Raw genomic sequence first — 57208 nt, 5'->3', positions numbered from 1 at the left:
AAGTTCTCCAGCCTGACGCTGGTGACCATGCCGTCGATGCGCAGCGATCGGGTGGCGCTTTCCCAGAGCCGAGCATCCGCCTTGATAAACAGTTCACACATATCGTCCTCCCCGGTGCCGCCCTCCTCAGGCGGCGTTGGTTTCGAGCAGTGCTGCGGCATCGAGCACGGCCATGAACTGGCGCAGCCACGACGGATGCGCCGGCCAAGCGGGCGCCGTGACCAGATTGCCGTCCGAGACTGCATCGCTGATAGCGATGTCGGCATAAATGCCGCCGGCAAGTTCGACCTCCGGCCGGCAGGCGGGATAGGCCGAGCAGGTGCGGCCCTTCAGCACGCCAGCGGCGGCGAGCAGTTGCGCGCCATGGCAGATGGCGGCGACGGGTTTTCCTGCGTCGAAGAAGTGCCGGACGAATTTGAGGACATCGGCATTGAGGCGAAGATATTCTGGCGCGCGGCCGCCGGGGATGACGAGAGCATCGTAATCTTCGGCCCGCACACTGTCGAAAGTGGCGTTCAGCGCAAAATTATGGCCGCGCTTTTCGGAATAGGTCTGGTCGCCTTCGAAATCGTGGATGGCGGTGGCGACGGTCTCGCCAGCGTTCTTGCCGGGGCAGACGGCATGGACCGTATAGCCGCAGGCGAGCAGTGTCTGGAACGGCACCATCGTTTCGTAATCTTCGGTGAAATCACCCGTGATCATCAGGATCTTTGAGGCTGGCATCGTTTCCTCCCTTTGAAACCAACAGGCGGAGATTAGCAAAGAGCTGCTGCGAGCAGGTACTATGGGAATACTACAGGCGAAATTCCCACCCGACGGGCGAGAGCATCAGATCGCCCTGACCTTCACATCAGGCACTGCGCAGGCCTCGCCGCCGCCGAAGAGGCGGGAACGAGTCAGGAAGCGTTTCTCGCGGCCATTGTCCAGCGAGAACATGCCGCCGCGGCCCGGCACGACGTCGATGATCAGCTGCGTATGCTTCCAGGCCTCGAACTGGCTGGCGCTGATATAGACCGGTACGCCGCCGATCTCGCCGAGCTTGACGTCGCTGTCGCCGATCATGAATTCATTAGCCGGATAACACATCGGCGAGGAGCCGTCGCAGCAGCCGCCGGACTGGTGGAAGAGGATATCGGGATGATCCCGCTTGATTTCTGCGATCAAATCGAGGGCGGCGTCGGTTGCGAGAACACGCAGTTCGCCGTTGAGGGTGGTTTCCATTGTTCTTCCTCCGGAGTTTCGGGAGAGAAATCCCCTCCCCAACCCCTCCCCACAAGGGGGAGGGACTTATAATGCCGCTCCGACAGCTCACCTCGCTGAAGTTTCGGCAAGAAGATACGTTTTTAGAACGAGGCAGTTCAACGGTTAAGCCCCTCCCCTTGTGGGGAGGGGTTGGGGAGGGGTTGTGACACTCCCTCCCGCCATGCCGAAGCATCTCAGAAGAAGCCGAGTGCCTTCGGGCTGTAGCTCACCAGCATGTTCTTGGTCTGCTGGTAGTGGTCGAGCATCATCTTGTGGGTTTCACGGCCGATGCCCGACTGCTTGTAGCCGCCGAAGGCCGCATGGGCCGGGTAGGCGTGGTAGCAGTTGGTCCAGACGCGGCCGGCCTGGATCTCGCGGCCGAAACGGTAGCAGCGATTGGCGTCGCGGCTCCAGACACCGGCGCCGAGGCCGTAGAGCGTGTCGTTGGCGATTTCGAGCGCCTCCTTCTCGTTCTTGAAGGTCGTCACCGAAACCACCGGTCCGAAGATCTCCTCCTGGAACACACGCATTTTATTGTGACCCTTGAAGATCGTCGGCTTGACATAGTAGCCGTTCGCCAGTTCGCCGCCGAGATCGTTGCGTGACCCGCCGGTCAGCACCTCGGCGCCTTCCTGCTTGCCGATGTCGAGATAGGCGAGGATCTTTTCCAGCTGCTCGCCAGAGGCCTGGGCGCCGATCATCGTTGCGGTGTCGAGCGGGTTGCCCTGCTTGATCGCCTCGACGCGTTTGACTGCCTTTTCCATGAAGCGGTCGTAGATCGATTCGTGGACGAGGGCGCGGCTCGGGCAGGTGCAGACTTCGCCCTGGTTCAAGGCAAACATCGCAAAACCTTCGAGCGCCTTGTCGAGGAAGTCGTCGTCTTCCGCCATCACGTCGGCGAAGAAGATGTTCGGCGATTTGCCGCCGAGCTCCAGCGTCACCGGAATGAGGTTCTGGCTGGCATATTGCATGATAAGCCGGCCTGTCGTCGTCTCGCCGGTGAAGGCGATCTTAGCGACGCGCGGGCTGGTCGCCAGCGGCTTGCCGGCTTCGAGGCCGAAACCGTTGACGATGTTGAGGACCCCTGCCGGCAGGAGATCGCCGACGAGTTCAGCCCAGACCAGGATCGAGGCCGGGGTCTGCTCGGCGGGTTTCAGTACGACGCAATTGCCGGCGGCAAGTGCGGGCGCCAGCTTCCAGGTGGCCATCAGGATCGGGAAGTTCCACGGAATGATCTGGCCGACGACGCCGAGCGGCTCATGGAAGTGATAGGCGACAGTGTCGTGGTCAATCTCGCCGATCGAACCTTCCTGGGCGCGAATGCAGGAGGCGAAATAACGGAAATGGTCGATCGCCAGCGGAATGTCGGCCGCCATGGTTTCACGGATCGGCTTGCCATTGTCCCAGGTCTCAGCCTGGGCGAGCAATTCAAGCTTGTCTTCCATGCGCTGGGCGATCTTCATGAGGATATTGGAGCGCTCGGCAACCGAGGTGCGACCCCATTTTTCCTTTGCCGCATGAGCGGCGTCGAGTGCGAGGTTAATGTCCTTTTCATTGGAGCGGGGAATGTCGCAGAGCTTGCCGCCGGTGACGGGCGTGAGGTTTTCGAAGTATTTTCCCTCGACCGGCTCGCGCCATTCGCCGCCGATATAGTTGCCGTATTTCAGCTTGAACGGCGACTCGACGATTTTCTGATGAAGCATGTCATCCTCCCTTGATGATCCAGGTTCCCAAGCGAACCAGTGGGAGGAAAATGAGCATGTTTTGGCGGAGGGACTAGGGCGGGTCTTCCATACCGCAGTGCACAGTGTCGCAGACCTGCGACAGCATCGGGTCACGATTCCTCCAGGAGCGGGACCTTTACACCGATCAGTGGAGATCGAGCTTTTTCATCTTCCTGTGCAGCGTGGCACGGCTGATGCCGAGTGCGATCGCTGCCTGCGAGACATTGCCGCCGGCGCGCGACAACGCTTGCAAGAGTGCCGCCTTCTCCGCCTCGACGATCTCATCCTGCTGGGAGACGCCAGCCTCGTGCAGGGCATCGGCCGCCGGAATGCCGGCGGCGATGCGCTTGTCGTCCAGCTGCAACGCGATGCGGGCGGCGCGCGTTGCGCCGAGCACCAGATCGTGCCTGTCGACGGCGAGCAGGGCGGCAGCGGAATTGGCTCCGGCCGGGACCATCAGGAAACGCGCGCCGGCAAAGGCCGAGCGGAAAAGGTTGAGTTCGATGCGCATCGCCGCATCGCGCACGGTCTGCGTCAGGATCGCCAGCGTCATCTCGTTGACGTCTTCGCGGCATGCGGAGATGTCGAGGGCTGCTGCCACCTGCCCACGATGATCGCGGATCGGCGCGGTCGTGCAGCTGAGGCTGGTGTTCGAGCTGAAAAAATGCTGATCGCGGAAGATGGCGACGGCACGCTCGTCGGCAAGTGCGGTGCCGATGCCGTTGGTGCCGATGCTGGCCTCGGTCCAGACCGAGCCGGTCCAGAGGCCGAGTTCGCGGAATTCCTTGTCGTCTCCGGCAGCGCCCCGGCGTTCCAGCGCGATGCCGTTCTTGTCGGTCAGAAGCAGGCAGCAGCCGGCCCTGCCAACGGTGGTAAAGAGACGATCGAGCTCTTCCGTGGCGCTGGCAATCAGCTGTTCGGACTGCTCGCGCGCGCGGCGGAATTCCTGGTCGGTCAGGCGCAGTGGAGCCCGCTGGTCCTCGGGGGCGAGCTGGTGCATGGTCATGCACCGCCGCCATGAGGCGACGACAGGGGAACTCGCCGCCGCAGAATCGCGCTGGGCAGATGTGTAGACGTGCTCGGCGTGCGCTGAGTGTTCGTGCATCGGCTCCTCCCATCGAATTTCAGCACATTCTGATAGAAAAATGGCTGGTTTGCAATCGGCCGGCGCTGGCGGGCGTCAGCGTGCGGCGCTTCCTGACGAAAGTGACGGAAATCACATTTCGGTGTTTGGGTGGCCATGGTGTAACAAAAGACCCTCTTTCTCGTAGTTCTTTGCAGAAGCAAGGTTTGCCAGACGAGGAGATCCGACCATGCTGAACAGACGATTGTTGCTGACGGGCGCCGCTTTTGGGGCGCTCGCGGTTCACTTGGACTTAGCCGGCAAGGCGATCGCCGCCGAGACGTTTGCGGTGACCCACACCGACGAGGAATGGCGCAAGCTGCTGACGCCGGATCAATATGTCATCCTGCGCCAGGCGGGGACGGAACAGCCCTTCACCAGTGCCTTGCTGCATGAGGAGCGAAAGGGCAATTTCGTCTGCGCTGGCTGCGATCAGGACCTCTTTTCCTCGACCACCAAATTCGACAGCGGCACCGGCTGGCCGAGCTTCTGGGCGCCGCTCGAAAAAGCCGTCGGCACCACGAACGACACGACTTACGGCATGGTGCGCAACGCCGTGCACTGCAGCCGCTGCGGTGGGCATCTCGGCCATGTCTTCGATGATGGCCCGAAGCCAACCGGGCTTCGCTACTGCATGAATGGGCTCGCCATGACATTCCGTCCGGCCTCGGCCTGACTGAGGGATGATCTCACGCGGTGCTGATGACTGCCTGCGCCTAGCGCTGCAACCAGGCTTCGATACCACGGGCTGCCGTCCGGCCGGTCGCCAGGCAGGCGGTGAGGAGATAGCCGCCGGTCGGCGCTTCCCAGTCGAGCATCTCACCGGCGACGAAGGTGCCGGGCAGTGCCTTCAACATGTAGCTGTCGTTGATGCTGCTCCAGCGGATGCCGCCGGCCGAGGAGATCGCTTCGGCGATCGGGCGGGTTTCGATCACCGGCACCGGCAGGGCCTTGATCATGCCGGCGAGACGCTCCGGAACGGTTCGGTCGCGCTCGGGAGCGAGTTCGCGCAGCAGCGCCGCCTTGACGCCGTCGAGGCCGGCGCCCTTGCGCAGGCGGTTCGAAAAACTTGATTTGGCGTCCTGCCGTGCAAGGTCGCGGCTCAGCCTGTCGATGGTGCGGCCGGGTGCAAGGTCGAGCGTCAGGGCAGCGCTGCCGTGGATCAGCAGCCGATCGCGGAGGCTGGCGGTGTGGGCATAGATCAGGCTGCCCTCGATGCCGCTCTCGGTGATGACGAATTCGCCGGGAAACGTGCCGGCCTCGGATGTTGCGGTGACCGATTTTACCGGCTCGCCGGCGAAACGCTCGCTGAAGTTCCCGCTCCATCCGACGACGAAGCCGCAATTGGCGGGTTGAAAAATGTGAATTTCCACACCCCTGCCGACCAGCCAAGGCACCCAGGCAGCATCGGAGCCGAGGCGCGGCCAGCTTGCGCCGCCGAGCGCGAGCAGGGCCGCGTCGCAATGGACGATGCTGCGCCCTTCGGGCGTTTCGAAAACATAGCCGTCTTCGGCAAAACCGGTCCAGCGGTGGCGGGTGCGCAGCGTGGCGCCCTGTGCCTCCAGCCGCCTGAGCCAGGCGCGCAGCAAAGGCGAGGCCTTCATCACCTTCGGAAAAACCCGGCCGGACGAGCCGATGAAGGTTTCCGTCCCGAGCTCGCTTGCCCAATTCCTGATATCATCAGGGGTAAACGCATCAAGAGCGGGGCGCAGGCGGGCGGAAGCCGCGGCGAAGCGCGTGGTGAAACGGGCATAATCCTCGGAATGGGTAATGTTGAGACCGGACTTGCCGGCCAGCAGGAACTTGCGGGCAAAGGTCGGCATGGCGTCGTAGACCGTCACCGCATGACCGGAACGGGAAAGCAGTTCGGCAGCCGCGAGACCCGCCGGGCCGCCGCCGATGATCGCAATCCGCTTCTGGTTCATTGATGTCTTCGCCCGATTGTATCTGCGTTCAGTTTTGGCGCGGGCGCGGATCGCCTGCAAGGGCAGAGATCAGTGGTGCGGATGCGTGCACTGGCCGTGATCGGCGAGCACTTCGATGACGCGGCATTGGTCGACGCGGCCGTGGCCGCAGCCTTCCACCATGGTTTCCAGCTCGGCCTTCAGCGCCATCAGGCTGCGGATGCGCTGCTCGACCTCAATGAGGCGGGCCTTGGCGATGGCGTCGGCCGAGGCGCAGGACTGGTGAGGATCGTCCTGCAGGGTGAGCAGCGTGCGGATCGCGTCGATCTCGAAACCGAGTTCGCGGGCGTGGCGGATGAAAGCGAGACGGCTGATATCGGCGGGCTCGAAGGAGCGCTGGTTGCCCTCGCTGCGGCTCGGGGCGGCGAGCAGGCCAATGCTTTCATAATAGCGCACCGTCGGCACCTTGACGCCGCTTTGGCGCGCGGCTTCGCCAATGGTGATCTTTTTCATGATTTTCCTCTTGCACCTCTAGTCGCTATAGGATGTAGGAGAGATGCTTCTGTTTGACAAGGAAGCGGATGATGGCTGAGAGCGAGACACGATACCGGGTTGGCGGCATGGATTGCGCCGCCTGCGCAACCAAGATCGATACGGCGGTCAGACGCGTGGCGGGTGTCGCCGATGTTTCCGTCTCGGTGATGGCGGGCACGATGACCGTGCGGCACGATGGCAGCAGCGATCTCAAGGTGATCGAGAAGAAGGTGACGGGGCTCGGCTATTCCGTCGCGCCGCTTGCCGGAAACGCTGCGCCTGCGCATACTCAGGGCTCACAGCATCGTCACGATCATGGACATGGCTGCGGCGATCACGCGGGCCATGACGACGATCATGCGGTACATGATCATGAAGGTCATAGCCATGACCATCCCCACGATCATGGCGAGAAGGAAATCGAGGGGTTGCACGGGCACGATCATGCGCCGATGGCCGGTCCCTGGTGGCAGAGCAGGAAGGGCCGGCTGACCATCCTTTCGGGTGGAGCACTCGTTGCCGCCTACACCGTCGGCCATCTCGTGCCGGCGATCGCGTCCTACGCCTTCATCGTCGCCATGCTGATCGGGCTGGTGCCGATCGCGCGGCGCGCCGTCATGGCCGCCTTCTCAGGCACACCGTTTTCGATCGAGATGCTGATGACGATCGCCGCCGTCGGCGCCGTTATCATCAATGCCGGCGAAGAGGCGGCGACCGTTGTGTTCCTGTTCCTCGTTGGCGAGCTGCTGGAAGGGGTGGCAGCGGGCAAGGCGCGCGAAAGCATCCAGTCGCTGACGGCGCTGGTGCCGAAGACCGCGCTGCTCGAAGACAATGGGCAGACACGGGAGGTGCCGGCGGAAAGCCTTTCGGTCGGGGCCATCATCATGGTTCGTCCTGGCGATCGGATCTCGGCGGACGGCATCATCCTCTCAGGCGAGAGCGCGATCGACGAGGCGCCGGTGACGGGCGAGAGCACGCCGGTGCGTAAGGGCGTCGATGCCGTCGTTTTTGCCGGCACGGTGAATGGCGATGCGGTGCTTAGGGTTCGCGTTACGGCGGCCGCGGCCGACAATACCATCGCCCGCGTCGTCAAGCTGGTGGAGGAGGCGCAGGAATCGAAGGCGCCGACCGAGCGCTTCATCGATCGGTTCTCGCGCTATTACACGCCCGGCGTGGTCGTGGTCGCAGCGCTGGTTGCGGTCGTTCCGCCGCTGCTGTTCGCAGGGCCATGGGGCGAATGGGTCTATAAGGGCCTTGCGATCCTTTTGATCGGCTGCCCCTGCGCGCTCGTCATCTCAACGCCGGCGGCGATCGCTGCCTCGCTTTCATCCGGTGCGCGGCGCGGGCTGCTGATGAAGGGCGGCGCGGTGCTGGAGACGCTCGGCAAGGTGACGATGGTCGCCTTCGACAAAACAGGCACGCTGACGGAAGGCAAGCCTCAGGTGACTGACATCATTTCCTTTGGTCTGACCGAGGCGCAGGTGCTGTCGCGCGCGGCGGTGCTGGAACAGGGTTCCAGCCATCCGCTGGCGCTGGCGATCCTCAACCGCGCCAAGGCGGACGGCGTTCCCGTGCCGCCGGCCTTCGAGCTGGAAGCGCTGCCGGGCAAGGGCGTCAGCGGCAAAGTCGGTGGTGAGACGCTGGACCTCTTGTCGCCGCCCGCCGCCCGCGAGCGCGGGACGCTCAGTGCTGAACAGGATGCACGCATCTCGGCGTTGAACGACGAGGGCAAGAGCGTGTCGGTGCTGCTCGTCAACGGTGTTGTGGCCGGCCTTATCGCCATGCGCGACGAGCCGCGTCAGGATGCCGAGGCCGGGCTCGCTGCCCTCAAATCAGCAGGCGTCAAGGCTATCATGCTGACCGGCGACAACAAGCGGACGGCAGCAGCCGTTGCCGGCATGCTCGGCATCGACTGGCGCGGCGAGATGATGCCGGAGGACAAGCAGCGGGTCGTCGGCGAATTGAAGCGCCAAGGCTTCATCGTCGCCAAGGTCGGCGACGGCATCAACGATGCTCCGGCGCTGGCCGCCGCCGATATCGGCATTGCCATGGGTGGCGGCACCGATGTGGCGCTGGAGACGGCGGATGCCGCCGTGCTGCACGGACGTGTCGGCGACGTGGCGCGGATGATCGAACTTTCCAAACGCACGATGCGCAATATCCTGCAGAATATCACCATCGCACTCGGACTGAAGGCGGTGTTCCTGGTGACGACGATCGCCGGCATCACCGGGCTCTGGCCGGCGATCCTCGCCGATACCGGCGCCACCGTGCTGGTGACGATCAACGCGCTGCGGCTGCTTCGAATAAAGATATAAACTTTCCTGACTTCATCCCTCCCGCGCTCGTCACCGGCGGGATGTCCCATCGACGATTCAGGCCCGATCTCGAATCGAAAATCGCGGGACCGGCCATAGATAGGCTCTCCTCGTCGGGACTTTCTCCACAGCCTGCTTTCTTTAAGCTTTCGTTAGCCATGTTTTTCACAGGAACGTAGCGATTTCAAACCTGTCGTAACGCAATGCACAAACCATCCGTTGACGCGAATTTGGATTCGCGTACCATATCTAGTGTTCGAGGTTCCGTCGATTCGTGAGGATCGGCGGCTAAGACGGGAATACGGTGCGTTTCGCCATCATGGCGCGGCAATGCCGGAGCTGCCCCCGCAACTGTAAGCGGCGAGCAACTGTCCGATTTCAGGTCACTGGAGCATGATGCTCCGGGAAGGCTGGGGCAGGGTGCTTTGACCCGTGAGCCAGGAGACCTGCCTCGAACGAAACGTCCACGGGCGGGGTGTCCGGAAGGTCGCGTTGCATGGCTGCGGGGAATCTCCGCATCGCGTTTCGCAGGCCCGAGCCTCCGCCCCCGAAACCTTCGCATTGAGCCACTTCGGGGTGAAGTCATGTCAGTATCTCAGTTCAGGCCGCCACCCGCTAGAGGTAGAGGGCGGATCACGCCCAGCGGCTGAACGAGCCGCATCGCTGCAAAATACAGAGTGTTTTCGACGGATATCGCGAGATTTCCGATCGATGTCCTGCGTCCCAATCGCGTCGTCACGAGGAATATCATGACCATCACCGTCTACAGCAAGCCTGCCTGCGTCCAATGCACTGCCACCTACCGCGCCCTCGACCGGTTGGGCGTCGATTATGACATCGTCGATATTTCGCAGAATGCCGAAGCGCTCGATCGGGTCCGCAGCCTCGGCTACATGCAGGCGCCCGTCGTCATCGCCGGCGAGCAGCATTGGGCCGGCTTCCGTCCCGACATGATCAGCGCACTTTCCTGAGGAAAGGCGATGGCTCTGATCGTCTATTATTCCAGCCGGTCCGAGAACACCCATCGGTTCGTCGCCAAGCTCGGACTGCGCGCGGCGCGCATTCCGCCAAATGGCGCAGACGCGTTCCATATCCGCGAACCCTTCGTGCTGATCGTGCCGACCTATAGCGGCGACGGCGGCAAGGGCGCCGTTCCCAAGCAGGTGATCCGTTTCCTCAACGATACGGAAAACCGAGGACACATCCGCGGCGTGATTGCCGCGGGCAACAGCAATTTCGGCGAAACATACGGGCTCGCCGGCGACGTGATCTCAAAGAAGTGCCAGGTGCCTTACCTCTACAGGTTCGAACTGCTGGGCACAGAAGCGGATGTCGCCAACGTCAAACACGGAATGGAACGGTTTTGGACACGGGAATTCTCGAACGCCCTTTGAAAGCAGCGGAAACGCTCGACTACCACGCGCTGAATGCGATGCTGAACCTCTATGACGATCAGGGGCGGATCCAGCTCGACAAGGATCGAATGGCGGCCAAGCAGTATTTCCTGCAGCATGTGAACCAGAACACGGTGTTCTTTCACAATCTCCGGGAAAAGCTCGATTACCTCGTGACCGAGGGCTATTACGAGCAGGAGGTTCTCGACCAGTATTCCTTCAATTTCGTGCGGGATCTGTTCGACCAGGCCTATGCCAAGAAGTTCCGTTTCCCGACCTTCCTCGGCGCCTTCAAATATTACACCAGCTATACGCTGAAGACCTTCGACGGAAAGCGCTATCTCGAGCGCTATGAGGACCGCATCTGCATGGTGGCCCTGGCCTTGGCGCGCGGCGACGAGAGCCTTGCCCGCGACATGGTCGACGAGATCATTTCCGGCCGCTTCCAGCCGGCGACGCCGACCTTCCTCAATGCCGGTAAGAAGCAGCGCGGCGAACTGGTTTCCTGCTTCCTGCTGCGCGTCGAGGACAATATGGAATCGATCGGCCGGTCGATCAATTCGGCGCTGCAATTGTCGAAGCGCGGCGGCGGCGTGGCGCTGTCGCTGACGAATATCCGCGAGGCAGGCGCGCCGATCAAGCATATCGAGAACCAGTCCTCGGGCATCATCCCTGTCATGAAGCTGCTCGAAGACAGTTTTTCCTATGCCAACCAGCTCGGCGCACGGCAGGGCGCGGGGGCCGTCTATCTCAATGCCCATCACCCCGACATCATGCGCTTTCTCGACACCAAGCGCGAAAATGCCGACGAGAAGATCCGCATCAAGACGCTGTCGCTCGGCGTCGTCGTGCCCGATATCACCTTCGAACTCGCGAGGAACAACGAGGACATGTACCTGTTCTCGCCCTATGACGTGGAGCGCGTCTATGGCGTGCCCTTCACCGAGATTTCGGTGACGGAAAAGTACCGCGAGATGGCTGACGACGCCCGCATCTCCAAGAAGAAGATCAAGGCACGCGAATTCTTCCAGGTGCTTGCCGAAATCCAGTTCGAGAGCGGCTATCCCTACATCATGTTCGAGGACACGGTGAACCGGGCAAACCCGATCGCCGGACGTGTTTCGATGAGCAATCTATGCTCGGAAATCCTGCAGGTGAGTGAGGCGAGCGAATATAACGACGACCTCTCCTACAAACATCTCGGCAAGGACATCTCCTGTAATCTCGGCTCGCTGAACATCGCGGCAGCGATGGATTCGGTCGATTTCGGCAAGACGATCGAGACCTCGATCCGGGCGTTGAGTGCTGTTTCCGACATGAGCCACATCTCCTCAGTCCCTTCGATCGAGAAGGGCAATGACGAGAGCCATGCGATCGGCCTCGGCCAGATGAATCTGCACGGCTACCTCGCCCGCGAACGCATCTTCTATGGCTCCGAGGAAGGCGTCGATTTCACCAACATCTATTTCTACACGGTGACCTACTACGCGATCCGCGCCTCGAATCTTTTGGCGGTCGAACGCGGCGCGAGCTTCAAGGGCTTCGAGAACTCGAAATATGCCTCCGGCGACTATTTCGACAAATATACCGACCGGCTCTGGGAGCCTGCGACGGAGAGGGTCAAGGCGCTGTTCGAGACGTCAGGCATTCACATTCCGACGCAGGAAGATTGGGTGGCGTTGAAGAAGGCGGTGATGGCCTCCGGCCTCTATAACCAGAACCTGCAAGCAGTGCCGCCGACAGGCTCGATCTCTTATATCAATCACTCGACCTCCTCGATCCATCCGATCGTCTCGAAGATCGAGATCCGCAAGGAAGGCAAGATCGGCCGCGTCTATTATCCGGCGCCGTTCATGACCAACGACAATCTCGATTATTATCAGGATGCCTACGAGATCGGGCCGGAGAAGATCATCGACACCTATGCGGCGGCGACCCAGCATGTCGACCAGGGCCTGTCACTGACCTTGTTCTTCCGCGACACGGCAACGACGCGCGACATCAACAAGGCGCAGATCCATGCCTGGAAGAAGGGCATCAAGACGATCTACTACATCCGCCTTCGCCAGATGGCGCTGTCCGGCACCGAGGTGCAGGGCTGCGTGTCTTGTACGCTGTAATTTGATATTTCGCTCCGGAGCATTTGCCCCTCACCCTAACCCTCTCCCCGTTTTGACGGGGAGAGGGGACTTGCCACACGAACCGGCAATAAAGACGGAAAAGGGTGCGGCATATCCCCTTCGCCCCGCTGGCGGGGATCCGAAGGACGGGTCGAGACCAGTGGCTCGACCCAGGCAACGGTGCCGGCAGGCGGATGAGGGGCAAATCCGGACACATTTCTCAAGAGGGAACACAATGAACATGCAATTGAAGCCGGTCAGCCGCGTGCGCGCCATCAACTGGAACCGCATCGAGGACGACAAGGATCTCGAAGTCTGGAACCGGCTCACCGGCAATTTCTGGCTGCCGGAAAAAGTGCCGCTTTCCAACGACATTCCCTCCTGGGCAACGCTGACGCCGGCCGAGCAGCAGCTGACTATCCGCGTTTTCACTGGATTGACGCTGCTCGACACGATCCAGAACGGCGTCGGTTCCATCCGGCTGATGGAGGATGCGGTAACGCCGCATGAGGAGGCGGTGCTTTCCAACGTCTCCTTCATGGAGGCGGTGCATGCGCGCTCCTATTCGTCGATCTTCTCGACGCTGTGCTCGACGCCCGATGTCGACGATGCCTATCGCTGGTCGGAGGAGAACGAATTCCTGCAGCGGAAATCGGCGCTGATCATGGAGCAGTATCGCTCCGGCGATCCGTTGAAGAAGAAGGTTGCGAGCGTTTTTCTCGAAAGCTTCCTGTTCTATTCCGGCTTCTACCTGCCGATGTACTGGTCGAGCCGGGCCAAGCTGACCAACACGGCCGACATGATCCGGCTGATCATCCGCGACGAGGCGGTGCACGGCTATTATATCGGCTACAAGTTCCAGCGCGAGTTGGAGCGGCTCGGCGAGGAACGGAAGCAGGAGATCAAGGATTTCGCCTTCGAACTGCTGCTCGAACTCTACGACAACGAGGCGAAATATACCGAAGCGCTGTATGACGGCGTCGGGCTGACCGAGGACGTCAAGAAATTCCTGCACTACAATGCCAATAAGGCGCTGATGAACCTTGGCTACGAGGCGCTGTTCCCGGCTGAAGCCTGCAAGGTCAATCCGGCGATCCTGTCGGCGCTTTCGCCGAATGCCGACGAGAACCACGACTTCTTCTCCGGCTCCGGCTCCTCCTATGTCATCGGCAAGGCGGTGGCGACCGAGGACGAGGACTGGGATTTCTGAGTCTTGATCGCAGTCTGCCTCTTATCATTTGCTCCCTCATCGCCCACATTCAGCGGAAATAAATTCGGTCCTCGCCAATGATGTGGCGTAGCGGGAGTTTTTGATGCAATCCATTTCGAACAAGGCCGGGACTGTCGTCGAGGCGGGCGAAGGCGTCTGGCCGATCCGCAGAAGACGGATTCTCGACTGGCTGGTGAACGAGACGCGCGGCGAGCGGTTCATCGACAATATCCTGGTGGACATGTGCGAGAAGCTGCTGGCGGCAGGAGTGCCGGTGGCGCGGGCGACGTTGCATTTCAGGACGAACCATCCGCAATGGATCGGCGCCCGCATCCTCTGGAAGGAAGGCCTGGCGGAGGCGAAGATCAACACTTTCGCCTATGGTGTCGAAAACACGCCGGAGTTCCTGAAGAGTCCCGTCAACGCGATCCATCAGGGTTCGGAGGAGGTGCGTAGACAGCTGGAAGGCACAGCCGACGGCGACGAGGATTCATTCTATCAGGAACTGCGCGATGACGGCCTCACGGAGTATATCGCCTGGCCGCTCGAGCATACTTTCGGCAAACGGCATGTCGCGACATTTTCGACCAGCCGGCCGGGCGGTTTTACGAGCGAGCATGTCGATTTCCTGCGCGACCTGCTGCCGGCATTGACCCTCGTCAGCGAAATCCGGCTGAAGAACATCATGGCGCGCACGCTGCTGCAGACCTATGTCGGACCGCATGCGAGCGAACAGATTCTGTCGGGCGTCACGACGCGCGGCAGCGGCGCGACCGTCGGGGCGGCAATCATGATCTGCGACTTGCGCGACTTTACGGCGATCTCCGATCTCTGGCCGCGTGACGATGTCATCCATCTGCTCAACGATTATTTCGACGCCATGTCAGATCCGATCGAGCGGCATGGCGGAGAGATCCTGAAGTTCATGGGTGACGGATTGCTGGCGATCTTCCCGTTAGCCAAGGAAACCGCCTGCCTCGATCTGCTGCAGGCGATCCGCGAAGGGCAGGCGTTGATGGCGCAATTGAACGAGCAGTATGCGGGCAACGGACGCGAACCGTTGCGCTACGGCGTCGGCGTGCATGTCGGCGACGTCATGTACGGCAATATCGGCTCGCGCCGGCGGCTGGATTTCACCGTCATTGGCCCGGCGGTCAATGTCGCCTCGCGACTGGAAACCCTGACCAAGGAGGTCAAGCGTCCGGTGCTCTTGTCGCGGGCCTTTGTCGAAATGGCGGGCTGCGCGAAGGACATGGATAGTCTCGGCACCTTCCCGCTGCGCGGGCTTGGAGAGCCCGTCGATGTTTTCGCCTTTCCGGAGTGCGTCGCTGCATAATTTTCAACGCAGGCAGGCTCATACGCCTCGCTTGTTTCCCCAGAGCAGCACGTGCAATTGCGGTAGTACGCGGACTTCAAACCATTGGTCGGCCGTCACCCTTTCGACAAGCCAGTGCATCCGATCCATCACGCCGTCGATATCAATGCGCGCGTCATCGTTATCGGGCGGCGGCGGCGTATGATTGCCTGGCTGAAGGAACAACGGAATTTGGGGATAGCGCTGACCCGCCTGTTCGGCGAATTCGTAGTCGGCATCGTCGAAGACGACAATCTTCAATGCGACCTCCGGTCCGCCGGCGGCCAGTTGAAGGCAGTTATCCACCTGATCCCAATCCGTCAGCATTCCGCTTGATGGCGGTTTGGGGCTCACGACCAGGACGTCGAGATCGCGAAACCAGGCCTGGGCTACGCTTCCCTGTGTTTCCAGGGCAAAACGATATCCTTGCGAATGGCCAAGCTCGATAAGCGGCCTTAGGGGCTGTATCGCCGGATTGCCTCCGGAAAGGGAAACCGTCAGTGGTTTTCCACCGGAGAGCTTCATGATCTCGTGCCAGATCGCCTCCGTGGACATGGGAATCCATTGATCCCGGAAGGCGCTATCGACGGCGTGAAGGCTGTCGCACCAGGAACACCGGTAGTCACAGCCGCCTGTCCTCACGAACACCGTCGGCAGCCCGATCAAGGCGCCTTCACCCTGTATGGTCGGGCCAAAGATCTCGCTGACGCGAATGGTCCCGGCGCTCACGGCCTGTACTCCGCCCAGGTTTTCGGGGTCTCGCTGACGCGAACGGACGATGTTTCCGGGAAGTGCTGCTTGCACCAGTCGTAGAAGTGCCTCGCCAGGAACTCGGAGGTGACTTTTGAATGGCCGAAGACGTCGTTCAGGTGACGATGATCGAGAGCTTCGTCGATATAGCGCTTGAGCGGCGAGAGGTCGTGATAATCACGGACGAAGCCATCATCATTCAGGCTTTCCGCAGCCAGCTCGACGACGACGACGTAGTTGTGACCGTGGAGCCGAGCGCATTGATGGTCGGCAGGCAGGTGATCCAGTTGATGGGAGGCGGAGAGATGAAACTCCTTGGTGATGCGGTACATCAACGCACCTCCGTGGCGGAGTATCGCGACACGGCCGCTTTCCAGAAGTCCTTGTCTTCGTACTCCGTCGGATCGGGGACACCGGCAAGATGGAACGCTTCACGGCGTTCCACACAGGTTCCGCAGCGCCCACAGTGGAGCTCGCCGCCCTTGTAGCAGGACCAGGTTTCCGAGAACGGCGTGCCGTGTTTTTCGCCGTCAACCACGATCGCCGCTTTGGAAACGTCGACATAGGGTGCAAGCAGTTTCACGCTGGCATAACCGTCCAGCGCTTCGTTTTGCATATGCTGGAAGGCATCGATGAAGCCCGGCCGGCAGTCCGGGTAGATGAAGTGGTCGCCGCCATGCACGGCGACGGCGACGGCATCTGCTTTTTGCGCGGCAGCCAGACCGAACGCAATTGCCAGCATGATGGCGTTGCGGTTGGGCACGACGGTGGCTTTCATGGTCTCCTCGGCGTAGTGGCCGTCTGGAACCTCGACATTGTCGGTCAGGGCCGATCCGCTGAGATGACCGCCGATACTGGCGATGTCGATGATATGATGGGAAACGGAGAGCCGTGAGGCACATCTGGCGGCGAAGTCGAGTTCCTTGCGATGCCGTTGGCCGTAGTCGAAGGAGGCCAGGCCGATAAGCTGTTTTTCCGCTGCTACCTTGTGGGCAAGCGTAACGGAGTCCAGTCCGCCGGAGCAGACGACGATGGTTTTCATATTTTGAATCCCTTGTTTTGACCGGGTGGGCTGCGACCGGATTGCGCGGTGCTTCTAGGACAAATCACGCGTCATGGAAACAGTTTTGAAGCGTCAGCGTCATTAAGGGATGAGATGACGTTGATTTCACGGCGATTTTCATGGCTGCGGGGTCTGATGCCAACACTCCCACAGCGGGGTAGCTTAACCGATCGGAAAGTTGATCTGCGGCGGCAGCAGGAGTTGCAGATCTTCGGCATCCGGATTGTTGATGCGTTGCAGCAGCATGCGTCCCAGATCCTCGCCGGCCGCCGTCAGGTCCTCGTGGATCGTGTCGACCTTCGGCTGCAGCTGGGTGAGAAGACGGGACGTTTCCTTGGCGACGATGTCGTAATCGACGGCCAGTATGCGGCCGGCATCGCTCATGCCGCTGATGACGGCGAGCGCCGAAACTTCGCCGGGGCAGATGAAACCATCAGGAGCATCCGGGGCATCAGTGCGGTTGCGGATGAAGTCGCGCATCACATCTGCCGGTGTATCGAGGTCGACCGCCTCGGGGACTTCGTAGGCGATGCCCGCCTCCCGCACCGCCGTCATGAAACCGTGCAGGATATGCTGGCAGAAGGTCAGCCGCTTTGGCGGCAGGATCACCATCACCTTTTTGCGGCCCTTGGCGATCAGCCGGCGCGCTGCCTCATAGGCAAAGGTGAAATTGTCGTAGTCGACATAGGGGTGCGGCGTCGAAAATTCGGTGCGGCCATGACAGATGAAGGGAAAGCCGGTTTCGAGCAGCAGGCGGACGCGGGCATCGAGCGGTTCGGTGCGCGTGAAGATCAGCCCATCGGCGAGGTGGTTGCGGATGATGTATTCGGCGGCCTCGATATCGGTCGTCGACAGGAAGTTCGGGGCGACGACCAGATGGTATGAGGTCTCTTTCAGCGCTTTGGCGATGCCGTACATGATCGAGGTGCTGAAACCGACCACTTCCTCGTGCGAATCGAGCAGGATGGCGATGACGTTGGTGCGGCCTGTCTTCAGGCGCTGCGCGGCCCGGTCAGGGAGATAGCCGATTTCGCGGGCGATGCGATGCACCCGTTGGCGGGTCTCGAGTGAAATCTGCGGCGCATCGGAAAGCGCCCGTGACACCGTCGTCACCGCAAGGCCGGCGATCGTGGCGATCGTTCGCAAGGTCGGCTTGCCGCGCTTATGCGTTATATCGAGATTTTCGCCGCGCTGCGGCCGGGACGGTTCGGTCACCCTTGGCTTTCCATGCTGGAATTGCCGATACCATAACACGATGAATCCGGCGCGCAATAAACGAATGAAAACGTTTTAAATTTTAACGTTTTGTTAATCACGAATTAAAGATGACTTATATTCAGTAGCTTAGGGGAATAGCCGTGTTTTTCTCGGGAGTCGAGAAAGGGCTTGACGACCAAAGATTTATAACGTTTTAAATTAGCAACCGCGCGGAGGAGCGCGGCCGTATGCTGACCGCTGCAATGGCGGGGAGCATCAGGCGGCAGGGAGGTCCCGCCGCCGATTTGCAAACGGGAGGAAATTCATGAACAAGTTTTTGAGCTCGGCAGCTGTTGCTGTCGTGATGATGGCTGGCCTCTGTGCTGCCCACGCCGCTGACGTTAAGGAAGTACAGATGCTGCACTGGTGGACGTCAGGCGGTGAGGCGGCAGCACTGAACGTTCTGAAGCAGGATCTTTCGAAGGAAGGCTTTGCCTGGAAGGACGTGCCGGTTGCCGGCGGTGGCGGCGATGCGGCGATGACGGCGCTGAAGGCGATGGTTGCGGCCGGCACCTATCCGACAGCCTCGCAGATGCTGGGCTATACCGTGCTCGATTATGCCCAGGCCGGCGTCATGGGCGATCTGACCGAGACGGCGAAGAAGGAAGGCTGGGACAAGTCGGTTCCGGCAGCGCTGCAGAAGTTCTCGGTCTATGACGGCAAGTGGGTCGCAGCCCCGGTCAACGTCCACTCGGTCAACTGGCTGTGGATCAACAAGGCTGTGATGGACAAGATCGGCGGCACCCAGCCGAAGACCTTCGACGAGCTGATCGCCCTGCTCGACAAGGCCAAGGCCGCAGGTGTCATCCCGCTGGCGCTTGGCGGCCAGAACTGGCAGGAAGCGACGATGTTCGATTCCATCGTGCTGTCGACCGGCGGGCCGGAGTTCTACAAGAAGGCCTTCAACGACCTCGACGAGGAATCGCTGAAGTCCGACACGATGAAGAAGTCGTTCGACAATCTGGCGACGATCATCAAATATGTCGACCCGAACTTCTCGGGCCGCGACTGGAATCTCGCGACCGCCATGGTCATCAAGGGTGACGCGCTGGTGCAGGTGATGGGCGACTGGGCCAAGGGCGAATTCGTCGCCGCCAAGAAGACGCCGGACACCGACTTCCTGTGCTACCGCTTCCCCGGCACCGACGGCAGCGTGGTCTACAACTCCGACATGTTCGGCATGTTCAACGTTCCCGACGACCGCAAGGCGGCCCAGGTGGCGCTGGCCACCGCAACGCTGTCGAAGAGCTTCCAGTCGGCCTTCAACGTCGTCAAGGGATCGGTGCCGGCTCGTACGGACGTTCCCGATACCGACTTCGATGCTTGCGGCAAGAAGGGCATCGCCGACCTGAAGGCAGCCAACGAAGGCGGCACGCTGTTCGGTTCGCTGGCACAGGGCTACGGCGCGCCTCCGGCGATCGCCAACGCCTACAAGGATGTCGTCTCGAAGTTCGTCCACGGCCAGATCAAGACCTCCGACGAAGCCGTCAAGCAGCTCGTCCAGGCGATCGACGACGCCCGCTGAGATCACTGTCGACTAAAAAAGCTTCCCCGCGTGCTCCGCGGGGAAGCTTCAGGCTTCGCGCCGATCATGCGCGGACAATCATGCCCGGACAATGATGCAGAGCCGATCATGCCCGATATCATGCGGGGCCGATTGCAGGCAGGAGATGACATTCCATGAGCACCGTTGCGACCACCGATCCGGTTTTGACGCCGAGGCAATCGACGGGGATCTCGTTGAGGGGCCGGCTGCAGGATGCGCTGCCGAAGATCGTGCTGGCGCCGAGCTTCGTCATCACCATCATCTTCGTCTACGGCTTCATCGTCTGGACGGCCTATCTGTCGTTCACCAATTCCAAGACATTCCCCTCCTATGCGCTGACCGGAGCACGCGCCTATCAACGGCTGTGGCGCTGGACCTTCGAGAGCGATCCGCCGTCTTCCTGGTATACCTCGATCACCAACATGGCGATCTTCGGTTTTCTCTATATCGGCATCTGCCTGGCACTCGGTCTCTTCCTCGCCATCCTGCTCGACCAGAAGATCCGCGGTGAGAGCGTGTTGCGGCCGATCTTCCTCTATCCGATGGCGCTCTCCTTCATTGTGACAGGCGTTGCCTGGAAATGGTTCCTCGATCCCGGCCTCGGGCTGGAACAGACGCTGCACCACTTCGGCTGGACGAGCTTCCACTTCGACTGGATCAAGAACAAGGACTTCGTCATCTACACCGTCGTCATCGCCGGCGTCTGGCAGGCGTCGGGCTTCGTCATGGCGATGTTCCTGGCGGGACTGCGCGGCATCGACGGCGAGATCATGAAGGCCGCCCAGATCGATGGCGCGTCTGCCTTCCAGCTCTATCGGCGCATCGTCATTCCGCTGCTGCGGCCGATCTTTCTCTCCGCCTTCATCGTGCTCGCCCATATGGCGATCAAGTCCTATGACCTGGTGGTGGCGCTGACCTCCGGCGGCCCCGGCGGCTCGGCCTGGCTGCCGTCCAACTTCATGTATGAATACACCTTCAAGCGCAACGAGATGGCCGTCGGCTCGGCCAGCGCCATCATCATGCTGATGACGATCTCGGCGATCATCGTTCCCTATCTCTATTCCGAACTGAAGGAGAAGGCGCGATGAGCAGCGTGACCCCTCCGACAGCAATCTCGCAGAACAGCACCAACACCCGCTGGATCGGCCGCACCGTCATCTACGGCCTGCTGCTGATCTTCGCCGTCCTCTACCTGATGCCGCTCTTCGTCATGCTGACGACCTCGTTCAAGACCATGGACGAGATCCAGAACGGCAACATGCTGGCGCTGCCGCAATCGCCGACCTTCGACCCCTGGATCAAGGCCTGGGGCGAGACCTGCGTCGGGCTCACCTGCGCCGGCATCAAGGGCTACTTCTGGAACTCGATCAAGATGGTGGTGCCGGCGGTGGCGATCTCCACCATCATGGGGGCGCTGAACGGCTATGTGCTGACCAAATGGCGCTTTCCCGGCCACACGCTGGTGTTCGGGCTGATGCTGTTTGCCTGCTTCATCCCGTTCCAGTCGGTGCTGCTGCCGATGGCAACGATCCTCGGCAGTCTCGGCCGCTTCGGCATGACGCTGCAGAACGCCACGGGTTTGAGCTTTGGCTTCGGCAATCCGACGGTCAATCTGGTCTTCGTGCATGTCGTCTATGGCCTCGGCTTCACGACGCTGTTCTTCCGCAATTTCTACGAGGCCTTTCCGACCGAGCTGGTCAGGGCCGCCCAGGTCGATGGCGCCAGCTTCTTCCAGATCTTCCGCCGCATCATGCTGCCGAACTCGCTGCCGATCATCGTCGTCACGGTGATCTACCAGTTCACCAATATCTGGAACGACTTCCTGTTTGCCTCGGCCTATGCCGGCACCGGTGACACCATGCCGATGACGGTGGCGCTGAACAATGTCGTCAACACCTCGACGGGCGTCGTCGAATACAATGTCAACATGGCGGCGGCGATGATCGCCGCCGTGCCGACGCTCATCGTCTATATCCTCGCCGGCCGCTACTTCGTGCGCGGTCTGATGGCGGGCGCTGTCAAAGGGTAATCCATGGCCTTCCTCGAAATCTCCGGTCTTAAAAAGCGCTTCGGCGCAGTCGACATTCTCAAGGGGATCGACCTCGAACTCGAAAAGGGCGGCTTTCTCGTGCTGGTCGGCCCGTCCGGCTGCGGCAAGTCCACCCTGCTCAACACCATTGCCGGGCTGGAGACGATCACCTCAGGCGATATCAAGATCGACGGGCGCGACATCAGCGGCCTGCATCCCTCCAAGCGCGACATCGCCATGGTGTTCCAGTCCTATGCGCTCTATCCGAACATGACGGTGGCGGGCAACATCGCCTTCGGCATGGAGATCCGCGGTGTGCCGAAGGAGGAGCGCGCCAGGGCGATCGCCCAAGTCTCCGACATGCTGCAGATCGGCCATCTGCTCGACCGCAAGCCGAGCCAGCTCTCCGGCGGCCAGCGCCAGCGTGTCGCCATGGGAAGGGCGCTGGTGCGCAATCCGCAGGTCTTCCTGTTCGACGAGCCGCTCTCCAATCTCGATGCCAAGCTGCGCGTCGACATGCGCACCGAGATCAAGCGGCTGCATCAGCGCATGGGCACCACCTTCGTCTATGTCACCCATGACCAGATCGAGGCGATGACGCTGGCGACCAAGATCGCCGTACTGAAGGATGGCGTGCTGCAGCAGTTCGGCACGCCGGCCGAGATCTATAACAGCCCCTCCAACATCTTCGTCGCCGACTTCATGGGCTCGCCGGCGATGAACCTGCTCAACGCCACCGTCGAAAACGGCGCCGGCGGGCTGGAAGTCTCGCTGGAGCGGCCGAATGCCGCCCCGCTCAGATTGCCGGTCATCTCAGGCAATGACGGCCTGACCGCCTATACCGGCAAACAGGTGATCTTCGGCATCCGGCCTGAAGCGCTGACCGATCCGGATGGCGCCGACCGCAAGGCGCGCTCGCTGACCGAGGGCGACTGCCTGATCGAGGTGGTGGAACCGGCCGGCTCCGACACCTTCGCCGTCACCAAGCTCGGCGGTAAATCCGTCGTCGCCCGCCTGCGCGCCGATACCGGCATCGCTCCAGGACAAAACACCCGCCTCGCATTCAACCTCGACAAGGCCGTCTTCTTCGATCCCAGTAGCCAGCTCAGGATCGGGTGAGGGCCGTTGGAGCGCCGCGCGTCTAGAAAGACGCACTAAGGATGCTCTAACAGTTTGAGTTTGCGCATAATTCCTTTCCGAAAATCGATTTCGATTTTCGGGGTTATGCGCTAGGCAGCCGTCACGCCGAGCGTCACCGACGCAAAACGCGTGGAAACCGCTTCGATAGTGATCTCGCCGGTGAACCCGGTCGCCTCCAGCCAGAAACCGGCGGTGCCGCCCTGCAGCGGGACATTGGTCGGGCCGACGATCCTAGCCGGGCCGTGAACCTTCAGCGAAATGCTGTCGTTCAAGAAAGGCAGGCGCTGGCCGCGCTGGTCGAGGGCGCGGATGATGACCCGCGTGCTGTCGCGTTCACGGGCCTTCAGCGTCGAGCTGTCGGCAACGACTTCCAGGGTCGTCGGCAACGGATCGGCCACCAGCGTCAGGCTGGCCACCGGCTCGCCGCCGATATAGCCGGTGAAGGTGCCGTCGATCCATTCGAGACCCCAGGTGCCGAGCTCATCGGCGGTAAAGTGCCGATGGTCGAGCACGACGGGCGGGTGCGGCAGATGCGGGTAGTTCTCGCGATCCGGACCGATGCGCTTGGAAAGCCCGCCATATTGCAGTTCCACCTCGTCGCAATTGGTCAGGATGATCAGCGGCAGCACGCCGCCGATATTGCGTTCGCCGCGCGCCCAGAAGGTCACCGGCTTCATGACGATCTCCTCGGAAGGGTCGCACTGGCTGATATAGGCATAGGCCGCGAATTTCGGCTCGCGGAACATGTCCATCACGCCGTGATAGCAGATGCGGTCGCCGGAGCCGAAATCCTTGTGGGTGTTGTAATCGAACATGCACCAGCCGATGGCGCCGGAGATATCAGGATCGCCATGGGCGGCATTCAGCACTTCCAGGTGCCGGCGCACATGCTCGGCCTGGCGCTGCTCCTGGTCATAGATCTTCGTCGGGTGCATGTGGCCGTTGAACTCGGTGATCAGGTACGGCACCTTGTGCGATAGTCCGGTATTTTCCTGCTGGGCGCGCAGGGCGGTGCGCGGTCGGTTGGCGCCCGGCAGCTCTTCATTGCCGAGGATGAAGTCGTTCATCGTGTAGACGTCTTCGAGCAGCTCGCTCTCGGTGAGATAACGCACGCCGCCGGTCTGGCGGGTACTGTCGAGTTCACGGGCGAGGCGATTGGTCTTGGCGTAGAAATCGTGATTATCCTGCGATTCGTTGATGCGCACGCCCCAGATGATGATCGAGGGGTGGTTCCAGTCGCGCTCAATCATGCGGCGGACGTTCTCGATCGATTCCTGCTGCCAGTCGGCATCGCCGATATGCTGCCAGCCGGGGATCTCCTCGAAAACCAGCAGGCCGATTGCGTCGCATCGATCGAGGAACCATTTCGACTGCGGATAATGCGAAGTGCGGACAATATTGCACTTCAGCACCGTCTTCATGATGTCGGCGTCACGCTCCTGGGCAGAGCGGCCGGCGGCATAACCGACATAAGGGAAGGCCTGGTGGCGGTTGAGGCCGCGCAGCTTCAATGGCTTGCCGTTGAGGAGGAAACCTTCCGGCGTGAATTCGGCGGTGCGGAAGCCGAACCGGGTGGAAATACGGTCGGAGCCGTGTTCGGTCCTGAGCTCGACGGTGACGTCATAGAGCGTGGGATCGGTGATGTCCCAGAGGGCGATGCCGGTGAGGCCGCCAAAGGAGAGCGTGGTGCGGCTGCCGATCGTTTCGGTCGCGGCAGTGGCGACCACCGTGCCGTCGGCCTGTTTCAGCGTGGCAGTGACGGTCGCCGAGAAGCTGCGGCCCTCGGGATTGGCGATGTCGACGCGGATGGTCGCCGATTTCTCCGGGCGAAGAACGTCAGTGGTTTCGATCTTGAGATTGCGGATCGAGACCGGGTCGGTGACCTTCAGCCAGACATCGCGGTAGATGCCGGCATAGGTCAGATAATCGATGCGGCCGCCGAAAGGCGGAATGTCAGGGTTCTCGCTGCCGTCGACCTTGACGGTGACGAGGTTCTCGCCCTTGACGAGCTTGCCGGTGAGGCGGGCCTCAAAGGGCGTGTATCCGTCCTTATGGGCAATGATTTCTTCGCCGTTCAGATAGACGACGCTGTCGGCCATGGCGGCATCGAAGACGAGCGAAACCTCGCGGCCCTCGAATTCCGGCAGCCAGCGCAGCACCTTCTGATAGGTGAAGGCGCGCTGATAGCTGGTCTCGTCGAAATAGCTGAAGGGCAGTTCGACGGCGGTATGCGGCAGGCTGACCGACTTGGCGGCATCGAAAGCTTCGAGCAAACGCTGGCCGAAGCCCTCATGGAAACTCCAGCCTTCGTTGAAGGAAACGACGGAACGCATTTCAGGCTCTCCAGGTTACGACATCAGGGACATTGCGGCGCCTCTCGGCGCGTGAAAATCTGGTCATCGGTATTCCTCCTGGACGCAATGGATGAGCGAGCCGCTAAAATACGTCACATCGAATTCGATTCATGCGACGCGCTTTAGCTTTTTTCATGCATGTCGTCACCCCGCAACCGCTGTGCACTTCCAGGCAACATGCTTCAGGCGGTCGAGCCCCAGCGGGCGGTGCAGGTGAGCGTGATGCTGTGCGGGCCTTCGATCTCGGCGTCATGCCGTTCGATCAATTCGACGACGGCATCGATGAAGGCGACGTGGTTCAGGCTCAGTGTGGTCAGGTCGTTGCAATCCCAGGCAGCCATGGCGATGCCGTCCTGGCCGACGATGGCGATATCATCAGGGGTGTTCTTGCCGAGCACCCGGCGGGCCGCATCGCGTGCGCCGATCGCCATGACGTCGTTGCCGCAGATGATGGCGTCGACCTTATCCCGGTGCAGCAGGAGCACGGCTTCCTTGAAGCCGGAATCATAGGAGTAGTCACCGAAGGCCTGTGCCTCGAAAGCAAGTCCGCGCTTGGCTAGCGCATCGACGAACCATTTTCGCCGGAGCTTGTCGATCCAGCTTGAATTGGTGCCGGAAAGGTAGGCAAAACGCTTCTTGCCGTCGCGGACGATCTTATCGATGATCTCGTCGGCCGCCTCAGCGCCGTCGATGCGGATGCTGGAGACGTTTTCGTTGTCGAGCGGCTCGAAGGAGACGATGATCGGCTTCGTCGTGTGGAAGATGTCGACCGCATCTTGCATCGACACCATGTCGGAGAAGACGACGACGTGATCGACCTGATAGGTGGATGCAAGGCGCATCAGTTGCAGCCGGTCGGAATGATCGGCGCAGCAGAGGATGATCGGCAGCAATTGTCTGGCCTGCAGGCGGTGGACGAGAAGCTGTTGCTCCTCAGCCTCGCAAGGGTTGCCGATCGCATTGACGACGAGGGCGACGAGCCGCGAGCGCTGGTTGTTCAGCGAGCGGGCGATCGCGTTCGGCTGGTAGCCATGTTCACGGGCGACGGCGAGGATGCGGTCGCGCGTGGCGCTGCCGATGCGCGAATCCGGCGAGAAGGCGCGGGAAATGGTGGCGGAAGAGACGCCGGCGAGTTTCGCCAGTTCCTTCGAAGTGATCCGCCGTCTGTTCATTCCGCTCATCTTCAGCGCCTATTGGGCGACGATCCTGACGGAAGCGCCGTCGGCCGCTGCCGATTCCTTGATTGCATCCCATAGCCTAGCGAATCTGAGGCCCATTTCAACGGAGCCGGAGTTTTCCATCTTTCCCTCGCGAATGGCGAGGAAATTCTTCATCGGGTTGCCGAGAATCTCGGCTTCCTCGCGCGGCTCGGCGGTCCGCCCGATACTGATCTCGCGCCAGCCACCCCAGGCGTCGATGCGCACGATCGCCTTCGAATAGAAGAAGGTGATGTAGGAAGCGCAGCCCGGAGGTCCTTCGCCGGCGGCCGTCAATGTCGCCAGCGCGCCGTTCTTCAGCCGGGCGGAGACGGCCGTGGTGATATCGACCTGTCTGCCGTGGTTGTTCATATAGGCGGACACACTGTCGAAGTCCGAATTGGCGAGCAGGCAGACGGTGTTCATCATATGGGCGCCGGTATCGAACATGAAGCCGCCGCCGGAGATGTCAGGCTGCTGCTTCCAATGGCCGTCGTAATTGGACGACCAGCTTTCCCAGATCATGCCCGATATGGCGATCAACTCGCCGAATTCGCCGGTGAGGGCCCGCCGGCGCGTGTCGAGCACCAGCGGCGACAGGCCGCCCTGGAAGGCGGTGACGATGGTGACGCCACTCTTTTTCTGTGCGGCGATCAGCCTCTCGGCCTCAGCAACCGTCGTCACCATCGGCTTTTCCAGGAAGAGATCGAGGCCAGCCTCGGCGACGGCAGTTGCCTGCTCGGCATGGAAGGCATGCGGGGTTGAGACGTAGACGATGTCGAGTTCGTCCCGACATTCCGCGAGCATCTGGCGATAACCCTCGAAGCTCCTCGGTTCTGGTGCGCCGGCGGCGAGGCAGACGTCGATCAGGCGCTGGCGCGACGCCGCCGTGGTGTCGGCGAGAGCAGCGAATTCGATCTCCGGCATCTTGACCCAGCTCTCGGCATATTCCGCCGCCTTCAAGCCAGCGCCGATGACGCCGAGGCGCAATTTCTCAGACATGAAATTCCTCCCTGAATACATTGTGCACACGATTACACAAACGGTATGGCGATGGCAATATCTAAATAAATAAGTAATATCAGTATATTAAAGCTAACTATCGAATCTTTTCAAAAACCGTCTTGTCAGCATTCGGAATGCGTGTACATTTTCACGACCGGTGCTGGAGGGCGCCGTGTCTCTACAAAAGGGAGGACTTCCGTTGAAGAAAATGGTTCTTGGCGGCCTATGCGCCATTCTGCTGAGCGCGGTTTCGACGCTGGCACAGGCAGAAACAATCCGAATTGCAAATCATGGTCAGGCCGGCATCGACGCGATGAAGTCGACGGTCGAGCGGATCGAAAAGAAATATGGCGTCACCGTCGAGGTCATCGAATATCCGGCGCCCGACAAGGACTACCTGACGAAACTCCTGACCGAGCTCGGCGCCGGCAACGCGCCCGACCTGTTCTCCATCCCGACGACGGCTGCGGTCGCCGACATGGTGGAAGCCGGTTACCTCGCGCCTGTTACCAAGGAGTTCAAGGCCTGGGACGGCTACGCCAACCTCTATGACGTCGCCAAGGAGCTTGCCGTCAGCCCGGATGGTGAAACCTATGTGATGCCGTTCATGCTCGGCATTCAGGAAATCTATTACCGCAAGGACGTTCTCGAAAAAGCCGGCATCTCCACCGAACAGCCGAAGACCTGGCAGGAACTTCTCGACCGCGCGGCCGAGATCAAGCAGAAGACCGGCGCCTACGGCCTACTCTTTCCGGCCGGCGTTTCCTGGGGAAGCGGTGCCTTCGACGAAGGTTTCCAGCATCTGCTCGTCGGTTCCAAGACGCCGCAGCTGGTCGATGCCGACGGCAAGCTCGATCTGAATGGCGAAGGCATCAAGGATGTCTTCAACGTCTACAAGGAACTGATCGACAAGGATCTGATGCCGACGCAGCCGTTGCTCGGACCCGAGCCCTGGGTCGTGCCGAAGTACCAGATGTTCCCGGAAGGCAAGCTCGCCGCGACCACCTGCGGCTCCTGGTGCTATATTTTCGACTGGGGTCGCGAAAGCAAGAACCCGATCCCTGACGTGACGAAGGTGGTCGGCACCTGGACGGTTCCCGGCCAGAGCAGCGGCCAGTATGTGCTGGCCAATCTCGCTGCGCCGTGGGCCGTCAATTCCAAGTCGGCCAATACCGAGCTGGCGATCAAGGCGCTGATGGAGATCGGCTCGATCGAGACTCAGGTTTCCTACGCCGCCCGCATCGGCAACATCCCGGCCAGCAAGGATGCGGCTGGCAATGCCGAGTTCCAGAAGCTGACGGAACTGGTTCCGATCCATGCCGCGGCCGGGAACGGCGTGTTCCTGAAGCAGGCCTCCGGTTTCGGTACGGTCTCGGAAGGGGTCGCGCGGGCCACCGAAGCGCTGCTGCGCAAGGAAACCGATGCCGCCGGCGCCCAGAAGATCCTTGTCGACTACGTCAAGGAAACGCTCGGCGACGACATGGTCAAGTAAGCTCCGGCACCCTCTCTTCCGCCACGACGGGGACGCGGCGCCAACGCCCGCGTCTTCCCGCTTTCATTCGATAAGCCGGTTCCATCGATAAGGTTTGTGAGCTTCCATGGCCCGAAACTCTCATGAAAAGCGCGCCGAGCGGCAATGGCTGCTGATCCTGCTGCCCTCGCTGGTGCTGCTTCTGGCCTTCGTCATCTATCCGGCCCTCTATTCGATCTATCTGAGCTTCACCAATGAGGCGCTGACCGGGGCCGCGGCCCTTCGGCCCCGTTTCGTTGGTTTCAGGAATTACACGCGGCTCTTCAACGACGCGAAGTTCTGGAATTCGCTGTTCGTCACCTTCGTCTTCGTCATCGGTTCGGCGGTGATCGGCCAGTTCGTGCTCGGCCTGATCTCGGCAATTGCGTTGCGCCGGCCGATCCGCTTTCGGCGGGTGTTTTCGTCGATCATCCTGTTGCCGAATGCAGCCCCTGAAGTCGTCGCCGGTTTCATGTGGATCTCGATGCTGGCGGGCGGCGACAATGCCACACTCAGCCGCATCGTCAGTTTTTTCGGCATCACGCCGGCCGACTGGCTGCAGGTCTTCCCGCTGTCGATGATCATCGTCGTCAACACCTGGCGCGGCATCGCCACGGCGATGATCCTGTTAACGGCCGGGCTCAGCACCATTCCGGCGGAGATCTACGAGGCGGCCCGCATGGACGGCGCGACACCGTCGCAGATGTTCCGACGCATCACCCTGCCGCTGATGATGCCGACGATCCTGCTCTACATGCTGATCTCGGCCGTCTCCACCATCGCCGTTTTCGGCCTCGTGTATGCGCTGACGCGCGGGGGACCGGGCGGAGCAACCGAGGTGGTCAGCATCTATATCTACAACCAGTCCTTTACGTCGTTCCAGCTGGGTTATGGTGCTGCGGTCGCCGTCGTCGCGCTCGTCATCTCGCTGATATTGGGTATCGCCTATGTCCGGGCCATGAAGGTGGAGGTCTGACATGGCCGTCGTTTCCCCGAGTGAAACTGCAAACAAGGGTCGCTCCGACCTCATCGCCTATGCGACGCTGTCGCTGATCTCGATCTTCTGCGCGGTGCCCTTCTTCTGGGTGCTGCTTGCCTCGCTCGACGGCAATGCCCAGCTCTTCCTGCACTGGCCGGAGCAGTGGACCTTCGCCAACTACGTCAGAGTCTTCACCAAGGAGGACGGGGCGAAGTGGCTGTTCAACTCGCTCTTCGTGGTCGCTAGCGCGACGCTGCTCGTCATGGTGCTTTCCGGGCTCGGCGGTTATGCGCTGTCGCGCACCCGGGCCTGGTGGAAGCTGCCCTTCCTCTACGCGATCCTGCTCATCCGGGTGCTGCCGCCGACGGCGCTGGTCGTGCCGCTCTACAAATTCCTGCTGACGCTGAATAACGCGGAAGCGGCGGTGCTCAGGCCGATCTTCGGCAGCTACGCCCGCGACATCATGCGCTGGACCGGCTTCATCGACGGTTATCTCGGGTTGATCCTGGTGCTTGCGACGATGCAATTGCCGTTGGCGCTCTGGATCATGAAGACCTTCTTCGACGGGCTGCCGAGGGACTATGAGGAGGCGGCGCTGATGGATGGGGCGACACTGATACAGCGCATCCGCCGGGTGTTGATCCCGCTGGCGCTGCCCGGGCTTGCCGCTGCTGGGCTGTTCGCCTTCATGTCGGCCTGGGGCGATTTCCTCTTGCCGCTGATCTTCCTGTCGTCGCCGGAGCTGCAGACGCTGCCGCTCGGTCTTTTCCGCGCCTTCCTGCGCATCAACGAGATCGATTACGGCCTGCTGACCGCGCTGGCATTCATCTATCTGCTGCCTGCCGTCGTCGCCTTCGGTTTTGCGCGGCGCTTCCTCGTCCAGACGTTTTCGGGCGGCGTGAAGGGCTGAGATTAAGAAAGAGAAACAGATGATCAATCTCAGAAACGTTCGCAAATTCTACGGCGCGCTCGAGGTCATCAAGGGCGTCGACATCACCGTGGAAGACGGCGAATTCGCGGTTTTCGTCGGTCCGTCCGGCTGCGGCAAGTCCACGCTGCTGCGGATGATCGCCGGCCTCGAAGGCATCGACGAGGGCGACCTCATCCTTAACGGCACACGCATCAACGACGTGCCGCCCGACAAGCGCGGCATCGCCATGGTGTTCCAGTCCTATGCACTCTATCCGCATATGAGCGTTGCCGAAAATATCGGCTTTTCGCTCAGCCTGAAGAAAGTGGCGGAGGCGGAGATCCGCCGGCAGGTGGAAGGTGTCGCCGAAATCCTGCAGCTCACCGACTACCTCGACCGACGCCCGGCCGCGCTTTCCGGCGGCCAACGCCAGCGCGTGGCGATCGGCCGCGCCATCATCAAGAAACCGGCGCTGATCCTGTTCGACGAGCCGCTGTCGAACCTCGATTCGGCGCTGCGCGTGCAGATGCGCGCCGAGCTGCAGCGCCTGCACCGCGAGCTGAAAGCGACAGTCGTGTATGTCACGCACGACCAGGTCGAAGCGATGACGATGGCGGACCGTATCGTCGTGCTGAACAAGGGCGTCGTCGCTCAACAGGGCGCGCCGATGGATCTCTACCATCAGCCCGATAACGAGTTTGTCGCAACCTTCATCGGCTCGCCAAAGATGAACGTGCTGCCGATGACGGCGACGCGCCGGGATGCCGGCAAGGTGCATCTGGAAAGCCCGCTCGGCCTTTCCATCGACCTTTCAGACGCCAATGGCGCCGTGCAGCAGGGCGAGGCGAAACTCGGCATTCGGCCGGAACATCTGAAGCTCGCACCCCAAGGGCAGGGTGATTTTTCGGCCGAGGTCGTCATCGTCGAGCGTTTGGGCGTGGAGACCTATCTGACAGTCGGTTCGCAGCAGCAGCCGATCGTCGTGCGCACGGAAGGCGACATGACCATTCGCCCCGGCGATCGCGTGTCGCTGACTGCCGAGCGTGCCGGTTGCCATCTGTTTGATTCCGCCGGCCGGGTAATCCGCTCGGCAACCGCTTGAAACACATCGAGGAATGACATGACAATCAAGGTCACGATCTGGAACGAAGGACGCCACGAGCAGGTCCACAAGGAAGTTCAGGATATCTATCCTGATCGTATCGACGGAGCGATCGCTGCCGGTATCGCCCACCCCGATTTCGAGGTTCGCCGCGGTACGCTAGACGATCCGGATGAAGGGCTGCCGGATTCCGTGCTCAATGATACCGACGTGCTGCTCTGGTGGGGGCACATGGCGCATGAAGAGGTCAGCGACGGGCTGATCGACCGCGTGCAGCAGCGCGTGCTGAAGGGCATGGGCCTGCTGGTCCTGCATTCCGGCCATCATTCCAAGCTCTTCCGCCGGCTGATGGGGACCAATGCCAACCTTTCCTGGCGCGAGACGCCTGATGGCGACCTGGAGCGCGTTTGGGTGGTCAATCCCTCGCATCCGATCGCCGAGGGGCTGCCGCCCTATTTCGAGGTCAATGCCTCGGAAATGTATGGCGAGCCCTTCGATATTCCGCAGCCGGACGAGCTTGTGTTCATATCCTGGTATTCCGGTGGCGAGGTGTTCCGCAGCGGCTGCACCTTCCAGCGCGGGCGCGGGCGCATCTTCTTTTTCAGCCCCGGCCACGAGACCTACCCGATCTATCACGACAAGACCGTGCATAAGGTGATCTCGAACGGCATCCGCTGGGCGCGGCAGAAACACACCGATGGCCGCATTCTGGAAAACTGGCACCGCGCCGAGCCGCTGCACGGCCGCCCCGACAAGGCGAAGGCCTGATCTATGGATATTGCGCGCCGGTCGTCTTGATATAGATCGAATAGACCGAACGCGTCGCGGTGATGAAGAGCCGGTTTTTCTTGGGGCCGCCGAAGGTGAGGTTGGACACCGTCTGCGGCACCCTGATCTTGCCGAGCAGGGTTCCGTCGGGCGAAAAGCAGTGCACGCCGTCGGAGGCACTCGTCCAGAGATTGCCGGCGACATCGAAACGGAAGCCGTCGGGATGGCCGACATCGAGGCTGCAGAAGTAGCGGCTGTTGGCAAGCGCCTTGCCGTCGGTGACGTCGAAAACGCGGATATGGCGCGGCACTTCATGTTTTGCGGAGCCGGAATCGGCAATGTAGAGCTTCGTCTCATCGGGCGAGAAGGCAAGGCCGTTCGGCTGGATGAAATCTTCGACGACGGCGTCGATCGCGCCGCTTGCCGGATCGATCCGATAGACATTGCGCGTCGGCTGCTCGGGCTCGGCCTTGTGGCCCTCGTAATCCGACAGTATGCCGTAGGTCGGATCGGTGAACCAGACCCCGCCGTCGGAGTGCACGACGACGTCGTTCGGCGAGTTCAGCCGCTTGCCCTGATGGCTGTCGGCGAGAACGGTGATGGTGCCGTCCGTCTCGGTGCGGGTGACGCGGCGGCCGCCATGTTCGCAAGAGACCAACCGGCCCTGCCGGTCGCGGGTGTTGCCGTTGACGTAGTTGGAGGGCGAGCGGAAGACGGAGACGGTACCGTCCGGTGTCCAGCGCATCATGCGTTCATTCGGGATATCGCTCCAGAGAAGGCAGTTCAGGTCGGAAAACCAGACCGGGCCTTCCGTCCAGCGGCAGCCGGAATAAAGCTCCTCGAGGCCGGCGCTGCCGATGACCATTGCACCGAAGCGTTCGTCGCGGATCTCATAAATCGGATTGTCGCCCATGCCAGTTTCCTCCCTGAATGCTGCCGTTCTTTTCCTAGCGGCAAAAAGCTGGAGGTGCCAGAGCCCGGCGATGGAAATGCCGGACTCCGGTTTCTTCAGAGGGCCGCGACCGGATGCGGCGAGCCGTCATAAGCGCCCCAGATCGACTGGTCGAAGCAGATGACCGAGCCGGTCATCAGGCCGGATTCGGACGATGACAGGTAAGCGCAGGCGCGCGCCACCTCGTGCGGATCGACGAGGCGGCCGAAGGGCTGGCTTGCCGCCGCCTTCTCCAGCCAGTCGGCAGGAGCATCGTGATATTCACGCTGGATCCGGTCCTCGCCTTCGGAGGCCATCCAGCCGATGTTCAGACCGTTGACGCGGATGCGGTTGCGCAGGAGCGCGTAGGCGGTGTTCTTCGTCAGCGTTTCCAGCGCGCCCTTGGAGGCGCAATAGGCGGCGATGAAGGGCTGGCCGGCTTTGGCCGACATCGAGCCGATATTGACGACCGTACCCTCGATTTTTTCGCGGCGCATGACCTTCACCGCCTCCTGCATCAGGAAAAACGGTGCGCGAACATTGACGGCGAACATGGCGTCGAAGAGTTCCGGGCTGGTGTCGAGGATGGTGCCGCGATCGGTGATGGCGGCGGCATTGACCAGCGCGTCGACGCGGCCGAAGGTCTCGTCACAGGCGCGCACGACACTCTGTGCATCCTCGACCTTGCCGAGGTCGGCCTTGACGTAGACGATCCTGGCACCGGTCGCAGCCGAAATCTCCGCCGCCTTTGCCTTACCCTTGGCTTCGTTGCGGCCGCAGATGACGATGCCTTTCGCGCCGCGTTCGGCGAAGAGACGGGCGATGGTCGCGCCCAATCCTTGCGTGCCGCCGGTGACGATGGCGATCTTGCCGTCGAGGCGGCCGTGGTCTGTGCTCATGTGGTTCCTCCATTGTGATGATGTGCGAATAGCCTCCCGCGGGGCGGGAGGCTTTTTGCGGATGCAAGAAGCTCGAGCTCCAAATCAGCTCAGCTTCTTCTGCGCCTGCTCGGCAAGTGCTGCCGTAAAGGCTTCATCGCTCCAGCCTTCCTTCAGCGCCTCGTGCATCAGCTGCGCCTGTGTCTTCGGCGCTAGTCCGCCAAGTGGCGGGTCGCGGTCGAGGTTGGTCGGGAAGGAGTAGCCCTCGGCGCAGGCGGCGACGGCGTTGGCGATTTCGTCAGGCGAGAGCCTGCCCAGCAAGGCCTTCAAAGCGGGAAACAGCCTGGCGCTCATCTTCTCGCGGTCGACGGTTTCCATCGCCCGGCCGAAGGCGGAGGAGACCTGCAGGAGGTTGGCGACGCGCTTGATGTCGACCGAGCGGTTGGTGCCGGCGGCGTGGAAGAGGGCGGGATTGAAGAAGACGACGTCGCCTTTTTCGAGCGGCAACTGGACATGGTTGGTCTCGAAATAATCCCGGAACTCCTGCCGTTTCAGCGCGAGATAGCCCGGCACATAGGTCTGGCTGTGCGGCAGGAAGAGTGTCGGGCCGCTTTCGAGCGGCATATCGCAATGGGCGACCGCACCCTGCAATGTCAGCACCGGCGAGAGCCGATGCACATGCGCCGGGAACTGCTCGATCACCTTCGAGGACTGAAAGCCGAGATGGTAGTCGCGATGTGCCGACTGCGCCGAACCGCCCGGATTGACGCGGTTGACCTGCGCCGTCATCTGGTAGCTCGGGCCGAGCCAGGCTTCACTTGCCAGAGCGATGATGGTGTTGCCGTAATATTCGGCGAAATTTGCCGGATCGGCGAGGCAATGTTTTTCCAGCGAGTTCCAGATGCGGTCGTTGGCGCCAGGCTTGGCGAAGTGGTCGCCACCGCCGGTCGAGGTGCGGTGTTGTTCCTCGATGATCGCATCGAAGATCGTGCTGGCGCGGTCGATGATGCCGGTGTCTTCGTAAGCGCGCTTGAACACGACCAAACCAGGACCTTCGCCGAACGCGTCGCAGATTTCGGCCAGCACGGCGCGTCGGCCTTCTGGCGTTGCGGCCGCTGCCATCACCTTGCGGCTGTCATAGATCAGCACGTTTTTTTCGACCGCGGACGCCGAGGGGTAATCGGCAAGCACGGTGGTCTTTTCCGCAAGGGCGCGAAACTCATCGAGATCGCAGGCGTCTTCGCTCAACCAGACGCGGTCGGCGCGCAGTTTCTGCTGGTTGTCGGTTTTCATGGCGGGCTCCTCCCTCTTTCCAATGGGGGCACTATACGCCACGACGCCGGGTGATATAGATCAGAAATCCATCAAAAAACCATCAGGCCGATCGCATGGCACACCTCTTTCTCGTCAAGGACATCGCCTTCCAGGCCGGGCTCAGCACCGCCACCGTCGACCGGGTGCTGAATGGCAGACCCGGCGTGCGCCGGCAGACCGAGATGCGGGTGAAGGCGGCGATCGCGGAGCTGGAGAAGCAGCAGGCCGGGACGATGGGCAGCGGCCGCATGCTGGCGATCGATATTGTCATGGAGACGCCGCAGCGTTTCAGCGATGCGGTGCGGGCCGCCTTCGAGGCGGAGATGGCGACCTTCCTGCCGGGCGTTTTCCGCTGCCGCTTCCATTTTGCCGAGGTGATGAAGCCGGCCGAACTGGTGCAGCTTCTCGATCGCATCCGGCTGCGCGGCACGCACGGTATCGTGCTCAAGGCGCCTGACGTCGCCGAGGTGGCGGCCGCCGTTGTCAGGGCGGACGCGGCCGGCATTCCCGTCGTGACGCTGGTGACCGATCTGCCGAATTCGGCCCGCATCGCCTATGCCGGCGCCGACAACCGGGCAGCGGGAGAGACTGCCGCCTATCTGATCGGCGAATTCCTCGGCAGTGATGGCGGCAAAGTGCTGGTAACGCTGTCGAGCGGACGGTTCCGCGGCGAGGAGGAGCGCGAAATCGGCTTTCGCCGCGTCATCCGCGCCCGCTATCCCGATATCGGCATTACCGAGATCAGCGAGGGCCACGGCACCGATGCTGCGACGGGAACGCTTGCCGCGGCAGCGCTTGCTGTCGACCCTGCCATCAACGCCGTCGATTCGATCGGCGGCGGCAACCGGGCGGTGCTTGCGGCCTTCGACATGGCCAAACGTCCCGTGCGCGTTTTCGTCGCTCATGACCTCGATGCCGATAATCGCGCCCTGCTTGCGGCGCGTCGGATCGGCTTCGTGCTGCATCATGATCTCAGAACCGATGCGCGTTCGGCCTTCCGGGCTATCATGAGCCGGGCGACCGCCTTGCCGCGCGCGGTTACGCCCTCGCTTTCAACAGTCGAAATCGTCACGCCCTACAATATGCCCGCGGCCGATTGAGCCAATTGACTTTCCTTCGATGCCGAATTCGGGCTACAGCTTTGACACGAGTGAAGGTGAGCGACATGGATTACAGCGACGTCAGCACGATTGCAGCCTGGATCACGGAGCAGGGACTGAAGGGCGCTTCGGAAGCCGAGTTGATGACCGGTTTCTGCTCGGCTTGCAGGGATGCCGGCCTGCCGCTCGACCGTGGTCTGGCGCTGATGGATACGCTGCATCCGGTGCATGAGGGCCGCGCCTTCCGCTGGGACAGCGTCGAGGAAGTCCAGACCGAATTCGAATATGGCCCGACGATCTCGGGGGAGGCGGCGTCGAACTGGCAGCGTTCGGCCTTCTTTCATCTTTGGTCTCGCAACGAACGGGAGATACGCCGGCGTCTCGGCTTCGGCGATCCGATCGATTTCTCCATGCTCGATACGATCGCTGAAGCCGGCCACACGGATTTCGTGGCGATGGTGCATCGTTTTTCCGAGGCCGGCACGATCGGCGAGATGGATTGCTTCTTCTCGCATTTCGCGACGAAACATCCTGAGGGCTTTTCCGATCACGACCTCTCCATCCTGCGCAAGCTGGTGCCGGTGTTGGGACTGGCGATCAAATGCATCGCGCTCGGGCGTATCGCCCGCACCATCGCGGAGGTCTATCTCGGCGAGGACGCCGCGCGCCAGGTGATGGAAGGCAAGATCAGCCGCGGCAAATCGGAACGGATTTCCGCAGCGCTCTGGTTTTCCGATCTGCTGAACTACACCAAGATCTCCGATAGCGTGCCGCCGGAGGAGATCATCCCGCTGCTCAACGACTATAGCGAGGCGGTGATCACGGCGGTCCACGAGTCCGGCGGCAACGTGCTGAAACTGATCGGCGACGGTGTGCTCGCCATCTTTAAGGGCGAGGTGCCGGCGGAGACATGTCGTGCGGCGCTGAGCGCTGAATCGTTGCTGCGGGAAAAGCTGACCACGCTGAATGCTGCGCGTGCGGCCGACGGCCGGGCGACGACCGACGTCTATATTGGCCTGCATATCGGCGATGTCTTCTACGGCAATATCGGCAGCCAGGACCGCTTGGACTTCACCGTCATCGGACCTGCCGTCAACGAGGTCAGCCGGATCGCCTCGATGTGTCGTTCCGTCGATCTCAACCTGTTGATCTCCTCCGATTTCGCCGCGGCGATACCGGAGCAGCAGCGTACCGCACTCGCCTGCGTCGGACGCTATGCGTTGCGCGGCGTGCAGCGCGCGCAGGAACTTTATACTCTCGACAGCGCCCGGCTGAACGGCTGAGTTCTTGACTGGAAAGGCTATCGCAGCAGGCCCTGGCCTCCGTCGATCCAGATCGGCGTACCGGTGATGTGTCGGGCGCGCTCGGATGCGAGGAAAAGGATGGTTTCGGCGACATCCTCGCTCTTGCCTGCCTTGCCGCCGGCAATCGGAATATCGCCCTCAGGCCAGATAACTGGAACCTCCGTTTCCTCGCGGTGGCGGCTGTCGGTATTGGCGCTGATATTGGTCTCGATCTCGCCGGGGCAGACGGCATTGACGCGGATGCCGTGTCGGCCGAGTTCGAGGGCGAGCTGCTGGACCATGGCGACCTGGCCGGCCTTGGTTGCGCTGTAGGCGGTGGCGCCCGGTGTGGTGAAGGTACGTGTGCCGTTGATCGAAGAGACGACGATGATCGAACCGCCATGGCGCTTCAGATGCGGAACCGTCAGATGCAGCGTCAGATAGGTGCCGCGCAGATTGACGGCGATCGTCTTGTCCCATTCATCCGGCTTGAGATCGTCGATCGGCGCCCAGACACCGTTGATCCCAGCATTGGCGACAACGATGTCGAGACCGCCGAAGGTGTCGGCCAGTTGCGCGACGGCGCCCCGCATTTGAGCTTCGTCGCTGGTATCTGCCGTCAACGCGATCGACTGGCCGCCGGCGGCCTTGATTTCGGCGCAGGTCTTTTCGACCTCGTCGGCGGTGCGGCTCAGTGCGGCCACCCTTGCCCCCTCGGCGGCGAGCCGCAACGCGGCCGCTTTGCCGATACCCGAACCGGCGCCTGTTACCAATGCGATCTTTTCCTTCAGCTCCATGGGCGGGCTCTCCTTTGCCGACATGCCAACTGTTCGGCGCGGCAGTTGGTTCCGGAAGGAGGCGGGTCGTCTCGGTTATCTTAGAAGGGTTTGCTTCAACGCCCATTTCTCAGGCCCGTGGACGGCGGCAAAGAGCAGACCGGCGAGGAAGGTAAAGTGATCGATGAAGAATCCGAATTCGGCCTGGTTCTGTTGCCAATGGGACGGACCGTGGAAGGCGAAAGCGAGGAAGATCACATAGATGGCTGCGAGAAAGCTGGCCTCGGTGAAGAAGGCCCCTGATATAAAAGCGAGCGCCAGCGCGATCTCGAAGAAGGCGGCGACCCAGGCAAGGAATGTCGCCATCGGCAAGCCGGCAGCGGTGATATAGCCGGCCGTCGCACCGATATCGGCGAACTTGAAGCCGGCGGCCATGAAGAAGACGAAGCTGAAGATGATGCGGGCGACGATGATTGCGATTGCTCTGGCCATCCTGAAATCTCCTCTTTGAGCTTCCACTATGACGGACGGGACACGCGATATCCTACACGGGGAATGAAAAAGGGCCGCTCGCGCGACTCTATCACTTTGAGTTGCGCATAATCCTTTCCGAAAATCGGCTCCGATTTTCGGGGTTATGCGCTTTCACCACTCGGCGAAGCTGCCGTCGGCATGCCGCCAGATCGGGTTGCGCCAGCGGTGGCCCTCCTTGGCGCGTTCGATGACATAGGCCTCGTCGACCTCGATGCCGAGACCCGGACCCTGCGGGATCGAGACGAAACCATCGGCATACTGGAACACCTCCTTGTTGGAGATGTAGTCGAGGATGTCGTTGCCCTTGTTGTAGTGGATGCCGAGGCTCTGTTCCTGGATGAAGGCATTGTAGCTGACGGCATCGACCTGCAGGCAGGCGGCAAGCGCGATCGGACCCAGTGGGCAATGCGGCGCCAGCGCCACGTCATAGGCTTCGGCCATCGCCGCGATCTTGCGGCATTCGGTGATGCCGCCGGCATGGGAGAGATCCGGCTGGATGATGTCGACATAACCGTCGGAGAGAACCTGCTTGAAGTCCCAACGCGAAAAGAGGCGTTCACCCAGCGCAATCGGCGTCGAGGTGTGGTTGACGATATCGCGCAGCGCTTCCTTGTTTTCGGAAAGCACCGGCTCTTCGATGAACATCAGCTTGTAGGGATCGAGCTCCTTGGCGAGAACCTTCGCCATCGGCTTGTGGACGCGGCCGTGGAAATCGACGCCGATGCCGATATGCGGGCCGATCGCCTCGCGGATAGCGGCGATGGTCTCGACCGCCTTCTCCACCTTTTCGTTGGTGTCGACGATCTGCATTTCCTCGCAGCCATTGAGCTTGATCGCCTTGAAACCGCGGGCCACCACTTCCTTGGCATTGTTGGCGACATCCGAGGGACGGTCGCCGCCGATCCAGGAATAGACTTTGATGCGATCACGGAGCTGGCCGCCGAGCAGGGAATGGATCGGCTGGCCGAGCGCCTTGCCCTTGATGTCCCACAGCGCCTGGTCGATGCCCGAGATTGCGCTCATGTGGACGGCGCCGCCGCGATAGAAGCCGCCGCGATACATCACGGTCCAGTGGTCTTCGATCAGGAAAGGATCCTTGCCGATCAGGTAGTCTTCCAGCTCATGGACGGCGGCCTGAACGGTGAGCGCACGGCCTTCGACGACCGGCTCGCCCCAGCCGACGATGCCTTCATCGGTCTCGACCTTCAAAAACAGCCAGCGCGGGGGAACGATATAGGTGGTGAGTTTGGTGATCTTCATCGCTGTTCTTTCAGTCTCTTCCCGGGTTTGCGATCGGCGGCGCGTCCGCAGATTTGTCGTGATCGGTCATTTCGTTCTGCCGATCGCTTTTTCGGCGGCGGCAAGATCGCGCACTGCAAGATCGAGCATGCGGTTGGCGCATTCGCGGGCGCCCGCCTTGTCGCGCATGCGCAGGGCCTCGACCAGCTGGCCGTGAACGAGCACCGCATCCTCGCGATTCTCGACGCCGATATTGGAGGCATGCAGCGCATATTTCAGTGCCGCGTGAATGGCGCTCGACAGGCGGCGGAAGACCTGATTGTGGCTGGCGGTGAGCAGCACCGTGTGGAACATGACGTCGGCATCGGTAAAGCTTTCCGGGTCGCGAGCGCTGTCGCGCATCTGCCGCCAGGCATTGTCGAGATCGGCGATCTCCTGGGCGCTGGCGCGCTCGGCGGCATATTCGGCGGCTGCCGGCTCGATGGTGCGGCGGGCCTCGAGAATGCAGCCGAGCAGGTCGAAATCCTTGATATAGGGACCCATCCATTCAAGCACGTCAGCGTCCAGGATATTCCAATCGTCCTTGTCGCAAACGGTGGTTCCGATGCGTGGCTTACCGCGGACGAGGCCTTTGGATTCCAGCACTTTCAGCGATTCGCGAATGACGGTGCGGCTGACGCCGTAGAGCTCGCAGAGATCGTTCTCGCGGGGCAGCGGTGAGCCCGCGGGATAGCGGTCCGCACAGATATCCTGAGCGATCGCCGCCGTGACGTTGCGGCGTACGCGCGGGCGGCGCTCGATGCGGCGGCTTTCGGCCCCGCTCTGTCGCTCGATTGTTTCCAACTCACCTCTCCGCTCTGTCTCGCGTGCGAAGCAATCGAACCTGATTATCCGAATTCGATCCGCTTTGCGACGCTTCCTCCCGGCATCTCGTCAACAATCCTATTATTCCAATCATCATACATTGGCAATTGACTGGTATGATGATTTATCATAATTCATTGGACGTTGCCTGGGAGGCAGCTGCTCGGTTTTTGAGAGTTTAGGGAGAGAGACATGCGCTTGTTCAAAGCAGCCATTCTGGCTGGCACTTTCGCCATTCTGGCAGCCGGCTCGGCATTTTCCGCGGACGTCAAGATAGGGTTCATCGTCAAGCAGCCTGAGGAGCCGTGGTTCCAGGACGAATGGAAGTTCGCCGACCAGGCCGCCAAGGAAAAAGGCTTCACCGTCGTCAAGATCGGCGCCGAAGATGGTGAGAAGGTCCAGTCGGCGATCGACAATCTCGGCGCTCAAGGTGCGCAGGGCTTCATCATCTGCACGCCCGACGTCAAACTCGGCCCCGGCATCGTCGCCAAGGCCGAAGCCAACCAGCTGAAGCTGATGACGGTCGACGACCGCCTCGTCAGCGCCGACGGCAAGCCGCTGGAGGAGGTGCCGCATATGGGCATTTCGGCCACCAAGATCGGCGAGACCGTCGGCCAGGCGATCGTCGACGAAATCAAGAAGCGCGGCTGGGACATGAAGAATGTCGGCGCGGTCCGCGTCTCCTACGACCAACTGCCGACCGCCGTCGACCGCGTCGAAGGTGCGATCTCGGTGCTGACGTCCGCCGGCTTCCCGGCCGAAAACATCTATGATGCGCCACAGGCGAAGACGGATACGGAAGCGGCGCTCAACGCGGCAACCACCGTTCTCAACAAACATGCCGACGTGAAATACTGGGTCGCCTTCGGCCTCAATGACGAAGCCGTCCTCGGCGCCGTCCGTGCTTCCGAATCGGTCGGCATTCCGGCGGCCAACGTCATCGGTGTCGGCATCGGCGGTGCGGAATCGGCGATCAACGAGTTCAAGAAGCCGGCGGCGACCGGCTTCTTCGGCACCGTCATCATCTCGCCGAAGCGTCACGGCTATGAGACGGCGCTCAACATGTATGACTGGATCGCCAACGACAAGGAGCCGGCAAAGCTGACGTTGACCTCCGGTTCCCTGGCATTGCGCGGCGATTTTGAAAAGGTCCGCAAGGATCTTGGCATCGAGTGATCGTCCTTCCAAGATGATATCGTCCGGCGGCCGCCTAGCGTGCCGCCGGGTCCTTCTCGGTGGAGCAATGATGGCTTTCCTCGAATTCAGCAATATCTCCAAGGGTTATCCCGGCGTGCAGGCGCTGGCGAATGTGTCCTTCACTGTCGAGAAGGGTGCCGTCCACGGCTTGATGGGTGAAAACGGCGCCGGTAAATCGACGCTGATCCGGGTACTGTCCGGCGATCAGGCCGCCGATGCCGGCAACATCCTCATCGACGGCGAGGAGCAGAAATATGCGTCCGTCCGTGACGCCTTCCATGCCGGTGTCATCGTCATCCATCAGGAACTGCAACTCGTTCCGGAGTTGACGGTCGCTGAAAATCTCTGGCTCGGACGCTTTCCGGCCAAGGGCGGCGTCATCCATTCGAAGGCGCTGATCGAGACGGTGCGGTCGAAGCTTGAGGAGATCGGCATCGATGTCGATCCGTCGGCCAAGGTCGCCTCGCTTTCGATCGGTGCACGGCAGATGGTCGAGATCGCCAAGGCCGTCATGCTCGACGCGCGGGTGATCGCGTTGGACGAGCCAACCTCCTCGCTTTCCTCGCGTGAAAGCGAAATCCTGTTTTCACTCATGCACAGGCTGAAGGCGAAGGGAACGGTCATCCTCTACGTCTCGCATCGTCTCGACGAGATCTTTCGTCTTTGCGACAGCCTGACGGTGCTGCGCGACGGCAAGCTTGCCGCCCACCATCCTCAGATCGCCGAAACCACGCGCGAGCAGATCATCTCGGAAATGGTCGGACGCGAGATCAGCAATGTCTGGGGATGGCGCGAACGTCCGTTCGGCGGCGTACGGCTGGAGGTCAAGGGCCTGTCGGGGCCGAGGCTGCGCCATCCGATCAGCTTTTCCGTCCGCCAGGGCGAAATCCTCGGTTTCTTCGGCCTGATCGGCGCTGGCCGCAGCGAGATGGCGCGGCTGCTTTACGGCGCCGATGCCAGGCATCAGGGCCAGGTCACGATCGACGGCGTTGCCGTTTCGCCGAACAATCCGAAAGCGGCGATCAATGCCGGCATGGTGCTTTGCCCCGAGGACCGCAAGTTCGACGGCATCATCCAAGGGCGATCGATCGAAGAGAATATCGCGATCTCGTCGCGTCGGCATTTTTCGCCCTTCGGCATTCTGAGCCCGAGACAAGAAGCGGCGCTGGCAGATCGGTTCATCGCCAAGCTTCGGGTGCGGACGCCGTCGCGCAAGCAGGACATCATCAACCTCTCGGGCGGCAACCAGCAGAAGGTCATTCTCGGCCGCTGGTTGTCCGAGCAGGGTATCAAGGTACTGGTCATCGACGAGCCGACGCGCGGCATCGATGTCGGGGCGAAATCGGAAATCTACGAAATTCTCTACGAGCTTGCGGCCGGCGGCATGGCAATCGTGGTCATTTCAAGCGAGTTGCCCGAAGTCATGGGCATCTCCGATCGCATCATAGTGATGTGCCAGGGCAGGGTGGCGGCCGCTGTCACCCGTCCGGATTTCGACGAGCGCAGCATCCTGACGGCAGCGCTCCCCGACAAGAATGCCGCAGGCACCCTTTAGAACCAGGAATACGGACGATGAATTCGTTGAAAAAAATTCTTCTCGGCGAACAAGGGCTGGTGGTGATCTTTGCTGCCGCCTTCGTGATCGTCTCGCTCTTCGTTCCGAACTTCCTGACCGAGCGAAACATGCTGGGGCTGCTGCAGTCGGTCGTCACGATCGGCATCGTCGCCTGCACGATGATGTTCTGCCTGGCGTCGCGCGATTTCGACCTTTCGGTCGGATCGATCGTCGCCTTCTCCGGCATGATCGCGGTGATGGTGTCGAATGCGACGGGCTCCATTCCCGTCGGGCTGCTCGCCGCCCTGCTTTGCGGCGCCGTCGTCGGTTTCGTCAATGGTATCGTCATCGCGCGCTTTCGCATCAATGCGCTGATCACCACGCTTGCGACCATGCAGATCGTGCGCGGGCTGGCGCTGATCGCGTCCGATGGCCGGGCCGTCGGCATCAACGATCCCGCCTTCTACCAGCTTGCCCTGTCGCGCTTCCTGACCGTACCGACGCCGATCTGGATCATGCTGATCCTTTTCATCCTCTTCGGTTTCGTGCTCAACCGCACCGTCTTCGGCAAGAACACCCTGGCGATCGGCGGCAATCCCGAGGCCTCGCGGCTTGCCGGCGTCAATGTCGTCAACATGCGGGTCTGGATCTTTGCGCTGCAGGGGCTTGTCTGCGGCATTGCCGGCATTCTGCTTGCCTCCCGCATCACCTCCGGCCAGCCGAATGCGGCGACAGGGCTTGAGCTTTCGGTGATTTCGGCCTGCGTTCTCGGCGGCGTCTCGCTGGCCGGCGGCCGGGCGGCGATGAGCGGCGTCATTGTCGGCGTGCTGATTATGGGCATCGCCGAAAACGTCATGAACCTCTTGAATATCCAGGCGTTCTATCAGTATGTGGTACGCGGGCTGATCCTGCTGATCGCAGTGCTGCTCGACAATTTGAGGTCTTCGGCTGCGGGACGGCGCGGATGAACCAGGGACAAGCCGGCGATGACATCGAACTGAGGCACGGCGATCTCGCCGTCCGGGTCAGCCGTCGGGGTGCCGCCATCACCGCCGCGACGTATCGAGGCATGCCCTTTCTCGTGGCGGCCGGCGGCCCTGAAGGAATGATGGCGAATTTCGCGATGGTGCCGTTCGGCAACCGCGTGGAAGGCAATATCATGTCCTTTGCCGGACGCGATTATGCCTTCCAGCCGAATACTTCCGATCCGCTCTATCGGCACGGCGACGGCTGGCTCAGCCTCTGGCAGCTTGAAGACTCCAGCCCGGAGCATGCGCAGTTCTGCTTTTCCCGGAGCGCCGACGGGGTTTCACCCTATGCCTATCTTACCCGGCAGGAGATCCGTCTCGTCGGCGATGCGTTGGTGCTGACACTTTCCGTGGAAAACCGCGGCGAAACCGCTCTTCCCTTCGGGCTCGGTCAGCATCCCTTCTTCGCGCGCACGCCAAAGACGCGACTGACGATTGCGGCCGATCGCTATTGGAGCGAGCGGCCGGACCATCTTCCGGAGATGCCTGGCCCTGTGCCGGACTATTTCGATTTCAGATCCGAAACGCTTTTGCCGCAGAGATGGATGAACAATGCCTTCGAGGGTTGGAATGGGCGGGCTGCAATCGCCTGGCCGGAACTTGGAATTCAGGCGGCGCTGGAAGCCGACGGTGCGCTCGATCGCTTCATGCTGTATATGCCGGTCAACCGGAACGACTTCTTTTGTCTCGAGCCGATGAGTCATCTGCCGAACGGGCATCACCTTCCTGATTTCGGTGGGCTTGCGCCGCTTGCGCCGGGGGAGGCTCTTGCCGGCACCGTGACGATCCTGATGTCGGCGCTGCCGGTTCGATCGGAGGAGGGATAGATGGGCGGCCGTCTGCAGGGCAAGAACATCCTGATAACAGGTGCTGCGCAGGGTATCGGCCTTGCGATCGCAAAGGCTTTCCTGCGGGAGGATGCCGCGGTCTTTCTCGTCGATCGCGATGCGGCGCTGCTGGCGCAGGCGGCGAAAGAACTCCAGAGCAGTGGCGGCCGGCTTGGTTATCTGCCGGCCGATATTACCGATGCCGGGACGATCACGACATTGGTCGCTCAGGCGAATGAAGAAATCGGGCAGCTGAATTCGCTCGTCAACAATGCCGGGGTGAATGTCTTCGCCGAACCGCTCGAGACGACTGACGAGGAGTGGAACCGCTGCTTCGACATCAATCTGAAGGGCGCATGGAACTGCTGCAAGGCGGTGTTGCCGGGCCTGATCGAACAGGGCGGCGGCGTTATCCTCAACATCGCCTCGACACACGCTTTCACCATCATCCCGCACACATTTCCCTATCCGCTGGCAAAACACGCCCTGCTCGGAATGACAAAATCCTTAGGGCTCGAATATGCCGCCCGCAATATCCGCGTGAACGCACTGGCGCCGGGTTATGTCTCGACGCAGAAGGTGATCGATTACTGGAACGGCTTCCCTGATCCGGAGGCGGCAAAGGCCAAAACGATGAAACTGCATCCCGGCGGGCGCATCGCGACGCCGGAGGAGATTGCCATGGCGGCCGTGTTCATGATCTCCGACGAGTGCCCGTTCATCAATGCCACCTGCCTGACGATCGACGGCGGCCTCAGCGTGCTGCAGCATCCCGCCTGACGGGCTTCGATCCCGCTATTTTTACAAGCCTGTCGTCTTCTCGGGATAGAGCATTATATTGCCCATCGGGAAGGCTATCTGATCTCCCGCAGGCACGGAGCGGCGCCCTGCCGCTTCTGGAAACAGTTGGAGCATGATGTTGTCCGAAAACCGCGCACACTTTTCGGCATCATGCTCTGAAAGCACAATCGAAAACAGGAGGACGGCATGCAGATCAATCGCACGGCTTCGGCTCATTGGACCGGTGGCCTCAAGGACGGAAAAGGCCTGATCTCGACGCAGAGCGGCGCCCTGAAGGATTACCCCTACGGCTTTGCGAGCCGCTTCGAAGGTGTTGCCGGCACCAACCCGGAAGAACTGATCGGTGCCGCCCATGCCGGCTGCTTCACCATGGCGCTGTCGTTGATCCTCGGTGAAGCCGGCTTTACCGCCGAGCATATGGAAACCTCTGCCAAGGTAACGCTCGAAAGCGTCGAGGGCGGCTTTGCCATCACCGCCATCCATCTCTCGCTCTCCGGCCGTATTCCCGGTGCCGATGAGGCGACCTTCACCGAACTCGCTAACAAGGCAAAGGCCGGCTGCCCGGTTTCAAAGGCGCTTGCGTCGGTTCCGATCACACTCGACGTCAAGATCGTTTGACACGTCACTCCTTTGACGAAGTGCCGCGCGCTTCTCGCCGCGGCACTCTCCATTTGTGGCCTGCCTGCTCGGGTCCGCCTATTCCGACGTCACCGGCTATCAGCATGACGCGTGCAGGCCCCTTCTCCCCGTGCATCGATCTTCTCGAGTTGTCGCTTCCGCCGGACCGCGCTCGCCCCGCGACACATTTTGCTGCGCCGCGGCATTGACAAGTAATGCCTGATATTTTACGACTGACGAAATTCGAAAATCGTCAGTCGTAATTCAGGTCTCGAAACTTATGAACGACATTGCGGAAAATACACTCGACATCACGCGGCAGGAGAATGTCACGCGCATTCTGGATGCCGCCGAGCGACTGTTCCGGCACTATGGCTACAGCAAGACGACGGTGGCCGACATTGCCCGTGATCTCGGCATGTCGCCGGCCAATATTTATCGTTTCTTCGCCTCCAAGGTGGAAATCCACCAAGCGCTCTGCGGCCGCATGCTCGCCACCGCTTACCAGATGGCTTACGACATCCGCCATCAGCCGATCAGCGCCAGCGAACGGCTGCGCCGCTATGTCGAGACCCAGCATCAGTTGACGCTGGATGTGATGCTCGACGAGATGAAGGTGCACGAGATGATCATTGTCGCGATCGATCGCGACTGGCACGTCATCGAAAAACACATCGATCGCATTCATGATCTCATTGCCGAAATCATTGCTGAAGGCATTGCAGCCGGCGAGTTCGCCGAGCAGGACCCGGTCGTTGCCTCGCGCTGCTTCGGCGCGGCGACGAACACGCTCTGCCATCCGCAGATGGTGGCGCAATGTCTTGCCAAAACCAACCGCGCGAGCGTCGACGAACTGATCGACTACGTGATCAGGGCGCTGAAGAAATAATGGACGGCAGCCGCCGTCGGAACCCCCGAAACGATCCAGGAGTGCGGAAGATGTTTTCGCTCAAGACCCTCAGCCATCGCATGCCGTCCGTCGCCAGTCTCGTGCTCTTCGGCGCCATCGGCATCGGCGTTTCCGCCTGCTCGGAAGAGAAGGCTGAGGTCAAGCAAGTCATTCGGCCGGTGAAGGTCGTCGAGATCGCCAAGGCCGGCGACACCCGCAAGCTCGACTATTCGGGCTCGGTCAAGGCGCGCACGGAGATGAACCTAGGATTTCGCGTCGCCGGCAAGATCACCGAACGCCTCGTCGATATCGGCGACAAAGTGAAGCCGGGCGACGTGCTCGCTCGGATGGACTCCACCGATTACCAGCTGGCGGTCAAGACGGCGGAAGCCAATCTCGCAGCCGCTGAAAAAGGCGTCGAAACCGCCGATCTCGTGAACAAGCGCAATCAGCAGCTGTTCGACAAGAATGTTTCGCCGAAATCCCAGCTCGAGCAAGCGTCGCTCAGCTACGATCAGGCCGTTTCAAGCCGCGATGCCGCCGTCTCGGCGCTCGATCAGGCGAAGAACCAGGTGAGTTATGCGGAGTTGAAGGCCGACCACAACGGGATTGTCACGACGATCAATGCCGATGTCGGCCAGGTCGTTGCGTCGGGCACTCCCGTCGTCGCCGTTGCCGTCGACGGCGAAAAGGAAGTGCAGATTGCGGTTCCGGAAAACGACATTGCCGAATTCAAGCCGGGCAAGACAGTCAAAGCCAGCTTCTGGGCCGACGACAGGCTGGTGCTCGACGGCAAGGTGCGCGAGGTTTCCGGCAGCGCCGACCAGCCGTCGCGTACCTTTGCGGTTCGGGTGAGCCTGCCGAACGATCCGCAGGTGTTGCTCGGCATGACGGCGACGATAGAGGCCGATGTCAGCAACGGCAACAGCTATGTCTCGATCCCGCTCAGCGCCCTGGCTGAAAAGGACGGCAAGCAGATGGTCTGGACCGTCGACCGCGACACGGCGACCGTGCACGGCCGTGACATCAAGGTTGCCGACTTCACCGGCGACGGCGTGCATGTGACCGAGGGTCTCGATACCGGCGATCTCGTCGTTTCGGCTGGCACGCAGTTCATGAGCGAAAACCTGAAGGTGAAGGTGCCGAACCAGCAGTCGGCCCTGGCCGCCACGGACCAGACCGTCCGCTGATAGCGCCATAAAGAGAGAACAGGACCATGGACGCCACCACCACCACCGAAAAGCGGCCCTTCAATCTGTCGCGCTGGGCGATCGGACATCCGAGTATTGCGCGTTTCCTCTTCGGACTGATCATCATCACCGGCGTGCTCGGCCTGATGCGCATGGGCCAGCGCGAGGACCCCGAATTCACCTTCCGCGTCATGGTCGTTCAGGCGATCTGGCCAGGTGCTTCCATTCAGGAAATGGAAGATCAGGTCGTCAACAAGATCGAGCGCAAGCTGCAGGAAACGCCCCATATCGACTGGGTCAAGTCCTATACCCGGGCGGGTAGTGCGATTATCACCCTGCAGGTCAAGGGCGACACGAATTCGCAAGAAGTGGCGGATGCCTTCTACCAAGTACGCAAGAAGGTCGGCGACATCTCCAACGAGCTGCCGCAAGGCCTGCTCGGCCCTTATTTCAACGACGAGTTCGGCGACACCTTCATCACGCTGCATTCGATCAGCGGCGACGGCTATTCCTATCCGGAACTGAAAAAATTCGCGATCCAGGCGCGCGACATGCTGTTGACGACGCCGGGCGTCGAAAAGGCCGTCATCATCGGCGACCAGCCTGAGAAGATCTATATCGACGTCTCATCCAAGGCGCTCTCCGAGCGCGGCCTGACGATCCTCGATCTGCAGAACGCCATCAAGGGCCAAAACAATGTCGATCCGGCAGGCTCGGTCGATACCGGCCTGCGCTCGGTGCGCATATCGGTCGAAGGCGACGTGAAGAAGGCGGCCGATATCCGCGAGCTGCGCCTTCGCGCCGGCGGCCAGGTAACGCGCCTCGGCGATATCGCCACCGTCAGTTCCGGGCTCGAAGACCCCTACCAGCGCAAGTACCGTTTCAACGGCCACGACAGCGTTCAGGTCGGCGTCGTGATGGCCAAGGGCTTCAACGTGACCGATGTCGGCAAGGGCGTGGAGGCGACCTATCAACGTTTCGAAGAGGCGCTGCCCTACGGCGTCGCCGTCGATCAGATCGCCAACCAGCCCGACGTGGTGACGGATGCGGTCAGCGAATTCATGCATGCGCTCGGCGAAGCTCTCATCATCGTGCTCGTCGTCTCGTTCGTATCGATCGGCTGGCGATCGGGGCTCGTCATCGCCATCGCCATTCCGCTGGTGCTCGCCGCCACCTTTGCGCTGATGTATGAACTCGGCATCGACCTGCAGCGCATCTCGCTCGGCGCGCTGATCATCGCGCTCGGCCTGCTTGTCGACGATGCAATGATCGTCGTCGAGATGATGGAGCGAAAGCTGGAGGAGGGGCTCGTCAAGATCGAGGCGGCAAGCTTCGCCTATTCCTCGACCGCCTTCCCGATGCTGACGGGCACGCTGATCACCACGGCCGGCTTCATTCCCGTCGGCTTCGCCGCCTCGACGGCCGGCGAATATGTACGGTCGCTGTTCTACGTCGTCGGCATCGCGCTCGTCACCTCGTGGTTCGTCGCCGTCTATTTCACGCCGTGGCTCGGCTATATGATCCTCAAGCAGCGCCATCACGCCGGCGAGCATCACGACGCCTTCGACACCGGCTTCTATCGCCGGCTGCGCGGCACGGTCGGCTGGGCGGTGCGCCACCGCGTCATCGTGCTGCTGCTGACGCTCGGCACCTTCGTCACCAGCCTCTGGGCCTTCCAGTTCATTCCGCAGAATTTCTTCCCGCAATCCTCGCGGCCGGAAATCCTCGTCGATCTCTGGCTGCCTGAGGGTACCAGCATCAAGGAAGTCGAGGTGCAGGCAAAGGCACTCGAAGCCAAGATGATGGATGATCCCGACAAGCGGTTTATCGCCACCTATATCGGCGAAGGCGCGCCGCGCTTCTTCCTGCCGCTCGACCAGCAGCTGCGCAATCCGAACTTCGCCCAGCTGCTCGTCATGGCCAATGACGAACCGGCACGCGAGCGGCTGATCGTCAAGCTGCGGACGATCCTTGCGGAAGACTTCCCCGACATTCGCGGCAAGGTCGACCGCCTCTTCCTCGGTCCGCCGACCGGCTGGCCGGTGCAGATGCGCGTCATGGGGCCTGACCGTCAGGAAGTCAGGGAGATCGCCGATCAGGTAAAGGCGCGCTTCCAGGCCAATCCGGAGCTCGGCGCCATCCATGACGATTGGCTGGAAGAGGTGCCGGCGATGAAGCTGGTGATTGACCAGGATCGCGCCCGGGCGCTCGGCGTCACTTCGCAGCGCGTCCGCCAGATGTTGCAGACCGCCATGTCAGGGGCTGCGCTCGACGATTTCCGCGATGGCGAGGAGACGGTTTCGATCGTCGCCCGCGAGCCGGATGCCAGCCGCTCGCTGCTGTCGGCGGTCAACTCGGTCTATGTCCCGACGGATTTCGGCGGCTTCGTACCGGTCTCGCAGGTCGCCAAGGTCGTGCCCGTCATGGAGCAGGGCATCGAATGGCGGCGCAACAGGCTGCCGACAATCACCGTGCGCGCCACGCTGCCTGACGATGTGCAGCCGAACGACGTGGTGATGAAGATGTATGCCGACATGAAGGATCTGCGCGACAGTCTGCCTGCCGGCTACAAGGTCGAAATCCAGGGCGGCGCCGAGGATGCGGCAGAAAGCCAGATGTCGATCGCCGCCAAGGCGCCGATCATGCTCGCCGTCATCATCGTGCTGCTGATGGTGCAGCTGCAGCATTTCGGCAAGGCGATGCTGGTGCTCGCCACCGGACCGCTCGGGATCATCGGTGCGGCGGCCGCATTGCTGATCAGCGGCGCCCCCTTCGGCTTCGTAGCGATCCTCGGCGTCATCGCGCTGCTCGGTATCATCATGCGCAATTCGATCATCCTGGTCGATCAGATCGACCAGGATATCAAGGCCGGCATGCACCGGCAGGAGGCGATCGTCGGCGCGGCCGTGCGACGTTTCCGGCCGATCATGCTGACGGCGCTGACCGCCGTGCTGGCGCTGATCCCGATCTCGCGCGGTGTCTTCTGGGGTCCGCTCGCCTACGCGATGATGGGCGGCATCCTGGTTGCGACCGTGCTCACCATTCTGGTTCTGCCCGCCGGTTACGCTCTTTTCTTCGGCCGGGAGCCGAAGGCTAAGGACGAGCCGGGCGAGCATGCCGACGCCATCCAGGAAGAGGCGGATGACAGACATCCGCCGGCGTTGGCAGCAGAGTGAGGACGGCGCGGCGAAAGCCGCGCCGTTTTCCTTGGCTACAGGTCCTCGTGCGCCGATTCCATTGCCGCCTCGAAAAAGCTAAGCTGCCAAAGCATGCCGGGATACCAACCGCGATCCCGGCCACTCAGCGACGAGGCAGAGCACGACCATGGCCGATTACCATCTGGAAGCAAGCTGGAGCCCGATCGAGGGCAGTTTCGGGCGCCTCACCTTCATGCTTTTCAATCTTTCGACCGAGCCGCTGTCCGGCTTCTCGCTCGCCTATACGTCAGAGACGCGGGTTCCCGACAAACATGTCTGCGACGGCGGCAGCCTCAAGCGGCGGGTCGCGCATTTCCATGAATTCCTGCCGCCCGAAGACCTGAGCGTGCCGCCCGGCGGGCGCTGGCGGTTCACCGTCGAGGGGCTGACCAGGGAGCCGAAACATAGGACGGCCGGCGTCAAATCGGCCTATCTGACACTTGGCGACGGACGCCACGTTCCTGTTGGTTTCGGCGATCTCATGCTCGAAGGCCGGAATGGTGGCGTGGCGCCGCCACTTCTGCCGCCAGGCCGGGCCGAGGAACCTTATTCGCTGCTGCCCTGGCCGCTGGCGCTCGGGCTGAAGGCGGGAGAGCTGCCGGTCGTCCTTTATCCGGCCGAGCGGACGCGCCCTGATGCGGTCAAGGCGCTCTCGCTGGTTCTGGAGCTCTACCAGCGGCTCTATCCGGCCGACAACGTGCCGTTTTCCCTCAGTGCCGTCGAAGGCGGGCGGGCCATTCGTTTCGTCACCGAATCGTCGATCGCCGCCTTCGCCTACGAATTGCGTTTTGCCGCGCATGAGATCGTGCTTTCGAGTGCGGATGCCGCCGGGCGGCATTACGGGCTGATCAGCCTGGTGCAACTGCTGCACGGCGCCCGCGCCGATCCCGAGCGCTTCAAATTCCCCAATTTCGGCACGATCGCCGACCAGCCGCGTTACGACTGGCGTGGCTGCCATCTCGATGTGTCCAGGCAGTTCTATCCGGTGGCAGACGTCGTGCGGCTGATTGATATTCTCGCCTGGAACAAGCTCAACATCTTCCACTGGCATCTGACGGATGACGAAGCGTGGCGGCTGGAGATCAAGGCCTATCCCGCGCTGACGGAGATCGGTGCCCGGCGCGGGCCGGATGAAGTGCTCGTGCCGCAGCTCGGCGACGGGGCGCAAACGCGCTCCGGTCATTACATGCAGGAGGATGCCAGGCGGATCGTTGCGCATGCAGCCTCGCTGCATATTGAAGTGGTGCCGGAAATCGATATTCCGGGCCACAGCATGGCAACGCTGTTCTCGCTGCCCGAGCTCGTCGACGGGCAGGAGGCGCCGGACAGTTACCGCTCGGTGCAGGGTTATCCGAACAACGCCCTTAATCCGGCGGTGGAATTCACCTATGAATTTCTCGGCAAGGTGTTCGACGAGATGGTGACGCTGTTTCCCGGCGAATATCTCCATATCGGCGGCGACGAAGTGGCGCATGGCTCCTGGCTTTCCTCGCCGCTCTGCAAGGCACTGATGGAGAGGGAGAAACTGGCAGGCACCGCCGAGCTGCAATCCTATTTCCTGAAACGTATCAAAGCCATGCTGTCGGAGCGCGGCAAGAAACTCGTCGGCTGGAACGAGGTTTCGCATGGCGGCGGCGTCGACCGCGACGGCACGCTGCTGATGGCCTGGGAAAAGCCCGCCGTCGGCATCGAGCTGGCACAAGAAGGCTACGACGTGGTGATGACGCCGGGGCAGGCCTATTATCTCGACATGGCGCAGGCTGAGGCCTGGACCGAGCCCGGCGCCAGCTGGGCGGGCTACGCGCCGCCGGAACACACCTACGCTTACGAGGCCGAGGGCGAGCTGCCGGAGGCGCTGCGTGAGAAGATGCGCGGCATCCAGGCCTGCATCTGGACTGAAAATTTCCTCTCGCGTGCCTATTTCAACCGGCTGGTTTTCCCGCGTCTCCCAGCGGTCGCCGAGGCTGCTTGGACGCCTTCTGCGCGTAAGGACTGGGATCGGTTCGCAGCGATCGTGCGGATGTGGCCGGTGCTTTAAGCCGCCGTCTCGGCCTTCAGCCCCAAAAGCGCTGCGCCGATCAGGCCGGGTTCGATGCGGCATTCGCTGCGCACCACCAGCGGGCGATCGAACTTGCGCAGGATGCGGGCGCGCACGGCGTGGTCGAGCTCGGCAAGCAGCGGCTCGACATTGGAAAGCCCGCCTCCGACCGGCACAATGGTCGCGCCGGTGATGTTGATCGTCAGCGCCAAGGGCGAGGCGACGAGATCGACATAGACGTCGATCGTCCTTGTCGCCTTTTCCTCCCCACGCCCCCACTGAGCAATGATCTCCTCGCTGGAAAGGTCGAGATCGTGCAGCGTCTGGTGCAGCCGCTCCAGGCCGCGGGCACCGCCGACGGTGTCGACGCAGCCCCTCTGGCCGCAGCCGCAGGCATAGGCGGGAATGGCGACGGGCGGATTGCCGGCCGCAGATGCGATGATCGGCCCATGACCCCATTCGCCGGCAAAGCCGCCGGCCTCGTTGACGAGGCACCCGTCGGCAACCAGGCCGCCGCCGACGCCGGTGCCGAGGATGGCGCCGAAGACGATGCGGTGGCCGCGGCCGGCGCCGAGACCGGCTTCGGCCATCGCGAAACAGTCGGCGTCGTTGGCGATCAGCACCGGCAGGCCGAGCTCGACTTCGAGATCGGCGCCAAGCGTACGGTGGTGGATGCAGGGAATGTTGGCGCAGATCAGGCGCTGCGTATCGGGATCGACGACGCCGGCGATGGAGAGGGCGATGCGGCTCGGCTGTTCGCCGGTTTCGGCGATGATGTCGCGCAGGGTCTCGACGAACGCGGCAAAATCATCCTTGGGCGTCGGGCGGCGGCCGAGGGGAAGGATGTCTATCTCGGAGTGGGCGATGCCGCCCTTGATAGCGGTGCCGCCGATGTCGAATGAAATGATCATTGCCACTCTGCCGTTTTTCTGGTCTCCCACCGTCTGCTTGCATTGTTGGCGGGGAATTTCAAGCGCTCATTCGGCGGTGGTGTCGCCGGCTTTAGGGTCGTGTCGTGTGCTACCCCGTCTGTTCTGCTTGACATCTCTCCCGCAGGTGGGGAGATCGGATAGGCGCGACGGTTTTCCGTCTTTCATTCCGTCATGGCAAGACGTTGGAGAAATCCGGTGAGCCCAAGCCCATCGGCTTCGATCGCGGCCGCAATTTCTAACCCCACAAGTCATTCAATTGGCATATTGCATCGCCAGAATCCGGCCCTACACTTTTATCAACTGCCGGACCCACGACCATCGATACGAGAGAAAACAGTACCATCCGAAGACCACGTCCCAAAGGCCGCCGCCTCTCATCCATTTTGCGGCAGATGGCCGCCGACCAGAGCCGCGAACGGATCTCGATAGGCGATCTGTTCGATACTATGGGTGACAGGGCGATCAGCGCGTTGATGCTGATCTTCGCGCTGCCGAATGCCTTTCCCACTCCGCCGGGCACCTCGGCAGTGCTCGGGGCGCCATTGGTCTTCCTGGCAGCGCAACTGACCTTCGGGCTGAAACCCTGGCTACCGAAGGTGATTGCCAACCGTTCGATGCGGCGGGAGGATTTCGAGACCATTGTCGGCCGCATCCATCGCTGGCTCGCCTGGGCCGAACGCATGCTGAAACCGCGGCTTGCGATCTTCGCCGAACCGCCGGCGGAATATCTTGCCGGGGCGGCATGCCTGCTGCTGTCGATCGTGCTGCTGCTGCCGGTCCCGCTCGGCAACATCCTGCCGGCGGTCACGATCTCGGTCTTCGCCTTCGGCATATTGGGCCGTGACGGGCTCTTCGCGCTCATCGGCTTCGTGATGACGGCCGTGTCGCTCGTCGTCGCCGGCGGGGTGATTTACGGTCTCGTGAAGGCGGCGATCTATCTCGTCGTGCAATGGTTTGCCTGAGCGGGTTTGCCGGAGTGATGGCGGTTATTTAGCGGTCCACTTTGCAACAGGCTCGACATTTGCCGGAATTTTGTTTTGATCTGGCGATACAGACTCAGATCATGTTCGGCGGCGGCACGCCGGCTCACTTCGCGCGGTAGGCAGTAAATGGTAAAAAGATCCGAGACCCCTGCACGGCTCGACGATGCGGCGCGTGCCGGCTGGCTCTATTACGTCGCCGGGCGCACGCAGGACGAAATCGCCGCTGCGATGGGCATCTCGCGGCAATCGGCGCAGCGGCTGGTGTCGCTGGCGGTCGCCGAGCGCCTGATCAAGGTGCGGCTCGATCATCCGATCGCCGCCTGCCTGGAGCTCGGCAGTCAGCTGCGGCGGAAATTCGGGTTGAAACATGTGGAAGTGGTGCCGAGCGATCCCGCATCGTCGTCGACGACGGTCGGTATCGCCGAGGCGGCCGCGGCCGAGATCGAGCGGTGGCTGAAACGGCCGGAGCCGATCGTGCTCGCCATCGGTACCGGCCGCACGC

52 protein-coding genes and 1 riboswitch (2 of these 53 running past the window's edge) are annotated in these 57208 nt (G+C 61.6%); of the genes, 30 read left to right on the top strand and 22 right to left on the bottom strand.

Features of this window, described 5'->3' with window-relative positions; genetic code table 11:
* The 5 genes from AC244Q_RS19810 to AC244Q_RS19790 form a co-directional block, all read right to left on the bottom strand.
* Window positions 1-101: the 5' portion of a ribbon-helix-helix domain-containing protein gene (locus AC244Q_RS19810; protein ID WP_012759119.1), read on the bottom strand. 250 nt of this gene lie to the left of the window's left edge; the window shows 101 of its 351 coding nt (coding positions 1-101); it begins with the start codon at window positions 99-101; the stop codon falls past the left edge of the window.
* A 25-nt stretch (window positions 102-126) separates the two neighbouring features.
* Window positions 127-723 (bottom strand): DJ-1/PfpI family protein, encoded by a 597-nt coding sequence (locus tag AC244Q_RS19805; RefSeq protein ID WP_113548574.1) that lies wholly within the window; start codon window positions 721-723, stop codon window positions 127-129.
* 105 nt (window positions 724-828) lie between these two features.
* Window positions 829-1221 (bottom strand): DUF779 domain-containing protein, encoded by a 393-nt coding sequence (locus AC244Q_RS19800; RefSeq protein ID WP_128408088.1) that lies wholly within the window; start codon window positions 1219-1221, stop codon window positions 829-831.
* A 215-nt stretch (window positions 1222-1436) separates the two neighbouring features.
* The gene (gene adh / locus AC244Q_RS19795) at window positions 1437-2945 is read right to left on the bottom strand and encodes an aldehyde dehydrogenase (RefSeq protein WP_128408089.1); all 1509 of its coding nucleotides are present in this window, start codon (window positions 2943-2945) and stop codon (window positions 1437-1439) included.
* 166 nt (window positions 2946-3111) lie between these two features.
* Window positions 3112-4071 (bottom strand): helix-turn-helix domain-containing protein, encoded by a 960-nt coding sequence (locus AC244Q_RS19790; protein ID WP_487764142.1) that lies wholly within the window; start codon window positions 4069-4071, stop codon window positions 3112-3114.
* Window positions 4072-4279: 208 nt separating this feature from the next.
* On the opposite strand from AC244Q_RS19790, the gene msrB reads away from it, so the two are divergent.
* A complete protein-coding gene (msrB, locus tag AC244Q_RS19785; RefSeq protein ID WP_012759114.1) occupies window positions 4280-4765 on the top strand; it encodes a peptide-methionine (R)-S-oxide reductase MsrB in 486 nt (161 codons plus the stop codon).
* A gap of 40 nt (window positions 4766-4805) precedes the next feature.
* Here the strand turns inward: msrB and AC244Q_RS19780 are convergent, their stop codons facing one another.
* Both AC244Q_RS19780 and AC244Q_RS19775 read right to left on the bottom strand, forming a co-directional pair.
* Window positions 4806-6014 (bottom strand): TIGR03862 family flavoprotein, encoded by a 1209-nt coding sequence (locus AC244Q_RS19780; protein ID WP_012759113.1) that lies wholly within the window; start codon window positions 6012-6014, stop codon window positions 4806-4808.
* 69 nt (window positions 6015-6083) lie between these two features.
* On the bottom strand, window positions 6084-6506 hold the full coding sequence (locus AC244Q_RS19775) for a MerR family transcriptional regulator (protein ID WP_012759112.1): 423 nt from the start codon (window positions 6504-6506) through the stop codon (window positions 6084-6086).
* 71 nt (window positions 6507-6577) lie between these two features.
* Between AC244Q_RS19775 and AC244Q_RS19770 the strand changes: the two genes are divergently transcribed.
* From AC244Q_RS19770 to AC244Q_RS19745, 6 genes are all read left to right on the top strand, one after another.
* Entirely contained in the window at window positions 6578-8845 is a 2268-nt protein-coding gene (locus AC244Q_RS19770; protein WP_128407943.1) for a heavy metal translocating P-type ATPase, read from the top strand.
* 242 nt (window positions 8846-9087) lie between these two features.
* Window positions 9088-9313: riboswitch (cobalamin riboswitch) on the top strand.
* 281 nt (window positions 9314-9594) lie between these two features.
* Complete coding sequence (nrdH, locus tag AC244Q_RS19765) at window positions 9595-9816, top strand: glutaredoxin-like protein NrdH (RefSeq protein ID WP_012759110.1); 222 nt, start codon at window positions 9595-9597, stop codon at window positions 9814-9816.
* A gap of 9 nt (window positions 9817-9825) precedes the next feature.
* Window positions 9826-10239: a class Ib ribonucleoside-diphosphate reductase assembly flavoprotein NrdI gene (gene nrdI, locus AC244Q_RS19760; protein ID WP_012759109.1), complete on the top strand. Its 414-nt coding sequence runs from the start codon at window positions 9826-9828 to the stop codon at window positions 10237-10239.
* A 38-nt stretch (window positions 10240-10277) separates the two neighbouring features.
* Window positions 10278-12359: a class 1b ribonucleoside-diphosphate reductase subunit alpha gene (gene nrdE / locus AC244Q_RS19755; protein WP_244432260.1), complete on the top strand. Its 2082-nt coding sequence runs from the start codon at window positions 10278-10280 to the stop codon at window positions 12357-12359.
* A gap of 235 nt (window positions 12360-12594) precedes the next feature.
* Entirely contained in the window at window positions 12595-13569 is a 975-nt protein-coding gene (gene nrdF / locus AC244Q_RS19750; RefSeq protein ID WP_017995272.1) for a class 1b ribonucleoside-diphosphate reductase subunit beta, read from the top strand.
* A 103-nt stretch (window positions 13570-13672) separates the two neighbouring features.
* Window positions 13673-14905 carry an adenylate/guanylate cyclase domain-containing protein gene (locus tag AC244Q_RS19745; protein ID WP_128407942.1) on the top strand — a complete coding sequence of 411 codons (1233 nt, stop codon included), beginning with the start codon at window positions 13673-13675 and terminating at the stop codon, window positions 14903-14905.
* A gap of 18 nt (window positions 14906-14923) precedes the next feature.
* Here AC244Q_RS19745 and queE read toward each other — a convergent pair whose 3' ends face one another.
* The 4 genes from queE to AC244Q_RS19725 all read right to left on the bottom strand — a co-directional run bounded on the left by queE (window position 14924) and on the right by AC244Q_RS19725 (window position 17951).
* Window positions 14924-15652 (bottom strand): 7-carboxy-7-deazaguanine synthase QueE, encoded by a 729-nt coding sequence (gene queE, locus AC244Q_RS19740; protein WP_024323815.1) that lies wholly within the window; start codon window positions 15650-15652, stop codon window positions 14924-14926.
* The gene (gene queD, locus AC244Q_RS19735) at window positions 15649-16005 is read right to left on the bottom strand and encodes a 6-carboxytetrahydropterin synthase QueD (protein ID WP_024323816.1); all 357 of its coding nucleotides are present in this window, start codon (window positions 16003-16005) and stop codon (window positions 15649-15651) included. Before queD ends, queE begins: the two co-directional genes overlap by 4 nt.
* Complete coding sequence (gene queC / locus AC244Q_RS19730) at window positions 16005-16715, bottom strand: 7-cyano-7-deazaguanine synthase QueC (protein ID WP_128407941.1); 711 nt, start codon at window positions 16713-16715, stop codon at window positions 16005-16007. The genes queD and queC overlap by 1 nt, the downstream gene beginning before the upstream one ends.
* Window positions 16716-16898: 183 nt before the next feature.
* Window positions 16899-17951, bottom strand: coding sequence for a LacI family DNA-binding transcriptional regulator (locus AC244Q_RS19725; RefSeq protein ID WP_027689382.1), 1053 nt, complete (start codon window positions 17949-17951; stop codon window positions 16899-16901).
* A 307-nt stretch (window positions 17952-18258) separates the two neighbouring features.
* Between AC244Q_RS19725 and AC244Q_RS19720 the strand changes: the two genes are divergently transcribed.
* From AC244Q_RS19720 to AC244Q_RS19705, 4 genes are all read left to right on the top strand, one after another.
* Window positions 18259-19518: an ABC transporter substrate-binding protein gene (locus AC244Q_RS19720; protein WP_128407940.1), complete on the top strand. Its 1260-nt coding sequence runs from the start codon at window positions 18259-18261 to the stop codon at window positions 19516-19518.
* 155 nt (window positions 19519-19673) lie between these two features.
* Window positions 19674-20627, top strand: coding sequence for a carbohydrate ABC transporter permease (locus AC244Q_RS19715; protein WP_012759101.1), 954 nt, complete (start codon window positions 19674-19676; stop codon window positions 20625-20627).
* Window positions 20624-21568 (top strand): carbohydrate ABC transporter permease, encoded by a 945-nt coding sequence (locus AC244Q_RS19710; protein WP_221975772.1) that lies wholly within the window; start codon window positions 20624-20626, stop codon window positions 21566-21568. The genes AC244Q_RS19715 and AC244Q_RS19710 overlap by 4 nt, the downstream gene beginning before the upstream one ends.
* 3 nt (window positions 21569-21571) lie before the next feature.
* On the top strand, window positions 21572-22687 hold the full coding sequence (locus AC244Q_RS19705) for an ABC transporter ATP-binding protein (protein WP_128408327.1): 1116 nt from the start codon (window positions 21572-21574) through the stop codon (window positions 22685-22687).
* Between the two features lie 110 nt (window positions 22688-22797).
* Here the strand turns inward: AC244Q_RS19705 and AC244Q_RS19700 are convergent, their stop codons facing one another.
* The 3 genes from AC244Q_RS19700 to AC244Q_RS19690 form a co-directional block, all read right to left on the bottom strand.
* Entirely contained in the window at window positions 22798-25041 is a 2244-nt protein-coding gene (locus AC244Q_RS19700) for a glycoside hydrolase family 2 protein (RefSeq protein WP_128407416.1), read from the bottom strand.
* Between the two features lie 203 nt (window positions 25042-25244).
* Window positions 25245-26243, bottom strand: a complete 999-nt coding sequence (locus AC244Q_RS19695) for a LacI family DNA-binding transcriptional regulator (RefSeq protein WP_017995262.1) — start codon at window positions 26241-26243, stop codon at window positions 25245-25247.
* Window positions 26244-26252: 9 nt separating this feature from the next.
* Entirely contained in the window at window positions 26253-27260 is a 1008-nt protein-coding gene (locus tag AC244Q_RS19690) for a Gfo/Idh/MocA family protein (protein ID WP_128407415.1), read from the bottom strand.
* A gap of 202 nt (window positions 27261-27462) precedes the next feature.
* Between AC244Q_RS19690 and AC244Q_RS19685 the strand changes: the two genes are divergently transcribed.
* The 5 genes from AC244Q_RS19685 to AC244Q_RS19665 all read left to right on the top strand — a co-directional run bounded on the left by AC244Q_RS19685 (window position 27463) and on the right by AC244Q_RS19665 (window position 32532).
* Complete coding sequence (locus tag AC244Q_RS19685) at window positions 27463-28755, top strand: ABC transporter substrate-binding protein (RefSeq protein ID WP_017989510.1); 1293 nt, start codon at window positions 27463-27465, stop codon at window positions 28753-28755.
* Window positions 28756-28861: 106 nt separating this feature from the next.
* Window positions 28862-29749, top strand: coding sequence for a carbohydrate ABC transporter permease (locus tag AC244Q_RS19680; protein WP_003543165.1), 888 nt, complete (start codon window positions 28862-28864; stop codon window positions 29747-29749).
* Between the two features lies 1 nt (window position 29750).
* Entirely contained in the window at window positions 29751-30662 is a 912-nt protein-coding gene (locus AC244Q_RS19675) for a carbohydrate ABC transporter permease (RefSeq protein WP_003543164.1), read from the top strand.
* A gap of 19 nt (window positions 30663-30681) precedes the next feature.
* Entirely contained in the window at window positions 30682-31764 is a 1083-nt protein-coding gene (locus AC244Q_RS19670) for an ABC transporter ATP-binding protein (RefSeq protein ID WP_113548110.1), read from the top strand.
* A gap of 18 nt (window positions 31765-31782) precedes the next feature.
* Window positions 31783-32532, top strand: a complete 750-nt coding sequence (locus AC244Q_RS19665) for a ThuA domain-containing protein (RefSeq protein WP_012759092.1) — start codon at window positions 31783-31785, stop codon at window positions 32530-32532.
* A gap of 1 nt (window position 32533) precedes the next feature.
* Here AC244Q_RS19665 and AC244Q_RS19660 read toward each other — a convergent pair whose 3' ends face one another.
* The 3 genes from AC244Q_RS19660 to AC244Q_RS19650 form a co-directional block, all read right to left on the bottom strand.
* A complete protein-coding gene (locus AC244Q_RS19660) occupies window positions 32534-33445 on the bottom strand; it encodes an SMP-30/gluconolactonase/LRE family protein (protein ID WP_113548111.1) in 912 nt (303 codons plus the stop codon).
* A gap of 95 nt (window positions 33446-33540) precedes the next feature.
* A complete protein-coding gene (locus AC244Q_RS19655; RefSeq protein WP_113548112.1) occupies window positions 33541-34362 on the bottom strand; it encodes an SDR family oxidoreductase in 822 nt (273 codons plus the stop codon).
* Window positions 34363-34446: 84 nt separating this feature from the next.
* Window positions 34447-35634, bottom strand: coding sequence for a phytanoyl-CoA dioxygenase family protein (locus AC244Q_RS19650; protein WP_113548113.1), 1188 nt, complete (start codon window positions 35632-35634; stop codon window positions 34447-34449).
* A gap of 95 nt (window positions 35635-35729) precedes the next feature.
* On the opposite strand from AC244Q_RS19650, the gene AC244Q_RS19645 reads away from it, so the two are divergent.
* Both AC244Q_RS19645 and AC244Q_RS19640 read left to right on the top strand, forming a co-directional pair.
* The gene (locus tag AC244Q_RS19645; protein ID WP_128407414.1) at window positions 35730-36755 is read left to right on the top strand and encodes a LacI family DNA-binding transcriptional regulator; all 1026 of its coding nucleotides are present in this window, start codon (window positions 35730-35732) and stop codon (window positions 36753-36755) included.
* 65 nt (window positions 36756-36820) lie between these two features.
* Window positions 36821-38038: an adenylate/guanylate cyclase domain-containing protein gene (locus AC244Q_RS19640; protein WP_113548115.1), complete on the top strand. Its 1218-nt coding sequence runs from the start codon at window positions 36821-36823 to the stop codon at window positions 38036-38038.
* A gap of 17 nt (window positions 38039-38055) precedes the next feature.
* Here the strand turns inward: AC244Q_RS19640 and AC244Q_RS19635 are convergent, their stop codons facing one another.
* The 4 genes from AC244Q_RS19635 to AC244Q_RS19620 form a co-directional block, all read right to left on the bottom strand.
* Window positions 38056-38835, bottom strand: coding sequence for an SDR family oxidoreductase (locus tag AC244Q_RS19635; protein WP_113548116.1), 780 nt, complete (start codon window positions 38833-38835; stop codon window positions 38056-38058).
* Window positions 38836-38910: 75 nt separating this feature from the next.
* Complete coding sequence (locus AC244Q_RS19630) at window positions 38911-39306, bottom strand: DoxX family protein (RefSeq protein ID WP_113548117.1); 396 nt, start codon at window positions 39304-39306, stop codon at window positions 38911-38913.
* 153 nt (window positions 39307-39459) lie between these two features.
* Window positions 39460-40608, bottom strand: coding sequence for a galactonate dehydratase (gene dgoD, locus AC244Q_RS19625; RefSeq protein ID WP_011653629.1), 1149 nt, complete (start codon window positions 40606-40608; stop codon window positions 39460-39462).
* 66 nt (window positions 40609-40674) lie between these two features.
* A complete protein-coding gene (locus AC244Q_RS19620) occupies window positions 40675-41430 on the bottom strand; it encodes a FadR/GntR family transcriptional regulator (RefSeq protein WP_003543153.1) in 756 nt (251 codons plus the stop codon).
* Between the two features lie 213 nt (window positions 41431-41643).
* On the opposite strand from AC244Q_RS19620, the gene AC244Q_RS19615 reads away from it, so the two are divergent.
* The 10 genes from AC244Q_RS19615 (at window position 41644) to AC244Q_RS19570 (ending at window position 54791) form a co-directional block, all read left to right on the top strand.
* Window positions 41644-42627, top strand: coding sequence for an arabinose ABC transporter substrate-binding protein (locus tag AC244Q_RS19615; RefSeq protein ID WP_113548118.1), 984 nt, complete (start codon window positions 41644-41646; stop codon window positions 42625-42627).
* A 70-nt stretch (window positions 42628-42697) separates the two neighbouring features.
* Complete coding sequence (gene araG / locus AC244Q_RS19610) at window positions 42698-44203, top strand: L-arabinose ABC transporter ATP-binding protein AraG (protein WP_113548119.1); 1506 nt, start codon at window positions 42698-42700, stop codon at window positions 44201-44203.
* A gap of 17 nt (window positions 44204-44220) precedes the next feature.
* Window positions 44221-45171: an L-arabinose ABC transporter permease AraH gene (gene araH, locus AC244Q_RS19605; RefSeq protein WP_011653625.1), complete on the top strand. Its 951-nt coding sequence runs from the start codon at window positions 44221-44223 to the stop codon at window positions 45169-45171.
* A complete protein-coding gene (locus AC244Q_RS19600; RefSeq protein ID WP_113548120.1) occupies window positions 45168-46058 on the top strand; it encodes an aldose 1-epimerase in 891 nt (296 codons plus the stop codon). Before araH ends, AC244Q_RS19600 begins: the two co-directional genes overlap by 4 nt.
* On the top strand, window positions 46059-46838 hold the full coding sequence (locus AC244Q_RS19595; protein ID WP_113548121.1) for an SDR family oxidoreductase: 780 nt from the start codon (window positions 46059-46061) through the stop codon (window positions 46836-46838). It begins immediately after the preceding gene.
* A gap of 207 nt (window positions 46839-47045) precedes the next feature.
* On the top strand, window positions 47046-47477 hold the full coding sequence (locus AC244Q_RS19590) for an OsmC family protein (RefSeq protein ID WP_017967997.1): 432 nt from the start codon (window positions 47046-47048) through the stop codon (window positions 47475-47477).
* Between the two features lie 280 nt (window positions 47478-47757).
* Window positions 47758-48366 carry a TetR/AcrR family transcriptional regulator gene (locus tag AC244Q_RS19585; RefSeq protein ID WP_017995250.1) on the top strand — a complete coding sequence of 203 codons (609 nt, stop codon included), beginning with the start codon at window positions 47758-47760 and terminating at the stop codon, window positions 48364-48366.
* A gap of 50 nt (window positions 48367-48416) precedes the next feature.
* The gene (locus tag AC244Q_RS19580; RefSeq protein WP_113548142.1) at window positions 48417-49556 is read left to right on the top strand and encodes an efflux RND transporter periplasmic adaptor subunit; all 1140 of its coding nucleotides are present in this window, start codon (window positions 48417-48419) and stop codon (window positions 49554-49556) included.
* A gap of 26 nt (window positions 49557-49582) precedes the next feature.
* The gene (locus AC244Q_RS19575) at window positions 49583-52732 is read left to right on the top strand and encodes an efflux RND transporter permease subunit (RefSeq protein WP_113548122.1); all 3150 of its coding nucleotides are present in this window, start codon (window positions 49583-49585) and stop codon (window positions 52730-52732) included.
* A gap of 148 nt (window positions 52733-52880) precedes the next feature.
* Window positions 52881-54791, top strand: a complete 1911-nt coding sequence (locus tag AC244Q_RS19570) for a beta-N-acetylhexosaminidase (protein ID WP_113548123.1) — start codon at window positions 52881-52883, stop codon at window positions 54789-54791.
* Here AC244Q_RS19570 and AC244Q_RS19565 read toward each other — a convergent pair.
* Window positions 54788-55702, bottom strand: coding sequence for an ROK family protein (locus tag AC244Q_RS19565; RefSeq protein ID WP_128407413.1), 915 nt, complete (start codon window positions 55700-55702; stop codon window positions 54788-54790). The two genes, AC244Q_RS19570 and AC244Q_RS19565, sit on opposite strands and share 4 nt — an antisense overlap.
* Window positions 55703-56115: 413 nt before the next feature.
* Between AC244Q_RS19565 and AC244Q_RS19560 the strand changes: the two genes are divergently transcribed.
* A complete protein-coding gene (locus tag AC244Q_RS19560; RefSeq protein WP_245274032.1) occupies window positions 56116-56685 on the top strand; it encodes an exopolysaccharide biosynthesis protein in 570 nt (189 codons plus the stop codon).
* Between the two features lie 147 nt (window positions 56686-56832).
* Window positions 56833-57208 carry the beginning of a sugar-binding transcriptional regulator gene (locus tag AC244Q_RS19555; protein ID WP_012759073.1) on the top strand. 578 nt of this gene lie beyond the right edge of the window, so the window shows 376 of its 954 coding nt (coding positions 1-376); it begins with the start codon at window positions 56833-56835; its stop codon lies beyond the right edge, outside the window.

It is taken from the genome of Rhizobium sp. CB2179, from assembly GCF_057653455.1.
The sequence above is the reverse complement of the archived record's forward strand: the minus strand, read 5'-3'. Positions and strand labels throughout refer to the sequence as shown.

Excerpts from the sequence above, each read along its gene's own strand:
- AC244Q_RS19575 (WP_113548122.1), top strand. The coding sequence starts at position 49,583 with ATGGACGCCACCACCACCACCGAAAAGCGGCCCTTCAATCTGTCGCGC.
- AC244Q_RS19565 (WP_128407413.1), bottom strand. The coding sequence starts at position 55,702 with ATGATCATTTCATTCGACATCGGCGGCACCGCTATCAAGGGCGGCATC.
- AC244Q_RS19570 (WP_113548123.1), top strand. The coding sequence starts at position 52,881 with ATGGCCGATTACCATCTGGAAGCAAGCTGGAGCCCGATCGAGGGCAGT.
- nrdF (WP_017995272.1), top strand. The coding sequence starts at position 12,595 with ATGAACATGCAATTGAAGCCGGTCAGCCGCGTGCGCGCCATCAACTGG.
- AC244Q_RS19665 (WP_012759092.1), top strand. The coding sequence starts at position 31,783 with ATGACAATCAAGGTCACGATCTGGAACGAAGGACGCCACGAGCAGGTC.
- AC244Q_RS19595 (WP_113548121.1), top strand. The coding sequence starts at position 46,059 with ATGGGCGGCCGTCTGCAGGGCAAGAACATCCTGATAACAGGTGCTGCG.
- AC244Q_RS19770 (WP_128407943.1), top strand. The coding sequence starts at position 6,578 with ATGGCTGAGAGCGAGACACGATACCGGGTTGGCGGCATGGATTGCGCC.
- AC244Q_RS19635 (WP_113548116.1), bottom strand. The coding sequence starts at position 38,835 with ATGGAGCTGAAGGAAAAGATCGCATTGGTAACAGGCGCCGGTTCGGGT.
- araH (WP_011653625.1), top strand. The coding sequence starts at position 44,221 with ATGAATTCGTTGAAAAAAATTCTTCTCGGCGAACAAGGGCTGGTGGTG.
- AC244Q_RS19645 (WP_128407414.1), top strand. The coding sequence starts at position 35,730 with ATGGCACACCTCTTTCTCGTCAAGGACATCGCCTTCCAGGCCGGGCTC.
- AC244Q_RS19690 (WP_128407415.1), bottom strand. The coding sequence starts at position 27,260 with ATGTCTGAGAAATTGCGCCTCGGCGTCATCGGCGCTGGCTTGAAGGCG.
- AC244Q_RS19705 (WP_128408327.1), top strand. The coding sequence starts at position 21,572 with ATGGCCTTCCTCGAAATCTCCGGTCTTAAAAAGCGCTTCGGCGCAGTC.
- dgoD (WP_011653629.1), bottom strand. The coding sequence starts at position 40,608 with ATGAAGATCACCAAACTCACCACCTATATCGTTCCCCCGCGCTGGCTG.
- AC244Q_RS19775 (WP_012759112.1), bottom strand. The coding sequence starts at position 6,506 with ATGAAAAAGATCACCATTGGCGAAGCCGCGCGCCAAAGCGGCGTCAAG.
- nrdE (WP_244432260.1), top strand. The coding sequence starts at position 10,278 with ATGCTGAACCTCTATGACGATCAGGGGCGGATCCAGCTCGACAAGGAT.
- nrdI (WP_012759109.1), top strand. The coding sequence starts at position 9,826 with ATGGCTCTGATCGTCTATTATTCCAGCCGGTCCGAGAACACCCATCGG.
- msrB (WP_012759114.1), top strand. The coding sequence starts at position 4,280 with ATGCTGAACAGACGATTGTTGCTGACGGGCGCCGCTTTTGGGGCGCTC.
- AC244Q_RS19700 (WP_128407416.1), bottom strand. The coding sequence starts at position 25,041 with ATGCGTTCCGTCGTTTCCTTCAACGAAGGCTGGAGTTTCCATGAGGGC.
- adh (WP_128408089.1), bottom strand. The coding sequence starts at position 2,945 with ATGCTTCATCAGAAAATCGTCGAGTCGCCGTTCAAGCTGAAATACGGC.
- AC244Q_RS19675 (WP_003543164.1), top strand. The coding sequence starts at position 29,751 with ATGGCCGTCGTTTCCCCGAGTGAAACTGCAAACAAGGGTCGCTCCGAC.
- AC244Q_RS19680 (WP_003543165.1), top strand. The coding sequence starts at position 28,862 with ATGGCCCGAAACTCTCATGAAAAGCGCGCCGAGCGGCAATGGCTGCTG.
- AC244Q_RS19615 (WP_113548118.1), top strand. The coding sequence starts at position 41,644 with ATGCGCTTGTTCAAAGCAGCCATTCTGGCTGGCACTTTCGCCATTCTG.
- AC244Q_RS19660 (WP_113548111.1), bottom strand. The coding sequence starts at position 33,445 with ATGGGCGACAATCCGATTTATGAGATCCGCGACGAACGCTTCGGTGCA.
- nrdH (WP_012759110.1), top strand. The coding sequence starts at position 9,595 with ATGACCATCACCGTCTACAGCAAGCCTGCCTGCGTCCAATGCACTGCC.
- AC244Q_RS19650 (WP_113548113.1), bottom strand. The coding sequence starts at position 35,634 with ATGAAAACCGACAACCAGCAGAAACTGCGCGCCGACCGCGTCTGGTTG.
- queD (WP_024323816.1), bottom strand. The coding sequence starts at position 16,005 with ATGTACCGCATCACCAAGGAGTTTCATCTCTCCGCCTCCCATCAACTG.
- AC244Q_RS19805 (WP_113548574.1), bottom strand. The coding sequence starts at position 723 with ATGCCAGCCTCAAAGATCCTGATGATCACGGGTGATTTCACCGAAGAT.
- AC244Q_RS19600 (WP_113548120.1), top strand. The coding sequence starts at position 45,168 with ATGAACCAGGGACAAGCCGGCGATGACATCGAACTGAGGCACGGCGAT.
- AC244Q_RS19590 (WP_017967997.1), top strand. The coding sequence starts at position 47,046 with ATGCAGATCAATCGCACGGCTTCGGCTCATTGGACCGGTGGCCTCAAG.
- AC244Q_RS19720 (WP_128407940.1), top strand. The coding sequence starts at position 18,259 with ATGAACAAGTTTTTGAGCTCGGCAGCTGTTGCTGTCGTGATGATGGCT.
- AC244Q_RS19715 (WP_012759101.1), top strand. The coding sequence starts at position 19,674 with ATGAGCACCGTTGCGACCACCGATCCGGTTTTGACGCCGAGGCAATCG.
- AC244Q_RS19710 (WP_221975772.1), top strand. The coding sequence starts at position 20,624 with ATGAGCAGCGTGACCCCTCCGACAGCAATCTCGCAGAACAGCACCAAC.
- AC244Q_RS19580 (WP_113548142.1), top strand. The coding sequence starts at position 48,417 with ATGTTTTCGCTCAAGACCCTCAGCCATCGCATGCCGTCCGTCGCCAGT.
- AC244Q_RS19780 (WP_012759113.1), bottom strand. The coding sequence starts at position 6,014 with ATGAACCAGAAGCGGATTGCGATCATCGGCGGCGGCCCGGCGGGTCTC.
- AC244Q_RS19800 (WP_128408088.1), bottom strand. The coding sequence starts at position 1,221 with ATGGAAACCACCCTCAACGGCGAACTGCGTGTTCTCGCAACCGACGCC.
- AC244Q_RS19585 (WP_017995250.1), top strand. The coding sequence starts at position 47,758 with ATGAACGACATTGCGGAAAATACACTCGACATCACGCGGCAGGAGAAT.
- AC244Q_RS19745 (WP_128407942.1), top strand. The coding sequence starts at position 13,673 with ATGCAATCCATTTCGAACAAGGCCGGGACTGTCGTCGAGGCGGGCGAA.
- queC (WP_128407941.1), bottom strand. The coding sequence starts at position 16,715 with ATGAAAACCATCGTCGTCTGCTCCGGCGGACTGGACTCCGTTACGCTT.
- AC244Q_RS19630 (WP_113548117.1), bottom strand. The coding sequence starts at position 39,306 with ATGGCCAGAGCAATCGCAATCATCGTCGCCCGCATCATCTTCAGCTTC.
- AC244Q_RS19670 (WP_113548110.1), top strand. The coding sequence starts at position 30,682 with ATGATCAATCTCAGAAACGTTCGCAAATTCTACGGCGCGCTCGAGGTC.
- araG (WP_113548119.1), top strand. The coding sequence starts at position 42,698 with ATGGCTTTCCTCGAATTCAGCAATATCTCCAAGGGTTATCCCGGCGTG.
- AC244Q_RS19790 (WP_487764142.1), bottom strand. The coding sequence starts at position 4,071 with ATGCACGAACACTCAGCGCACGCCGAGCACGTCTACACATCTGCCCAG.
- AC244Q_RS19655 (WP_113548112.1), bottom strand. The coding sequence starts at position 34,362 with ATGAGCACAGACCACGGCCGCCTCGACGGCAAGATCGCCATCGTCACC.
- AC244Q_RS19640 (WP_113548115.1), top strand. The coding sequence starts at position 36,821 with ATGGATTACAGCGACGTCAGCACGATTGCAGCCTGGATCACGGAGCAG.
- AC244Q_RS19560 (WP_245274032.1), top strand. The coding sequence starts at position 56,116 with ATGGCCGCCGACCAGAGCCGCGAACGGATCTCGATAGGCGATCTGTTC.
- AC244Q_RS19695 (WP_017995262.1), bottom strand. The coding sequence starts at position 26,243 with ATGAGCGGAATGAACAGACGGCGGATCACTTCGAAGGAACTGGCGAAA.